At 68.7% G+C, this 57,671-nt stretch carries 45 protein-coding genes, 1 tRNA gene and 3 pseudogenes (1 of these 49 running past the window's edge); 16 read left to right on the top strand and 33 right to left on the bottom strand.

All coding sequences use genetic code 11. The annotated features are described in order from the left end of the window. The 3 genes in view from JW876_04780 to ilvC are tightly spaced (each overlapping or abutting the next) and all read right to left on the bottom strand, a layout consistent with a single transcriptional unit that may run on beyond the window. Nucleotides 1–525, bottom strand: the beginning of a protein-coding gene (locus tag JW876_04780; GenBank protein MBN1884820.1) for a glutamate--tRNA ligase. It extends 1,032 nt beyond the left edge of the window; only the first 525 of its 1,557 coding nucleotides appear in the window; the start codon lies at nt 523–525; the stop codon falls past the left edge of the window. Next, a complete protein-coding gene (locus tag JW876_04775; GenBank protein ID MBN1884819.1) occupies nt 522–1,412 on the bottom strand; it encodes a hypothetical protein in 891 nt (296 codons plus the stop codon). Before JW876_04775 ends, JW876_04780 begins: the two co-directional genes overlap by 4 nt. After that, on the bottom strand, nt 1,409–2,407 hold the full coding sequence (gene ilvC, locus JW876_04770) for a ketol-acid reductoisomerase (protein ID MBN1884818.1): 999 nt from the start codon (nt 2,405–2,407) through the stop codon (nt 1,409–1,411). Before ilvC ends, JW876_04775 begins: the two co-directional genes overlap by 4 nt. Before the next feature lie 432 nt (nt 2,408–2,839). On the opposite strand from ilvC, the gene JW876_04765 reads away from it, so the two are divergent. From JW876_04765 to cdaA, 8 genes are all read left to right on the top strand, one after another. Then, nucleotides 2,840–2,986 (top strand): redoxin domain-containing protein, encoded by a 147-nt coding sequence (locus JW876_04765; protein MBN1884817.1) that lies wholly within the window; start codon nt 2,840–2,842, stop codon nt 2,984–2,986. Between the two features lie 9 nt (nt 2,987–2,995). After that, nucleotides 2,996–3,409, top strand: a complete 414-nt coding sequence (locus JW876_04760; protein ID MBN1884816.1) for a redoxin domain-containing protein — start codon at nt 2,996–2,998, stop codon at nt 3,407–3,409. A gap of 115 nt (nt 3,410–3,524) precedes the next feature. Then, nucleotides 3,525–3,601 (top strand) — tRNA-Met (locus tag JW876_04755). 44 nt (nt 3,602–3,645) lie between these two features. Continuing rightward, nucleotides 3,646–5,013 (top strand): tRNA lysidine(34) synthetase TilS, encoded by a 1,368-nt coding sequence (gene tilS, locus JW876_04750; GenBank protein ID MBN1884815.1) that lies wholly within the window; start codon nt 3,646–3,648, stop codon nt 5,011–5,013. Between the two features lie 69 nt (nt 5,014–5,082). Beyond that, complete coding sequence (gene hpt / locus JW876_04745; protein ID MBN1884814.1) at nt 5,083–5,703, top strand: hypoxanthine phosphoribosyltransferase; 621 nt, start codon at nt 5,083–5,085, stop codon at nt 5,701–5,703. Between the two features lie 185 nt (nt 5,704–5,888). Beyond that, on the top strand, nt 5,889–7,910 hold the full coding sequence (ftsH, locus tag JW876_04740) for an ATP-dependent zinc metalloprotease FtsH (GenBank protein ID MBN1884813.1): 2,022 nt from the start codon (nt 5,889–5,891) through the stop codon (nt 7,908–7,910). Nucleotides 7,911–7,920: 10 nt separating this feature from the next. Next, nucleotides 7,921–9,135 (top strand): dihydropteroate synthase, encoded by a 1,215-nt coding sequence (folP, locus tag JW876_04735; protein ID MBN1884812.1) that lies wholly within the window; start codon nt 7,921–7,923, stop codon nt 9,133–9,135. Continuing rightward, a complete protein-coding gene (cdaA, locus tag JW876_04730) occupies nt 9,132–9,908 on the top strand; it encodes a diadenylate cyclase CdaA (protein MBN1884811.1) in 777 nt (258 codons plus the stop codon). Before folP ends, cdaA begins: the two co-directional genes overlap by 4 nt. Nucleotides 9,909–10,247: 339 nt before the next feature. On the opposite strand, the gene JW876_04725 is transcribed toward cdaA, so the two are convergent. From JW876_04725 to JW876_04700, 6 genes are all read right to left on the bottom strand, one after another. Then, a complete protein-coding gene (locus tag JW876_04725; GenBank protein MBN1884810.1) occupies nt 10,248–11,798 on the bottom strand; it encodes a response regulator in 1,551 nt (516 codons plus the stop codon). A gap of 15 nt (nt 11,799–11,813) precedes the next feature. Continuing rightward, on the bottom strand, nt 11,814–13,604 hold the full coding sequence (locus tag JW876_04720; protein ID MBN1884809.1) for an HD domain-containing protein: 1,791 nt from the start codon (nt 13,602–13,604) through the stop codon (nt 11,814–11,816). A gap of 16 nt (nt 13,605–13,620) precedes the next feature. Continuing rightward, on the bottom strand, nt 13,621–13,863 hold the full coding sequence (locus JW876_04715; protein MBN1884808.1) for a helix-turn-helix domain-containing protein: 243 nt from the start codon (nt 13,861–13,863) through the stop codon (nt 13,621–13,623). A 54-nt stretch (nt 13,864–13,917) separates the two neighbouring features. Beyond that, nucleotides 13,918–15,543 (bottom strand): hypothetical protein, encoded by a 1,626-nt coding sequence (locus JW876_04710; protein MBN1884807.1) that lies wholly within the window; start codon nt 15,541–15,543, stop codon nt 13,918–13,920. Between the two features lie 2 nt (nt 15,544–15,545). Further along, complete coding sequence (locus tag JW876_04705) at nt 15,546–17,537, bottom strand: hypothetical protein (GenBank protein ID MBN1884806.1); 1,992 nt, start codon at nt 17,535–17,537, stop codon at nt 15,546–15,548. Nucleotides 17,538–17,797: 260 nt separating this feature from the next. Beyond that, nucleotides 17,798–18,601 (bottom strand): hypothetical protein, encoded by an 804-nt coding sequence (locus tag JW876_04700; protein ID MBN1884805.1) that lies wholly within the window; start codon nt 18,599–18,601, stop codon nt 17,798–17,800. Between the two features lie 185 nt (nt 18,602–18,786). On the opposite strand from JW876_04700, the gene JW876_04695 reads away from it, so the two are divergent. Beyond that, nucleotides 18,787–19,554 carry a hypothetical protein gene (locus tag JW876_04695; protein MBN1884804.1) on the top strand — a complete coding sequence of 256 codons (768 nt, stop codon included), beginning with the start codon at nt 18,787–18,789 and terminating at the stop codon, nt 19,552–19,554. A 26-nt stretch (nt 19,555–19,580) separates the two neighbouring features. On the opposite strand, the gene JW876_04690 is transcribed toward JW876_04695, so the two are convergent. The 6 genes from JW876_04690 to hypF all read right to left on the bottom strand — a co-directional run bounded on the left by JW876_04690 (nt 19,581) and on the right by hypF (nt 27,113). Continuing rightward, nucleotides 19,581–20,435, bottom strand: coding sequence for an alpha/beta fold hydrolase (locus tag JW876_04690; protein ID MBN1884803.1), 855 nt, complete (start codon nt 20,433–20,435; stop codon nt 19,581–19,583). After that, nucleotides 20,432–21,148, bottom strand: a complete 717-nt coding sequence (locus tag JW876_04685) for an epoxyqueuosine reductase (protein ID MBN1884802.1) — start codon at nt 21,146–21,148, stop codon at nt 20,432–20,434. Before JW876_04685 ends, JW876_04690 begins: the two co-directional genes overlap by 4 nt. A gap of 25 nt (nt 21,149–21,173) precedes the next feature. After that, the gene (gene guaB, locus JW876_04680; GenBank protein MBN1884801.1) at nt 21,174–22,640 is read right to left on the bottom strand and encodes an IMP dehydrogenase; all 1,467 of its coding nucleotides are present in this window, start codon (nt 22,638–22,640) and stop codon (nt 21,174–21,176) included. A 156-nt stretch (nt 22,641–22,796) separates the two neighbouring features. Continuing rightward, the gene (locus tag JW876_04675; protein MBN1884800.1) at nt 22,797–23,600 is read right to left on the bottom strand and encodes a histidinol-phosphatase HisJ family protein; all 804 of its coding nucleotides are present in this window, start codon (nt 23,598–23,600) and stop codon (nt 22,797–22,799) included. Nucleotides 23,601–23,742: 142 nt separating this feature from the next. Continuing rightward, nucleotides 23,743–24,756, bottom strand: a complete 1,014-nt coding sequence (gene hypE, locus JW876_04670) for a hydrogenase expression/formation protein HypE (protein ID MBN1884799.1) — start codon at nt 24,754–24,756, stop codon at nt 23,743–23,745. Then, the gene (hypF, locus tag JW876_04665; GenBank protein ID MBN1884798.1) at nt 24,753–27,113 is read right to left on the bottom strand and encodes a carbamoyltransferase HypF; all 2,361 of its coding nucleotides are present in this window, start codon (nt 27,111–27,113) and stop codon (nt 24,753–24,755) included. The genes hypE and hypF overlap by 4 nt, the downstream gene beginning before the upstream one ends. 211 nt (nt 27,114–27,324) lie before the next feature. Between hypF and JW876_04660 the strand changes: the two genes are divergently transcribed. Next, nucleotides 27,325–27,945 carry an MgtC/SapB family protein gene (locus JW876_04660; protein MBN1884797.1) on the top strand — a complete coding sequence of 207 codons (621 nt, stop codon included), beginning with the start codon at nt 27,325–27,327 and terminating at the stop codon, nt 27,943–27,945. Nucleotides 27,946–28,050: 105 nt separating this feature from the next. Here the strand turns inward: JW876_04660 and gltA are convergent, their stop codons facing one another. The 7 genes and pseudogenes from gltA to JW876_04625 form a co-directional block, all read right to left on the bottom strand. Beyond that, nucleotides 28,051–29,490, bottom strand: coding sequence for an NADPH-dependent glutamate synthase (gene gltA / locus JW876_04655; GenBank protein MBN1884796.1), 1,440 nt, complete (start codon nt 29,488–29,490; stop codon nt 28,051–28,053). Between the two features lie 37 nt (nt 29,491–29,527). After that, nucleotides 29,528–30,352, bottom strand: a complete 825-nt coding sequence (locus JW876_04650) for a sulfide/dihydroorotate dehydrogenase-like FAD/NAD-binding protein (GenBank protein MBN1884795.1) — start codon at nt 30,350–30,352, stop codon at nt 29,528–29,530. A 248-nt stretch (nt 30,353–30,600) separates the two neighbouring features. Continuing rightward, nucleotides 30,601–31,221 carry a T9SS type A sorting domain-containing protein gene (locus JW876_04645; protein ID MBN1884794.1) on the bottom strand — a complete coding sequence of 207 codons (621 nt, stop codon included), beginning with the start codon at nt 31,219–31,221 and terminating at the stop codon, nt 30,601–30,603. 15 nt (nt 31,222–31,236) lie between these two features. After that, a pseudogene (locus JW876_04640) lies at nt 31,237–32,004 on the bottom strand (PKD domain-containing protein). Between the two features lie 441 nt (nt 32,005–32,445). Then, nucleotides 32,446–32,730, bottom strand: a pseudogene (locus JW876_04635) (PKD domain-containing protein). Beyond that, a pseudogene (locus tag JW876_04630) lies at nt 32,731–33,597 on the bottom strand (S8 family serine peptidase). It lies immediately after the preceding pseudogene. Nucleotides 33,598–34,585: 988 nt separating this feature from the next. Further along, on the bottom strand, nt 34,586–36,823 hold the full coding sequence (locus JW876_04625) for a patatin-like phospholipase family protein (GenBank protein ID MBN1884793.1): 2,238 nt from the start codon (nt 36,821–36,823) through the stop codon (nt 34,586–34,588). A 140-nt stretch (nt 36,824–36,963) separates the two neighbouring features. Here JW876_04625 and JW876_04620 point away from each other — a divergent pair, with 140 nt between their 5' ends. From JW876_04620 to JW876_04605, 4 genes are read left to right on the top strand one after another with little or no spacing between them, the layout of a single operon-like run. Next, nucleotides 36,964–37,671, top strand: a complete 708-nt coding sequence (locus JW876_04620) for an outer membrane beta-barrel protein (GenBank protein ID MBN1884792.1) — start codon at nt 36,964–36,966, stop codon at nt 37,669–37,671. A gap of 32 nt (nt 37,672–37,703) precedes the next feature. Continuing rightward, nucleotides 37,704–38,369 (top strand): PorT family protein, encoded by a 666-nt coding sequence (locus tag JW876_04615; GenBank protein MBN1884791.1) that lies wholly within the window; start codon nt 37,704–37,706, stop codon nt 38,367–38,369. Nucleotides 38,370–38,407: 38 nt separating this feature from the next. Further along, nucleotides 38,408–40,096, top strand: coding sequence for a DUF2271 domain-containing protein (locus JW876_04610; protein MBN1884790.1), 1,689 nt, complete (start codon nt 38,408–38,410; stop codon nt 40,094–40,096). Nucleotides 40,097–40,101: 5 nt separating this feature from the next. Next, nucleotides 40,102–40,848, top strand: a complete 747-nt coding sequence (locus JW876_04605) for a DUF616 domain-containing protein (GenBank protein ID MBN1884789.1) — start codon at nt 40,102–40,104, stop codon at nt 40,846–40,848. Here JW876_04605 and JW876_04600 read toward each other — a convergent pair. Beyond that, nucleotides 40,835–42,031, bottom strand: coding sequence for an MFS transporter (locus JW876_04600; protein MBN1884788.1), 1,197 nt, complete (start codon nt 42,029–42,031; stop codon nt 40,835–40,837). The two genes, JW876_04605 and JW876_04600, sit on opposite strands and share 14 nt — an antisense overlap. A gap of 293 nt (nt 42,032–42,324) precedes the next feature. On the opposite strand from JW876_04600, the gene JW876_04595 reads away from it, so the two are divergent. After that, entirely contained in the window at nt 42,325–43,314 is a 990-nt protein-coding gene (locus JW876_04595) for a fructose-1,6-bisphosphatase (GenBank protein MBN1884787.1), read from the top strand. A gap of 18 nt (nt 43,315–43,332) precedes the next feature. On the opposite strand, the gene JW876_04590 is transcribed toward JW876_04595, so the two are convergent. Then, nucleotides 43,333–43,803 carry a hypothetical protein gene (locus JW876_04590; protein ID MBN1884786.1) on the bottom strand — a complete coding sequence of 157 codons (471 nt, stop codon included), beginning with the start codon at nt 43,801–43,803 and terminating at the stop codon, nt 43,333–43,335. Beyond that, nucleotides 43,800–44,486, bottom strand: a complete 687-nt coding sequence (locus JW876_04585) for a hypothetical protein (protein ID MBN1884785.1) — start codon at nt 44,484–44,486, stop codon at nt 43,800–43,802. Before JW876_04585 ends, JW876_04590 begins: the two co-directional genes overlap by 4 nt. A gap of 174 nt (nt 44,487–44,660) precedes the next feature. On the opposite strand from JW876_04585, the gene JW876_04580 reads away from it, so the two are divergent. After that, nucleotides 44,661–46,910, top strand: a complete 2,250-nt coding sequence (locus JW876_04580; GenBank protein MBN1884784.1) for a T9SS type A sorting domain-containing protein — start codon at nt 44,661–44,663, stop codon at nt 46,908–46,910. A 3-nt stretch (nt 46,911–46,913) separates the two neighbouring features. Here JW876_04580 and dnaE read toward each other — a convergent pair whose 3' ends face one another. From dnaE to JW876_04540, 8 genes are all read right to left on the bottom strand, one after another. After that, nucleotides 46,914–50,162 carry a DNA polymerase III subunit alpha gene (dnaE, locus tag JW876_04575; protein MBN1884783.1) on the bottom strand — a complete coding sequence of 1,083 codons (3,249 nt, stop codon included), beginning with the start codon at nt 50,160–50,162 and terminating at the stop codon, nt 46,914–46,916. Then, on the bottom strand, nt 50,159–51,478 hold the full coding sequence (locus tag JW876_04570) for a DNA polymerase IV (protein ID MBN1884782.1): 1,320 nt from the start codon (nt 51,476–51,478) through the stop codon (nt 50,159–50,161). The genes dnaE and JW876_04570 overlap by 4 nt, the downstream gene beginning before the upstream one ends. Before the next feature lie 36 nt (nt 51,479–51,514). Beyond that, nucleotides 51,515–51,730 carry a hypothetical protein gene (locus JW876_04565; protein MBN1884781.1) on the bottom strand — a complete coding sequence of 72 codons (216 nt, stop codon included), beginning with the start codon at nt 51,728–51,730 and terminating at the stop codon, nt 51,515–51,517. 19 nt (nt 51,731–51,749) lie between these two features. After that, nucleotides 51,750–52,355 (bottom strand): transcriptional repressor LexA, encoded by a 606-nt coding sequence (gene lexA, locus JW876_04560; protein MBN1884780.1) that lies wholly within the window; start codon nt 52,353–52,355, stop codon nt 51,750–51,752. A gap of 184 nt (nt 52,356–52,539) precedes the next feature. Next, a complete protein-coding gene (locus JW876_04555; protein MBN1884779.1) occupies nt 52,540–55,293 on the bottom strand; it encodes a PAS domain S-box protein in 2,754 nt (917 codons plus the stop codon). Nucleotides 55,294–55,378: 85 nt separating this feature from the next. After that, nucleotides 55,379–55,987: a GTP cyclohydrolase I FolE gene (folE, locus tag JW876_04550; protein MBN1884778.1), complete on the bottom strand. Its 609-nt coding sequence runs from the start codon at nt 55,985–55,987 to the stop codon at nt 55,379–55,381. After that, on the bottom strand, nt 55,984–56,727 hold the full coding sequence (locus JW876_04545) for a hypothetical protein (GenBank protein MBN1884777.1): 744 nt from the start codon (nt 56,725–56,727) through the stop codon (nt 55,984–55,986). The genes folE and JW876_04545 overlap by 4 nt, the downstream gene beginning before the upstream one ends. Nucleotides 56,728–56,955: 228 nt before the next feature. Continuing rightward, the coding region (locus JW876_04540) for an MFS transporter (protein ID MBN1884776.1) at nt 56,956–57,671 on the bottom strand (716 nt) is incomplete at its 5' end.

Below are 57,671 nucleotides of genomic sequence, written 5' to 3'. Positions count from 1 at the left end.
GCCCCTGACGACGTCGCGGAAACGGATATCCCCCTCGTCGGGCATACGGAAACGGATCACGTGCGGTTCGCCGCCCGCGATTTTCTCCTCGGCCTCTTCGGGCGGGATCAGGCGGCAGCGGCCGTCGTACTTCGGGGGGCGCTTGTCGCGCTGCGCCTCGATCTTCATCTCCTCGAGATCTTCCTGCGTGCAGAAACAGCGGTACGCGAGTCCCTCCTCGACGAGCCGCCTGGCGTCCGTGTGGTAGAGAACGCCGCGCGAGGACTGCACGTACGGACCGTACTCGCCGCCGGCGTCGGGGCCCTCGTCCCAGTCGAGCCCGAGCCAGCGCATGCCGCGCACGATGCCCTCGTAGGACTCTCGCGTCGAGCGCTGCGCGTCGGTGTCCTCGATCCGGAGAATGAAGACGCCACCCATCCTGCGGGCGTAGAGCCAGTTGTAGAGCGCCGTCCGCGCTCCCCCGACATGGAGATGGCCCGTCGGGCTGGGCGCGAAGCGTACGCGGACCGTCGTCTCGTCGCTCATCGAACCGCCGCCTCCTCCCCGTCGTCGCCGCGATCGAGCCGCACGCCGTCGATGACGTCGGCCCACGCCCTCCCGAAGGCCGCCGTGGAGGCGGCGTCGATGTCTTCCTCCTCGCCGAGCAGGCGGGCGAAACGCAGAACGTCCTCCATCGTCCGGGTCTCGAGGAGATTCTCGAGCATGCGATAGGCGGCGAAGAAGGCGATGCGCGTCGCTCCGCGGTCGATCGCCTCGACGAGATCCTTCTCGACGCGTTCGGGATCGGGATCGAGATCGAAGCCTTCCGCGGCGAACTCGGAGGCCTGCGCCTCCAGGATCGTCCGCTCGCCGGCGATGTACGAGGCCACGGCCTCGCGGAGCCAGACCGGGAGTCGGTTGCCGGACAGCCGGATGAGGGCGGCCTGCGCCATCTTCTGCGTGATCCCCACCTCCGCGATCTTGCGCTTGATCATGATCTCGAAGGGCTCGAAGAGGATCGTATCTCCCTGGATCGTGCCGTAGTACCACCACTCGTGGCGCGTGAGGAAGAGGTACTCGTCGAGATCGCGCGCGCCCACGAGAATGATGCGCCCCTCTGCCGGCCGGCCGATCTTCTCGGTGACGGTCTGCCAGGCCGAGCGGGCGATGCCGAAGGTCTTCACCGCGACGAACCGGGAGATCTCCGCCGCGGGGTACTGCATGACGATCTCGCGGTTCGCCATCACGCCGCCCTCGACGGGGTGATAGTCGTCCTGCACGAGCCCGTAGCTCTGTATCGGCGCGAGCAGCGAATCGGGGATACGGAACGCCTCGTCCGAGCCCTGTTTCTCGCCGCCGCACGCCGCCAGCGCCGCCGCGAGGGCCAGCGCGGGAACGACGAACGCCCACCGCCGCCTGATGCCTGTCATCATTTCCTGCCTTTCCGTTCGTTTTCGGGGAAGAGCGAGCGGACCTCCCTGCCGACGGACTCGATCGGCAGACCGCGCTCCAGCAGACGCAGTTCGGCCAGCCGGCGGGCGCCCTCCCGCGATTCCGCCAGCCAGTCGCGGGCGAATTCGCCGCTGTCGATCCGCTCGAAGATCTCCTCCATCCTCCGCGTCGTCTCATCGTCGACGAGATCCTCGCCGAAGCGCAGGCTCCCGTAGGCGGCCGTCCCGCTGATCAGGTCGCGCATACCGGCGATGCCACGCTCGGCGACGAGATCGACGATGATCTTGAGTTCGTGCACGCACTCGAAGTACGCCACTTCCGGGCTGAATCCCCTCCCGGTGAGCACCTCGAAGGCGCGTTTGACGATGGCCGGCACGCCGCCGCACAGCACCGCCTGCTCGCCGAAGAGGTCGCTCACCGCCTCCTCGCGGAAGGTCGTCTCGATACCGCCGACACGCAGGCACCCGAGCCCCGCGGCGATCCCGAGCGCCCGCCCGCGCGCCCGCCCGGACACGTCGTGGGCGACGGCGAAGAGGCACGGAAGCCCGCTCCCGCGCTCGAAGGCGGCGCGCACCTCCCGCCCCTGCCCCTTCGGCGCCACGAGGACGAGGTCGGCGTCGGCCGGTTCGATCTCGCCGAACGCGACGGCGAACCCGTGGGCGAAGCAGAGCGTCGCGCCGCGCCGGATCGCGCCCGCGATCTCCCGGCGCCAGACCTCGCCCTGCACCTCGTCGGGAAGGAGGATCATCAGGACGTCCGCCCCGGACGCCCCGTCGGCGATCGTCACGACGTCGAATCCGTCCTTTGCGGCGCGAACCCATCCGGGACGGCCCGGACGGGCGGCGACAACGACGTCGAGACCGCTGTCACGCAGGTTGAGCGCCTGCGGACGGCCCTGGTTGCCGTACCCCGCCACGACGATCCGTTCGCCGGCGAGAGCCGACAATGTCTCCCCGTGCTCTCTGTGGATCTCCATCGGCGCACCCTTCTCGTCCGAGCCTCCGTATCTATAACAGATGGAGGCGGGTGCAGCAAGTGGTAATCGCCCAACCGATCGGCCGCAAATACCACGCAACGCCCTGCAAAACATACGTTTAACCACAGGGCGGCGTTGGCGGGCCCGCCGCGCGCATGATACGCGTTGCTCGCGCGCCGCTCCCGTCGTACAATGAGAGCGGCTCGTTCAACACACAACCGACCGGTCCGGTTCCGCCCGCCGCCAGGCGGGTCGGAAGGAAAGGAGAGTCCGATGGCCCGATGGCCGATTGCGCTCGCCGTCGCCGTCGCCGTCGCCTGGTTCCCCGCGTCTCCCGCGGCCCAGGTGCTCGGAGGATGCGGCACGCCCGACGCGCTGAAGCCGGTTGACGTGCAGGTGCCGACGGCGCAGGTTGCGCCGGCCGCCGTCTGCATGCGCATGCCGTTGCCGGGAGATCCGGCACCCAATTTCGAATTGCCCGCCGTCGTCGGAAACGAGATCAGGATGATCAAGCTTTCCGACTACGACGGCAAATGGCGGGTGGTCTGTTTCTACCCGGCGGATTTCACCTTCGTCTGACCGACGGAACTGTCTGCGGTCGCAGACGCGTACGACGAGCTGCAGCAGCTCGGGGTCGAAGTCGTTTCGATCAGCACCGATACCCATTTCAGCCACTGGATGTTCAAGAAGACCTCGCCGACGGTGAGGAACGTACGTTACGCGATGGCCGCCGATCCGACCGGACGGGTTTCGACGGCCTACGGCGTCTACAATCCCGAGAAGGGGATGAACCATCGCGGCCGGTTCATCATCGATCCCAAGGGACGGGTGAAAGCCGTCGAGGTTCTCACCGACCCGGTCGGCCGTAACGTCGCCGAACTCATCCGCCAGATCAAGGCGATGCAGGCCGTCGACGCGAACCCGGGAAAGGCGGCGCCGGCCGGCTGGAAACCGGGAGACCCGCTCATCACGACGAGCCAGGAGGATATCGGCCGGTACTGACCGGCCGCCGGGAACGAGCCCATGCCCGAGGGCGGCGCAACCGCCGCCCTCGGGCCCCGCCTGACCGCAATTTCGCTTGACAGAAAGGCGTTCTCGCATATTCTTATTCGGGTGTGGCGGTGTAGCTCAGTTGGTTAGAGCAGCGGAATCATAATCCGCGTGTCCGGGGTTCGAATCCCTGCACCGCCACCACGGATTCACGAAGCGGCCGCGGGCCGCGCAACCTCCCGTACTCAATGGACTGCACGAAACAGGCACGGACGCTCATCCGGGAAGCCGGTCTTGTCGGCAGGGGCGATCGCGTGCTCGCCGCCGTCTCGGGAGGATCGGACTCCCTCGCCCTTCTCGAGATCCTGGTGGATCTCGCCGGCCCGATGCGTCTCTCGCTCGCCGTCGCCTGCTTTGACCACGGGATCCGACCCGTCGCTCGCGAGCTGCGACTCGTCGAGCGGCGCTGCGACGCCCTCGGCCTCCCCCTCTTCGTCGGCTCCGGGGACGTGCCGGGCCGCGCGGCGCGCTCGAAAAACGGCATCGAGGAGACGGCGCGGCGGCTGCGCTACGCGTTCCTCGACGAGACGGCGACGGCGTGGGAGGCCGACCGCATCGCCCTCGGCCACACACGCGACGACCAGGTGGAGACGATCCTCCACCACATCATCCGCGGGACGGGGGCGCGCGGCCTCGCCGGCATGCCCGCCGCCCGCGGCCGTTACGTGCGCCCGCTCCTCGGCTGCAAACGCGCCGACCTCCGGGAGCTGCTCCGGTCGCGGGGCGTCCGGTGGGCAGCCGACGAGACGAATCACGACAACCGCCTCCTGCGCAACCGGATCCGGAACCTCCTGCTGCCGGGCCTCCGCGCGAAGTACAACCCAGCCATCGACGATGCGCTCCTGAGGCTCGGCGAAAACACCGCCGAGCTCGCCGGGGCGGTCGAGGAGACGGACGATCCGGTCCCTCCCCTCGTCGGCGGCGCCGTTTCGGTTTCGATTTCCCGTCTCGACGGGATCTCCCCCTTCCGGCAATACCTCCTGCTCGACCGGATCCTCCGGGATCGCTTCGGCGTCCTCCGCGACGTCGAGAAGATCCACTTCGACGCGGCGAGACGACTCCTCTCGCCCGGGCTTTCCGGACGGCGGATCCAGCTGCCGCACGGCATCGAGATCGCCCGCGAAGGAGCGTCGCTTATCGTCCGCGAAAGGCCCCTCGCATCGCCAATCTCCCGCCCCGTCTCGATCGTGCCGGGCGAGGGACGCTGGCCGCTGCCCGGATGGGGGCTGGTCATGCGCGTGCAAGGGATCGATTTCGGCGGCGCGTCGGCCGCAGCCGACGATCGCCGGGCCGTCGTCGCCCGTTTGCGCTTCCCCCTGACCGTCCGGCCGCGCCGCCCGGGCGACCGTCTTCGCCCCTTCGGCATGTCCGGCACGCGGCGGCTCGGCCGGATCATGATCGACCGCAAGGTACCCCTCTCCCGGCGGGACACGATCCCCGTCGTCGAGGACCGCGGGGGCATCCTGTGGGTTCCCGGCGTGGTGGCCGCCGAGCGGACGCGGGTGCGGACTGACGCCGCCACGGCGTTCGAGATCCTCATCGAACCCGGCCGCTGACATTTGGGGTAAGACAGCCGTCGGGTTCTGTGCTACAATCCATTGAAACGGGCGACAAGGGACGGAGCGATGGACGATTGCAGAATTCTCATAACGGACCGGGAGATCGAGGCCCGGATCGCCGAACTCGCGCGAAGCGTCTCGGCGGACTACGCCGGCCGCAACCCGCTGATCGTCTCACTGCTCAAGGGCGCGTTCATCTTTCTCGCCGACCTCGTCCGCCAGCTGACGATCCCGCACGAGATCGACTTCATCACCCTGTCGAGCTACCGCCACGGCAGCACCCGGAGCGCGCGCATCGAGATCCTCGACCACATGCGTATCGGCATCCGCGACCGGGACGTCCTGATCATCGAGGACATCGTCGACACCGGGCATACGCTCGTGCGCATCATGGACACCTTCCGCGAGGGCGGCGCGCGGAGCATCCGCGTCTGCACGCTTCTCGACAAGCCCGAGGCGCGGGAAATCGAGGTGCCCGTTCATTACACGGGGTTCACCATCCCCTGCGTCTTCGTCGTCGGCTACGGCCTCGACTTCATGGAACAATACCGCAACTTGAACTATATAGCGGAGTTGAACCATTCGATGGCGTCCCTCGACGATTGCTCGCCCGGCGTCGCCCAGCGGGGCGACGCGCGAACCGTTGCCGTACCGGGTGATCCGGCCCTCCCCGAGCGCGAAACCTGATGGACACGGCCCTCCGATTTATATAGATTGCATATGCACTGCCGACCACCGAAGCACGCGGGAGCGCAATGAAGGACGACGACAGGAAAGACGACGGGCGGAAGAAACCGCCTTCGAAGAAGTGGATGCCCCCGGGCTCGGCGCCCGGACAGCAGGGACCGTCCCGCTCGATGGCCGTCTGGGTGATGGTGATCATCCTCTTCTTCCTCGCCTACATGCTCTTCACCTCCGGGCGCAACCGCGAGTGGCCCGTCTCGTACTCTCAGTTCGTGAACGAGATCGGGAACGGGAACATCGCCTCCGTCAAGATCAAGGGCCTCGAGGTCCGCGGCCGGCTCGTCAGCGAGATCGTCATCCCCGACGGGGGCGAGGGAACGAGCGTCTCCTCCTTCAAGGTGATCCTCCCCGCCGAGGACAAGGATCTGCCAGACAAGATCTGGGAGAAGAATCCCGATGCGCTCGTCGAGGCCGAGTTCCCGGGCTCCAGCGTCTGGGTGAAGGCCCTCGCCACGGCCCTGCCGCTGATCGCGCTGCTCATCCTGTGGGTGATTCTCATGCGCCAGATGCAGGCGGGCGGCAACCGCGCCTTCTCCTTCGGGAAAAGCAAGGCGAAGATGATGGGGGGCAACATGCCGCGCGTCACCTTCGACGACGTGGCCGGCGCCGACGAGGCCAAGGGCGAGCTCGAGGAGATCATCGAGTTCCTCAAGGATCCCAAGAAATTCCAGCGTCTCGGCGGGCGGATACCGAAGGGCGTGCTTCTGCTCGGCCCGCCCGGCACGGGCAAGACGCTCCTCGCGCGCGCCGTCGCGGGGGAGGCGGGCGCACCCTTTTTCAGCATGAGCGGTTCGGACTTCGTCGAGATGTTCGTCGGTGTCGGCGCGAGCCGCGTGCGGGATCTCTTCGAGAAGGGAAAGAAGCACGCGCCCTGCATCCTCTTCATCGACGAGCTCGACGCCGTCGGCCGGCACCGCGGCGCGGGGCTCGGCGGCGGCCACGACGAGCGTGAACAGACGCTGAACCAGCTCCTCGTCGAGATGGACGGATTCGAATCAAACGAGGGTGTCATCCTTCTCGCCGCGACGAACCGGCCCGACGTTCTCGATCCCGCCCTCCTGCGGCCCGGCCGCTTCGACCGGCGGGTCGTCGTCGACATGCCGGACATGAAGGGTCGTCTCGGCATCTTCAAGGTGCACACCCGCCAGATACCCCTGGCCGACGACGTCGATCTCGAGGTGCTCGCGCGCGGCACGCCGGGCATGTCGGGAGCCGACATCGCCAACATGGTCAACGAGGCTGCGCTCCTCGCCGCGCGCCGGGACAAGAACAAGGTCTTCATGGACGAGTTCGAGGAGGCCAAGGACAAGGTCTTCCTCGGCCCCGAGAAGAAGAGCCGCGTCATCAAGGAGGACACGCGCCGGATGACCGCCTACCACGAGGCGGGGCACGCCGTCGTCGGCTCTTTCCTCGACCACGGCGATCCGATACACAAGGTATCGATCATCCCGCGCGGCCGCACCGGCGGCGTCACCTTCTTCCTCCCCGCCGACGACGACCGGCTACTGTACAAGTCGCGCGAGTACCTGCTCGACGTGGTGACGCGCTCGCTCGGCGGGCGGGTCGCCGAGGAGCTGGTGATGGGGCGCGTCGGAACCGGCGCCCAGGGAGACATCAAGGTGGCCACGGACATCGCCCGCCAGATGGTCACCCGCTGGGGGATGAGCGAGAAGATGGGGCCGATCGCCTTCGGCGACCACGACGAGCAGATCTTCCTCGGCAAGGAACTCGCCACTCGCAAGGACTACAGCGAGCACACCGCCCGGGAGATCGACGAGGAGGTCCGGCGGATCGTCTTCGAGTGCTACGAACAGTCCCGCCAGATCCTCACCAGCCACATGGACGAATTGCACCGTATCGCCGCGGGTCTCCTCGAGCGGGAGACGCTCGACGCCGACGAGATCAGGATACTGCTCAACGACGGCACGCTGCCGCCATTCAGGCGGTCGACGACCGCGAAGGAACGGACCACCGAGGGCGCGGCCGGTCCGGACGCCGCGGCCAGGCCGGACGGCGGCGAGCCCGCCGGACCGCCGCCCGGCGGCGAAACGGCGAAAAACGCGACCGGCATGGCCTCGGCCATCGAGGACGGCGACGGGACGGACATGCCCTCGCCCCGCGACGACGGCCCGGACGATACACGGAACTGATCCCGGACAGATGAGATATCCGACACGCCTTCTCTCCGCCAGACCGGTCGACGCGCTCGCGCGCTGCCTGCGCGAGGCGGGCGTCGATCCCGCCGGAGTGCGGATCATCGGCGAAAAGGCGCGGATCGTCGTCGTGCGCGTCGACGGCGTGGGCGCGCCGGCGGCCAACATCCTCAAACAGCAGCTCATCTCCATCGGCGGCGACGCCGCCGTCCACCGCGACGTCATCACGGGAGCGCCGGAACGATCGAGCGTCTTCATCGTCGCCGACCGCCGTCGCCTCGGGAGCCTGTCCAGGCGACTGGCGAACCAGCCCTTCGGCCTCTCGGAGATCGGCCGGGAGATCGACTCGATCCTCGATCGGCTCGACGCGCCGGCCGCCGGCCTCGCGCTGCCGAACGGCCCGATCGCGGGCCGCGATCTTCCCATGGTGATGGGCGTCCTGAACGTCACGCCTGACAGTTTCAGCGACGGAGGGGATTTCGAGGATCCCGACGCCGCGCTGTCGCACGCCCTCCGGATGGTCGAGGCGGGGGCGGACATCGTCGACGTCGGCGGGGAATCGAGCCGCCCGGGAGCGGCGCAGCCGCCGGTCGAGGAGGAGCTCCGCCGGGTCTTGCCCGTCATCGAGCGCCTCGCCGGGCACATCGACGCGCCGGTCTCGATCGACACGCGCCGGGCGGTCGTCGCCCGCGAAGCCGCCGCCCGGGGCGCCTCGATCATCAACGACATCAGCGGACTGACGCACGATCCCGGGATGATGGACGCCGTGCGCGAGACCGGATGCGCCGTCGTCGTCATGCACATGCGCGGATCCCCCGAGACGATGCAGAATGATCCTGTCTACGAGGACCCCGTGGGGGAGATCCTCGAGTGGCTGCGCGCGCGAACGGGCGAGATCGAGGTTGGAGGCGTCCCGGCGGGGAAAATAATCGTTGACCCCGGCATCGGTTTCGGAAAAAGATTGTCGGACAACCTCGCGATCGTACGCGAGATAGCGGCGTTTCACGGTCTGGGGTATCCCGTGCTGGCCGGTTTCTCCCGGAAATCCTTCATCGGCGAGATCACGGGACGCGACGCGCGCGGACGCCTGTGCGGCGGGATGGCCGCCCTCGAAGGATGTCTTAGAGGCGGCGTACAGATCGTGCGCGTCCACGATGTGCCCGAAACGGTCGACTACATCCGCGTCAGCCGCGCGATCCGGGGGGAGGAAGCGGGCCGGTGAACCCCTACAACTACAATCTCATCATCGACATCATCGACGTCGTGTTCGTCTCCCTCGTCTTCTACCGGCTGCTTCTGCTCTTCAAGGGCACGCGGGCGACGCAGATGTTCGTCGGGCTCTTCCTGCTGATCCTCATCTCCTTCATCGCGCAATGGCTGAACCTCAACGCGCTGAACTGGATCCTCAACAGCCTCAAGACCGTGTGGGTGATCGGGTTCGTGATCCTCTTCCAGCCGGAGCTCCGCAAGGCGCTCACGCAACTCGGCCAGAACCGCATACTGGGCCTCTTCCTCAAGGTAGAGGAATCGGGAACGATCAGCGAGATCGTGAAGGCCTGCCAGCAGCTCGCCGCCAAGCGGATCGGGGCGATCGTCGTCATCGAACGCGACGTCGGCCTCAAGAACTACGTCGAGACCGGCACGCGCCTCGACGCGCGCGTCTCCGCCGAGATACTCGGCACGATCTTCACGCCGCCGGGCCCCCTCCACGACGGGGCCGTGATCATCGAGAAGAGCAGGATCGTCGCCGCCGGCTGCATCCTGCCCCTCTCGCAGAATCCGCGGCTCGTCCGGTCGCTCGGCACCAGGCACCGCGCCGGCCTCGGGCTGAGCGAGGAATCCGACGCCGTCGTCATCATCGTCAGCGAGGAAACCGGCCTGATCTCTCTCGCCCACCACGGGAAGCTCACCCGCAAGCTGGATATCAACTCGCTCCGGAACCAGCTCGTCGGCATCATCGGCATCAAGGCCGAGGACGCCGTCGCCACGGACTGATGCCGAAGGAAGAGAGGGGGCGGCGACCCGTCATCCCCTCGCGTCCACAGCCCTGCCGACGCCCCTCGCTTCCGAGCCCGCGTCCGTGATTCTTCTACTGCGGATCGCAAGCGACGCGCCGGCAGGTGCCGGGTGCGACTCTTTTCCGCATCTCGTTACCGGACAACCGATTGAGCAACCGGCCGCCGATCCGACTCCCGCCGGGCCCGGGCGAACGGGACAACGGCGTCTCCGGGTCGGGCCTCGGCGCGTCCCCGCTTCGTCCCGTGCCCATACGAAAAACCGGAAGGGGAAGCCCTTCCGGCAATCGCGTTCACACCGTATGCGCGGGTGTCGACGTTACGCCGGCTGCATCTGCCGGATCTTGCCTTTCCGCACGATCTCCTCGAGATAGGAGACGATCGAGAGGTCGAATTTCTCTCCCTGCTTCTTCAGCTGGCGGAAGGCCTCGTCGAAATCGAATGCTTCACGGTAGGGACGGTCGCTCGTCATCGCGTCGAAGGAATCGGCGACGGCGACGATGCGCGCGCCGAGGGAGATCTCGTTGCCGTCGAGCTTGTCGGGATACCCGTTGCCGTCCAGTCGTTCGTGGTGATGCCGCACGAGATCGCACGCGTCGGAGAGGAAGGGCATGTCCTTGATGATGTTCGCGCCCACCTCGGGATGACTGCGGACGATCTCCCATTCGTTCTCGGTCAGTTCCCCCGGCTTGTTGAGGATGTCCTCGTACACGCCGAGCTTGCCGATGTCGTGCAACGCGGCCCCGAAACTCACGATCTCGCGATCGCGCTTCGAGAGCCCCATCTCCTCGGCGATGAGCGTCGCGTAGAGGGCGACCCGCTCCGTATGACCCCTCGTGTACGAGTCCTTCGCCTCGATCGTCGAGACGAGCACCTTGATCGTCGAGAGATACGTCGACTGGAGCTCGAGGTAGAGGCGGGAGTTCTCGAGGCCCGTCGCCGCCGACCGGCAGATCGACTTGAAGATGTCGTCGTCCGAGTCGGTGTACAGCTGCCCGTTGATCTTCGCCCCGATGAAGACGATCCCGAGCAGCTTCTCCTTCACGATGAGCGGGTAGCAGCGGCTGAAGCCGAGGTCCGCCATGAACCTCGCCTCCTGCAGCGCCTCGCCGGGAATCGCCGCGTCGTCGAGGTCCGCGATGTCGTCGATCCCGCGGAGATATGCGGCGAGTCCGCTCGTCCGGGCGAGCCGCACGGTGTGCAGGACGTTTTCCTGGACCCCCTTGCCCCCGCCGTAGGTGAGATACTCGTCCCGGTCCTGCGCGGCGTAGAAGAAGACGACAGAGGAGAGACCGAGCTGCCCGATCACCGTGAGGGCGAAGACGTGGATCAGCTCGTCGGGATCGAGGAGGCGGTTGAGGTCCTGGCTGAGACCGAAGAGCGTCTGCATGTCGAGGACCTTCTTCTTGAGCTCGCGGTTGATCCGCATGTAATCCGCGTGCCCCTTCTGCACCTCGTCCTCGAGGATCAGGTTTTGCTCGCGCAGACCGCGGCGATGGCTCGCCTGCGAGATGAAGTTCTCTACCTTGAGATGGATCTCCTTCAGCGAGAAGGGCTTCTTGATATAGTCCTGCGCGCCGGAGCTGAAGCCGCGGAGCATCTTCTCGTGGATCGTGTCCGCCGAGATCATGATGATCGGGATGTCGCGGTGGATGTCGCGGGACCGGATGTCGTCGCAGACCCTGAAGCCGTCCCTGCCGGGAAGCATGACGTCGAGCAGGACGAGATCGGGCTGGAACTCGTCATACTTGCGGAGCGCCTCGTCGCCGTCGTGCGCGCACTCGGTATCGTAGCCCTTGCCCCTGAAGGACTCGGTCAGGATTTCCACGACGTTGGGATCGTCGTCGACCACGAGTATGCTGACGCTCACGAAGTTCCCCCGAGGCTATCGGACCGACGAGTCGGCACAGACCGACTGCGCGATCTCCCGTTCCATGATCCGCGTGAATCCCGCGACGATCTCCCGATCGTAGCGGAGGCCGTAATTCTCCCTGAGGCTCTCGATCGCCTCGCGCTCGGTGAGGGCGGGACGATTCGGCCGTTCGTGGATCATCGCCGCGTAGCTCTCGACGACCGAGATGATCCTCGATCCGAGCGGAATCTCCTTGCCGCGCAGACCCTGGGGATATCCCTCGCCGTTGAAGCGCTCGTGGTGCGTGCGGACGATATCGACGACGTGGTTGTTGAATTTCATGCCCTCGAGCATCGCGGCCCCGTCCTCCGGGTGCCGCTTGATGATCTCCCACTCGTCGCGCGAGAGTTCCCGCGGGCTCCGGACGATCAGGTCGCTCACCTTCACCATGCCCATGTCGCGGAGGACCGTCCCGTAGACGAGATCGGTGAAATGCTCTTCCGGGTACCCCACGTTCTTCGCGACGATACCGACGTACCGGGAGACGAACTCGCTCGTCCCCTTGAGCATGGTGTTCTCTTCGATGAGGGAGATGAGGCTCTTGACGATCCCCAGCGTGCGCGAGTGCTCGCGCTCGAACATCAGGGCGTTCTCGAAGGCTCCCTGGGCCAGGTTCACGAGGATCTGGATGAACTCGAAATCCTCTTCCTGCATGTCCCGGCCCCTGATGCGCCTGCCGAGGACGACGAACCCGGCCGTCCCGGACTGCGCGTTGAAGGGACAGACGTGCTCGAGCCCCTCGGCGGCGAGCGCCTCCCGCTCCGCCGCCGGTCCGCGGAAATCCGCGACCGTGCAGATCCCGCGCGGCGAGGAGCCGCGCTCGTCGGGCTCCGGCGTGAGCCGGAGATGCCTGATCGAATCGATATCGATCCCCTTCGACATGACCGGCAGGAACACGTCGCCGGACCTCTCGAAGAAGACCGCCGCCTCGACGCCGCCCTGGGCGATCGAGGTCAGCAGAAAGATGTCGAGCAGTTTCTTCTTGTCGCGGATGGCGTTGAAATCCGCGCTGATCGAGAAGAGCGTCTTCAGCTCGAGGATGCGGCGCTTGAGACTCCGTGATACGTCGGGCGACGCGGCATCCGCGCCCGCTCCGAAGGGAGAAAGCGGATTCTCGATCCACGCCGGCGGCCGATCGGCGCGGGCGCCGAAGATCTCGGTGATGATCCGGGGATCACTCGCTTCCCCCGGCGCATCCGCAGTCGGAGACGCTTCCCCGGCTTTCGTGGACGGATCCGGCGCAGCGTCGGCTTCCTCGACGGCGCCGTCGTAGGACATGAGTATGACGTCCCCGTTCCTCGCGGCCGTTTCGGCGACCGGCGCGTCCTCTCCGGCGCCGGCGGCCGCCTCCGCGGCCTGCGCGGGCGACACCGACGCCTCGGGCGCCGGCCGTGTTTCTGCGGTTGCTTCCCTGCGATCGGTTTCGGATGCGGCGATCGCGTCCTCGACCGACCGGTAGACGGAAACAGACGTGTCCCCGTCGAGCAGGAATTCGAGCACGACGCCGCTCGTGACGACGAAGGCCACGCGCCCGCCGTTCTCGGCGTACTTCGCCACGAAGTCCCGCAGGATCCGGGCGACCCCGCCGCCGAGCGACGACAATCCCGAGAAGTCGAAGACGACCGTGCGGAACGCCCGCTTCATGCATTCCGCCGTGAGCTTCTCGACCTTCAGGTTCTCGTGGAACCCCAGCTTGCCCTCGATCCGGAACAAAGCCAGGCCGGGAACACCGCTCTCGACCCGATCGAATTTCGCCTTCGACATGAAACTCTCCCCGGATTCACTCCGAGATCTCGACGAGCAGATCCTCCTGGGCGAGCCATCGATCGAGAACGCTCCTGAGGAACCGCCATTCGCTCCCGACCTTCTTCGCCGGAATCTTCTTTTCCTTGGCAAGACGGCAGACCGTCTTCACGTGCATCTTCAGGTACTCGGCCGCCTCGACCGACGTCATCACCTCGCATGCGTCGTCATGTCCACCGATGATGATGCTTCCGTAATCGCGCTGATGATGTTTTACCATGACAACCTCTCCGTGCTTCGCCCCGCCCGGTCCGCGGGGACCGGACGCATGCCATTATCCGAAAGCACGCGGAACCGAAACTTCCTCCACCGCACGCTCCACGTCCCCGCCGCCGGCGATGGACGCCGAGCCGTCGATCGCATCGGCTGTCTCCTCGAGACAATCGACCCTCCGGAACACCGAGACGGGGTCGAGGACCGGGTGCTCCGCTTCCCCTATGTGGAGGAAGCGCCGCGTGAGCGAGACCCAGTCCTCGTCCGTCAACTGATCCCGAACGGCCTCTACGCGCGAACCCTGTCCGCGCACGGGAATACCGACGCGTTTCTCGGCGAGTCCGAAGACCATGACATGGTCTTCGCCGCCGCCGACCGGCAGTTCCCCGTCGCTCAACTCGTCCATGCCGAAGATCGGTATGCGCGAGCCGGCGAAGGAGACGTACGTCCTGCCGTTCTGTCGTTCCATACCCTCGGGGTCGAGCCGCAGGAACGTCTCGATCGATCGGCAGGGAACGGCGATCTCTCTCCCGCCCGCCGTGACGACCACGAAATCGGCCGTCCCGCCGGCGTAGGGGAATGTGAACTTGAACCGTGCGGTCCGCCCGCGGTCCGGTTCGACCCAGAGAAGCCCGCCGCGCCGTTCGATGAGGCCGCGCACCTTGCGCAACCCGGGATAGAACGCGAGGGCGTCGCAACTGTCGATCTCCGAGTCGCACAGTCGATCCGGGCCGTTGTCGCGGACCTTGCAAGAGAGGAACGAGCCCTCCCTGGTGATCTCGACGACGGCCGCCAGCTCGACGCCGTTCCGGTCCTCGACCATGCTGAACGAATCGTACACGCAGCTCTCGAGCAGCACCGCGAGGTCGGACGCGTATTCCCGCTCGATCGAGAAATAGTCCGAACGCGTCTCGAGGGCTGCCTTCCATCCGCGAAGCCGCCCGTGCAACCTGATGAAGTCCTGCACGCCGTCGAGGACGGTCGTGCTGGAAACCTTCGCGACGAACGGACGGTCGCGATTGCCGAGCCGCCTGATGATCTCCCCTGCGAGTCCGAGGAAGAACTCGCTTTCCCCGAAGGCGAGCTCGAGGTTCCTCACCGTATCGTCGCCGTGGGGATTCTCCAGGTGTTCCCTGAAGTTGTCCCGGACGGCACCGAGACAATCCATGAGCCGATCGATCGTGACGAACCGGTCCGTGGCGCTCCCGGCCGTCTCGCCCTCGTCGACCGGGACGGGGGTGAAACGGATCGACGTTTCGCCGCCGTCGCTCGCCGGCGCCTCCCCGAGAAGGATCTCCGTCTCGCGGCGGATGCCGTCGAAGGCGGCCGGGCAATCGACGGAATCGATCTCGCCGGCCAGGATCTCCGCGACCACCTGTTCCTCCGCCTCGACGATTTCGGAGACGATCTGCGACAGTTGCTCGTCCCAGTCCCTGCCGCCCCCGGCCGCGCCCTCGATCAGGCCCCGGAACATCTCGAGCGTCGCGCTCCAGGCGTCGAGGCCGAGCATGCGGGCGCTCCCCTCGAGCAACCGGGTGGCGAGACACGCCTTTCGTATCATCGACTCCTCGATCGCCGTGCCCGCCGGCATGGCGAGAAGGTCGCTGAGCTTTTCGATGTGGTCGTTGACCTGGTCACCGAACAGCCGCTTGTTTTCCTCGTTGAGTTCGATCAACTTGTCGTCCACCTCTATCGCTGCGTCTGTGTTTCTTCGGTGTATTCGACGGCACCGAGTTCGAACAGGTCGTGGACGGGCTCCCCGCCGTCCGTGGCCGTACCGGAACGCTCCTCGACCGCCGGCTCGTTCTGCGCGGCCTCCGCGGGATCCCCGCCAATGCCGTCGACCGGGATGTCGAAGGCTTGATCGCGATCGACCTCGACGTCGACGCGAACCCGCTCCCGTCCGGGCATCTCCATCCATCCCTCGCCCCCGCCGACAGCCGGCGGATCCTTTGAAACCGGTTCCGCGGCCCGGGCGCTCTCCTGCTCCGGCGCGGCGGCCGGTTCGCCGGCGAACGGCGCGTCGTCCGCGGTCGCGGGCATCGGGGCGGGCGTCCGGTCGACGGGCTCCTCGCCCGGCTTCCCGGTCGCCCGGGCGCCGAACCCGGCCGCCTCGACGATCCGCTCGAGCGAGATCTCGTTGAACGCCTCGTGGGAACGACTCGTATCCATCGGTTCGGTCGTCTCGTCGAAGAGCCTCTCCTCGACGGCTGCGGGTTCCGCCGGCTCGCGCACAACCGTCTCATCCGCCGGCTCGCGCCCGGCGGACGGTTCCCCGTCGGCGGCCGGTTCGCTGTCGCCGCCGGCGAACATGCCCGTGAACCCGCCGACGTTCTGCCACGACTCGCCGTGGTCGATCACGAGATCGTCCTCGGGGGTCTTTTCGTGCTCGCCCGCGCCGTAGTTGACGAAGTCGCCGTCGCTCCGGGAGGGAGCGTGGTCATCCGTCCCGGCCTCGCCGTCCATCCAGTTCCGCAGGAAACTCCCGACGTCCTCGATCTCGCCGGTCAGCGAGCAGACGCGGTCCTGCAGTCGCATGCTGCTCTGCTCGATCCGGCCGGAGATGTCGGCGATAGACGCCCGCATCGAACCGCTTTCGTCCGGCGCCGCCGCCCGGGACGCGCCGGTTCCCGCGCGCGCCCGCTGGAGGGCGTCGAGCATGCTCTTCGTCAGTCCGGCGACGGTGCCGCCGAGACGGCGGAACCGCTCGGCGGTCGAGCGGGCCTTCTCTGCGAAGGCGGCGAGCTCGTGCTCGTCGACGGCGCCCCGTGCCGCCATGAGCGCCAGGTTCAACGCGATCCCGTTCGTTTCCTCCGAGAACTCGTTCAACACGCCGCCGCCCTGTTCGATTCCGCGGAGAGCGGTCTCGATCTCGTCGAGGCAACGCGCGTCGACCGGGCCGGCCGACGTTCCGGGGGTCTCGTCGAGACGTGCAGAGACGCCGTCGAGCTCGCCGACGGCGCGCGCTATCTCGATCAGATCCTCGCTCGCTCCGCTCACCGACTCGAACACCTTGCCGTTCGTCAAAAGGACCCGCCCCACGAGACGGCGGATCTCCTCCTTATCACAGGTATCCCCCTCGTTTGCCGCCGACGCCTCCATGTGCTCCTGGATCCGCCTGAAGATCGGCGCCCACCAACGGCCGTCGATATTCGAATCGTCGACCGGCTCGCCCCGCAGCAGGGAATCGATCTCCATCTCGAAGTCGATCGACTTCGACTCCCGTTCCTTCTGCTCGAGCGCGCTGGAGATGTCGCGGATCTGGTCCCCGTAGTTCCGGAGCACCCGCTGCAGCTCGGGATACCCGGAAAGCTTGCCGATCTGAGCGGGATTGGTCAGGTCGTCGATGCTGTCGGCGAGCGAGATCATCCTCCGGTAGTCCTGGCCGGAGCTCAGATAGAACCGGTAGCGCCGCACCGCCGAGGCGACGACGAAATAGCTCAGCAGCGAAAGGCCGATGACCGCGGCGACCATCGGGTACATCTCCCGGAAGAATCCGAAGGAATCCAGGCGGAAACCGGGAAACCCCTCCGAGGGCGACAGCCAGGAGAACTCGACGCCGTAGACGTCCACGATGTAATACGTGACGCCGATGCCGGTCATCACCATGAGCAACGCGACGAGTGTCCCGATCTTCCACGGGGATGTGAGGACGGGTTTTCTCTCAGCGTCTCTTGCCACCGCTATCTCCTCTCGAACGGGGCGCGCGGATCCGGCGGGTCCGGGCGCTCGGATACACTGCATGCCATGTCGTTCCGGGATTTCGCAAGGAGCATGCCAAGGGTCGGTGAGGCACTATGTCGGGAAAACACAAACCCTTATGAGGAATATCGACACGCGGAAGCGGAAGGAGGGACAGAATTCGCCCTTCCTCGATGCGTTTTGCACGAGCAGAAGGCTACGCGGGGAGATGGCAAGGCATTATCGCGAAACGACCCCGATCAGGGCTTCTTGCGACAGAGCGGCGTGTAGATGCCCGGCACGCGGTCGACGAAGAGATCGTTGTTGCTCGTCACGCTCTTGTCGTCGGCCTGGGAGATGTCGATCTCGACCGATTTCAACGATTCGCTCCGATCGCCCGCCGTGAGGAGAAGGTCGCCCTTCGGGCCGATGATCTGGCTGTTTCCCGTGAAGGAGAGCTCGATCGTCCCCCGTCGCTCGGTGCCGATGCGGTTCGCCGTGACGGCGAAGACGCCGTTCTCGATGCAGCGCGTCTTCATCGCCTCCTGCCCCCATGGCAGCACGAGATTGCTCGGATGGCAGATGATCCGCGCCCCCTTGAGGGACAGCGCGCGCGCGACCTCGGGAAAGATCCAGTCGAAGCAGATCATGATTCCCGCCATGGTCTCCTCGGTCTTGACGATGGCGAGCTTGTCTCCCGGGGAAAAGAAGAGCTTCTCCCGGTCGAAGAGGTGTATCTTCTGATATACCTGCACCTTGCCCTTCCGGGAAACGTACACGGCGCTGTTGTAGAGCTTGCGGCCGTGCTTCTGGGCGATGCCGAAAACGATGTCGAGACCGTTCTTCTTGGCGATCTTCTTCATCTCGACCGTGGTGAAGCCGCCGGGGACCGTTTCGGCGAGCGAGGCGAGCTCCTCCCGGTTCTTGAAGAGATACCCCGTGTTGAAAAGCTCGGGCAGCACGACCAGGGCGTCATGAATCTTCGAGAGTAGCGTAACTGCTTTTCTCACATTCGTCTTCACGGCCCCGAACTTGGGCCGGGACTGCAGGAACCCGACTCTCATGGAATCCCCCTTGCAATCGGTGGGTAGGCGGAGCTCGATCGTCGGGAGCCATTATAACAGAACAGTCATATCGCCGGGCAAGGGTTTTTCCGGCGCTCCCCGCCGGGGGAGGGCGGCCCCTCCGTGGCATGGACCTTGCAGCCCGGAGCGGCGACGACACCGATGCGCTGCAACGGAGAGAAAACATGGCCGTTACCGGCACATATGCGGAGATCGGCGAACGGGCGTCCGCGGAACCCCGCCGGACCTACTTCTACATGATGAACAACCTGCTCTACAGCAGGTTGGAGAGCGGATTCCCCTCGAACGAAGACTGTTACGACGAGGACGTGAACGTCTACATCGCCGCGCTCCTCGCCGGCCTGGTCGACGGGCCCGGGCAGCAGCGGATTGCATCCCGCATGGTTCCGTGGGACATCGCCCTGTCGGAGACGGCCCGTTCGATAGAACATCCGCGCGGCAGGTACGATCTCTACCGGGCAAACGCCGATTTCCTGCTCCTCTCGATCGGGATCTTCGACAACCCGACGGGGCGGCGCCCCTCGTCGACGCCGTGGCTTTGCGCGAACCCCCGCCTCTACGCCGGCCGGGGCGCGGCCTACTACGCGATCGCAAGGGGTTACGCGATCGAGACCTTCCGTCGTCCGACGGCGATCAGCGACGTTCTCGGCAAGCTCGCCGACGGATTCGAGAAGTACGCGCACGTGCTCTCGCGCCTCAGGAGCGAGTATTTCAACCTCTACCGCCGCCTCACCGGCGGGGAGATCTACCATCTCGGCCGCGACGTCGACCGGATCGACGACCGGGCCCGGCTCGGGGAACTGCACGACCGGTTCCTCGACCTCTACTCGGCCCGGCGGACACGCCCCGCGCCTGAGATCGACCGCGACCTCCTCGCCGTCGTCGACGAGATCCGGTCGATCGACCCGACCTTCTCATTTTCCATGGAATGACGGACGCGCGTCCGGGCGGCCCGCGCCTACGCGCTTTTGATGAACTCCCCGACGAGCCGCGCGACCTCGCTCCCGTCCTCGCCGCGGACGATCACGTGACGGTCGCTGTCGAGGAGGAGGAACCGGTAGGTCTCCCCGGGCAGGGCGCGGCGCAGGTGATCGAAGCCGCGGCGCGAGACGATCGGATCGCGCGCGGCCTGCACGACGAGCAGCGGCGTCTCGATCCTGGCGAGGTTCGTCCTGCTCTGCTCCATCAGTTCGACGACGGTCGTCTCGCGCGGATAGCGGCGGCGGGCGAGAGCGGGCATCAGCCGCCGCAGGACGCGGAATCCGACGTATCGAAGGGAACGCCGCGGATAGAGGGCCGGCGCGATCAGGACGCCCCCGCGGAGAGGATGTTCCCGGAGAAGGTTCAGGGCCAGCGTCCCGCCGAAACTGAAGCCCGCGATCCACGTGTGGGGAAAGCAGGCGACGAGCGTTTCCACGGCGATCGACATCTCGGCGAGGCAGGCGCTCCAGCGATTGAGGTTGATCGCCCGGGCGTGCGCGGGATCGCTCTCCTCGGCGCCGATCTTCTCCAGCGGCAGACGCTGCGCATAGACGGAGAATCCCAGCCGGAAGAGGTGCTCGCCGAGACCGCGCATCTCATCAGGCGATCCGCCCGCCCCGTGCAGGAGGATGACGCAGTCCGAGTCGCTTTCCTGGAGCATGAGAAATGACCGGTCGACCTGCGGGATGCGCGCCCTGCGCTCGACGAAGAGCCGGCTTTCGTGGAAGAACCGGGCCAGGTCGCGCCGGTGCGCAGGCCCCGCCGTTCCGTCCTGGACGCACATGCGCAGTTCCCAGATCGACTGGTGCAGCTTCTCCAGCGTATTCTTCATGCTTTGCTCATCCCGCTTTCCGGCCCGGCGCCCCGGCAGACCCGGACGCAGACCCCGCAGATCATCGTGTTTATCTTCTCGCTCTTCGTGAACCGCCTGAGCTGAGCCGTGCAACGATCGGCGTCGAACCGCGAGGCGTCCTCGCCGATCGCCCCGGCCGGACAGGCGTCGATGCAGGCGCGGCAGGCGCCGCAGCCGGGCAGCGACAAATCCGCCCCTTTCGCGGGCAGCTCGAGATCGGTCAGCACGGTCACCAGGCGGAATTGCGCACCGAGACCCGGGTGGACGAGCAGGTTGTTGCGCCCCCGCCAGCCCAGCCCCGCCAGTTCCCCGATCTCGCGGTGCGAGAGGTGGGCCCGCAGCCGGTCCCAGTCGAGGATCTGCGACGCGGGCACGGGGAAGGCCCGCCGTCCCATCCGCTGGATCGTGCCCGCCGCGAGAAAGGCCGCCTGGTCGAGCGCGAAGTTCACCGTCCGGTAGTGGTAGTAGTAGGTCCACGTCGGGGCGGTCCGGCAGGTCTCGAGCGCCGGGCGGGAGAGTCGCATCCCGATGACGAGCGCGTATCCGAGCTCTTCCGTTTCGGCGCGCACCGCCTCGTGGACGTGCGCACGCGCCCCGGGCGTGAGAGCGGCCGACGAGAGAAGATCGACGCCGTGCCCGGCGAGCGCCCGCCGCAGCGTGTCGAGGTTGTCACGGGGCGTGGTTCCGCTCATGCCGGCCTGATCTCCCGCGGACGCCCTACGTGCTCGTCCGGTAGTTGGGAGCCTCCTTGCTGATGACGATGTCGTGCGGATGGCTCTCGCGGAGTCCCGCGTGCGTGATCCTCATGAACCGCGACTGTTTCTTGAGGGCCGCGATCGTGCCGCAGCCGCAATATCCCATTCCCGACTTCAGCCCGCCGACGAGCTGGTAGACGTTGCTCGCGAGGCTCCCCTTGTAGGAGACGCGCCCCTCGATCCCCTCGGCGACGAACTTGCCCTCGCCGACGCCCTCCTGGAAGTACCGGTCGCTGCTTCCCTTCTTCATCGCCCCGATCGAACCCATCCCCCGGTAGACCTTGTAGGCCTTGCCCTGGTGGTAGATGATCTCGCCGGGGCTCTCGTCCGTGCCGGCGAAGAGGCTGCCGATCATCACGCTGTCCGCGCCGGCGGCGATCGCCTTGGCGATGTCCCCGGAGTACTTGATCCCGCCGTCGGCGATCAGCGGCACGTCGGCCTTCGCCGCGACATCCGCGCAGTCCATGATCGCCGTGATCTGCGGCACGCCGATCCCGGCGATGACGCGCGTCGTGCAGATCGCGCCGGGCCCGATACCGACCTTGATCGCGTCGACGCCGAGCTTGATGAGGTCTCGCGCCGCGGTCGCCGTCGCGATGTTTCCCGCGATCAGCTGTATCCCGCGGAACTTGTTGCGGATCCGCTCGATCATCTTCATCACCGGCTCGGCGTGTCCGTGCGCGGTGTCGACGACGAGGACGTCGACGTGCGCGTCGACGAGCGCCCGCACGCGGTCCATCGTCCCGGCGCCGATCCCCACCGCCGCGCCCACGCGGAGACGCCCGCGCGTGTCCTTGCTGGAATGGGGGAAATCGAGCCGCTTCTGGATGTCCTTGAAGGTGATGAGCCCCTTCAACCGCCCCTTCTCGTCGACGACGGGGAGCTTCTCGATCCGGTTCTCGTGGAGGATGCGCATCGCGCGATCGAGTTTGATCCCCTGCGACGCCGTGATGAGTCCCTCCCTGGTCATCACCGAATCCACGCGGACGTCGTCGCGCTCGATGAAGCGAAGGTCGCGATTCGTGAGGATGCCCACGAGAACGTCGCCGTCGACGACCGGGAGCCCCGATATGTGATACCGGGCCATGAGTTCCTTGGCTTCCCGGACGAGCATGTCCTGCGACAGGGTGACCGGGTTGACGATCATCCCGCTCTCGCTCCGCTTCACGCGGTCCACCTGCTCGGCCTGTTCGTCGATCGAGAGGTTCTTGTGGATGATCCCGATGCCGCCCTCCCGCGCGAGGGCGATCGCCAGCTGCCATTCCGTCACGGTGTCCATCGCCGCGGAGACCACGGGCATGTTCAGCCGTATCTTGCGCGTCAGGCGCGTCTTGACGTTGACTTTCTGGGGGTGGACACGGGATCTGGCGGGGACGAGGAGCACGTCGTCGAAGGTCAGGCCTTCCTTGAGGATCTTTCTGTCCTTCACATGCCACGAAGGAGCCGGGCGGCTCCCTCTCCCTCCTCTCGGTTTTCGGCTCCGGCGGTTTCCACCGTTCGTTTCCGTCGTGCGAGAAACATACCCCGCCCCCCGGGGGCTGTCAAGCGCTTGTCCGTCTCGCGGGAAGGTTCGGGAGCAGGCGATTCACTTCGCCGCCGGAACGGGCCGAAGGGCGAGGCGCCGCCGGTCGAAGACCGCCGTCTCGTCGATCCCGACGGCGGCGAGAAGCCGGTAGGCCTCGTCGAAATCGCGGCCGACGTCCGCGGGGCTGTGCGCGTCGGAACCGAGCGTGACGGGCACGCCGCGCCTGGCGCACGCGGCGAGCATCGCGGCGTCGGGATAGATCGAGCCGGCGCGCCGCCGGAGTCCGCCCGTGTTCACCTCGATCGCCATACCCCTGCAGGCGAGCCGCTCGGCGACGCTCTCGTAATCCGCCACGGGCGTGCGCGCCGGGCGGAAGCGTTCGCGCTTGATCGCGTCGGGATGGGCGAGGATGTCGAAGAGCCCCGTGTCGACGAGCCGACGCACCTGCTCGAAATAGCGGGGAAAGGCCTCCTCGGGATCGGCCGTCTCGTAGCGGGGAAGCCCCTCGCGGCTCGTGAAATGCCAGTCGCCGAGGAAATGGATCGACCCGAGGACGTAGTCGAACGGCCAGGCGTCGAGCAGGCGGCGCGTGGCATCCTCGTGTCCCTCGAAGAAGTCCGCCTCGATCCCCAGCTTGATCGAGATGCGGCCGCGGTATCGTTCCCGCAGCGAGAGGACCGTCTCGACGTAGCGGGGAAGATCCTCCTCGAGCATCGCGTGGTACGGGTCTGGATCGACGACCTTCGGCAGATGCGCGCTGAAGCCGATCTCCACGAGGTCGCGGCCGAGCGCCGCCTCGACGTACTCGCCGAGCGTTCCCGAGCCGTGGCCGCAGAAGTTGCCGTGCAGGTGGTAGTCGATCATACCCGGAAAGATAGGACATCACCCGACCCGGGGCAACCGCTTCCCCCGCCGTTTGCCGGCTGCCGACACTCTCGCCCCGCGGGAACGAGATCCCCCCGCACCTGCTCCGCGACTGCCCCCGTGTCGCCATCGAGATCGCCGGTCAGCAGATCCTCGGCAGGATATCCCCGTAGGGCAGATCGACGACGCGCTCGCCCCCGAGACCGGTTTTGAGCACGACGAGCCCCGGCTCCTCGTCGGTGATCCGGCCGATCGCCGCCGCGTCGCGTCCGAGCTCGTGCCCGCGCATGGCCTCGACGACCGCCCCGGCGGCGGCCGGATCGACGATCAAGACGAACTTCCCCTCGTTCGCGATATGGAGCGGATCGTACCCCATGAGCTCGCACCCGCGGCGAACCGATTCGCGGACGGGGATCTTCGCCGACTCGACACGCACGCAGACGCCGGCGTCGACGGCGATCTCGTTGAGGACGGCGGCGAGCCCGCCGCGCGTCGCGTCGCGCATCGCGCGCACGACCCCCGGCCGGGCCTCGAGGAGCGGAACGATGAGCGAGGAGAGCGGCGCCGTGTCGCTCTCGATCTCCCCGCCGAACGCGATCCCCTCGCGGACGCTGAGAAGGGCCAGTCCGTGGTCGCCGATCGTGCCGCTGACGATCACGACGTCCCCCGGGAGCGCATTGGCCGTCGACACGTCGACGCCGGGCGGGATCTCGCCGATGCCGGCGGTGTTGATGAACAACCCGTCCGCCTTTCCGCGCTCGACGACCTTCGTGTCGCCCGTGACGACGCGCACGTCCGCCTCGCGCGCCGCGGCGTCGACGGATGCGGCCACGCGGTCGAGCACCTCGATGTCGAGGCCCTCCTCGACGATCATCGCGAGGGAGATCCACCGGGGCCGGGCGCCGCAGACGGCGAGGTCGTTCACCGTGCCGCAGACGGCGAGCCGCCCGATGTCGCCGCCGGGAAAGAAGAGGGGGCTCACCACGTACGAATCCGTGGTGAAGGCGATCCGGCCGCCGGGCAGATCGATCAGCGCGCTGTCCTGCATCGGCCCCTCGCCGCCGAACCGCCCGGCGATGCGGCCGATCAGCTCGTGCATCAGGACGCCGCCGCCGCCGTGGGCCATGAGGATGCGCTCCCCGTCCCGTTCCTTCATCGCTGTCGCTCCTTCCCGGGGACGTCCGCGGCCCCGTCCTCCCCGTGCGCGATCATCGCCGCCGCGGCCTGCAGTTGTCCGAGAGAGACGCCCCCGTCGTTCGGGGGGACGATCGCGTGCCATCGCCAGTCGAGTCCGTCGCCGGCCGACAGGGCCATGACGTCCTCGCAGAGCAGCCGGTTCTGGAAAACGCCGCCCGAGCAGACCACCGTGCCTCGGTGCGTGGCGGCGGCGAGTCGGCCTGCCGTCTCGACGATCATCGCCGCCACGCCCCGGTGGAACCGGCGAGCGATCGCCGGCACGGAAACGTTCCGGTCGATGTCGGCGGCGACCGCGGCGACGACCGGCGTCGGATCGACGACGATCGGCCCCGTCCCGGAGGATCCGAACCGGTAGAGCCCCCCGTCGTTCGACTCGAGGGCGGCGGCCTCGAGGGCGACGGCCGCCTCGGCCTCGTAGCTCACGCGCGCGCCGAGATCAAGCATCGACGCGACGGCGTCGAAGAAACGGCCGATGCTCGAGGTGGGAATCGCGTTCACGCCGCGGTCGACGAGCTCGAGGATCGTCTCCACCGGCGCGTCCGGCGGGATCCCCCATCTCCCGAGGTCGTCGCCGGCCAGCGCGTCGCCCCGCCAGCGCCGGAGATGAACGAGGGCCATCCGCCACGGCTCGCGGATCGCCGCCTCGCCGCCGGCGAGCGGGACGACGGCGAGATGCGCGAGACGCTCGAAACGGTGGAACTCGGCGAGGAGGAACTCCCCGCCCCAGAGCGTCCCGTCGGTCCCGAACCCCGTCCCGTCGAAGCAGACCGCGACGACCGGATCGACGATGCCGTGCTCGACCATCACGCTCACCGCGTGGGCGTGGTGATGCTGGACGGCGAAGGTCGGCAGTCCGAGCTGGGCCGCGAAACGCGTGGTGAAGTAGTCCGGATGCATGTCGTGGACGACCGCCTCGGCCGAGATGCCGAGGATGCGCTCGTACTCCTCGAGCTCTCCCCGGTAGTTGCGCTGCCCGCGCCAGTCGCCGAGATCGCCGAGGTGCGGCGAGAGGAAGGCGCTTCCGCCCCGCGAGAGCGCGAACGTCCCCTTCTCCTGCCCCCCCGTCGCCAGGATGCAGATGGCCGGGGGCATCGGGAGAGGCACCGGCTCCGGCACGAATCCCCTCGCCCGCCTGATCGGCACGGCCAGCCCCCCCGGCGCGAAGACGATCGAATCGTCGCACTTGTGCGCGATCGGCCGGTCGTTCTCCAGCGCCGCGTCGGCGATCGGTCCCAGCAGGCCGGCGATCTCCTCCTCGGTGGAGATGAGCGGCTCGTCGGAGAGGTTCGCCGAGGTCATGACGAGCGCGTCGAAGGTCTCCATGAGGAGGTGATGGACGGGCGTGTAGGGCAGAAAGGCCCCGATGCAGGCGTTGCCCGGCGCGATCGATTCGGGCAGGTGGTGGTCGCGCCGCCTGAGGATCACGATCGGCGCCTCGGGCGAGAGGAGGAGCGCCCGTTCCGTGTCGCCGATGCGGCAGTACTGTTCGGCGACGGAAAGATCGCGGAACATGACGGCGAACGGCTTGGCCGGACGGCTCTTGCGCAGGCGGAGGAGCCCGACCGTCTCTCCGCGGTCGGCCCGGCAGGCGAAGTGGTATCCGCCGAGCCCCTTCACAGCCACGATGAACCCCGCCTCGAGCAGCCGTCGTGTCTCGGTCACGGGATCGCCGTCGAGCTCCCGCCCCTCCTCGCCGACGAGAAAGAGACGCGGCCCGCAGTTCGGGCAGGAGATCGGCTCGGCGTGGAAGCGTCGGTCGCCCGGGTCGGCGTACTGGCCGCGGCACAGTCCGTCCATCTCGAAGCGCCGCATCGTCGTCAGCGGACGGTCGTACGGCAGCCCCTCGATGATCGTGAAACGCGGCCCGCAGTTCGTGCAGTTGATGAAGGGGTAGCGGAACCGCGGATCGGCCGGGTCGCGCATCTCCCGAAGGCAGTCGGCGCAGACGGCCGTGTCGACGGGAAAGAGGGCCTCGGCCCGGCCCGGCTCCTCGCTCTCGAGGATGACGAACCGCCCGCCGCCGGCCGGCGGGACGGCTTCGGCGTCGAGTTCGTCGATCCTGGCGAGCGGCGGCGGCTCGCCGAGCAGCCGAAGGGCGAACCGGTCGACGCTCTCGCGCGGCCCCTCGACCTCGATGACGACGCCGAGGCGCGTGTTCCGCACGAATCCGGCAAGATTTTCCTCGACGGCGTAGCGGAAGACGCTCGGGCGGAAACCGACGCCCTGCACCCGCCCGCGCGCGACGAGACGCGCCCGGACCGTCCCGCCGCCGAGTTCCAGGCCGTCGGCGATCCCCTGCCAGTCGGTCCTGTCCATGCCCGCTCCCGCGGCCTCCACCCTGAGGCCCGCCCGTGAAAGGGAAAAACCGTTGCAAGAATAGCCGCGTCGGGTATCCTTTACCAGAGAAAACGCCCCGGCCGTCCGGCCGGTGGCGGGGCGGGCAGGCGGCGCGGCGATCATCGGCCGCCCGCGGGAACCGGGAAAGGAAACCGTGATCGAGGGAACACTGACCGACTACATCGTCAGGATGCTCGTCGCGCTGCTCGTCGGCGGCGCGGTGGGGCTCGAACGGGAATTCGCCGGCAAGCCGGCCGGCATCCGCACCAACATGCTGATGTGCATCGGCGCCTGCATCTTCATGATCATCTCGATCGAGACGGCGCGGGCGACCGGTTGGGTCCACGATCCCGCGCGGATCGGCGCCCAGGTCGTCACCGGCGTCGGGTTTCTCGGCGCGGGCACGATCATCCGCTCCCGTTTCCACGTGACCGGCCTCACGACCGCGGCCACGATCTGGGTGCTGACCGCCCTCGGGCTGTCGATCGGCGCCGGCCGGATCCTGATCGCCGTCGCCGGCGCCTTCTTCATCACCCTCACGCTCGTCTTCGTCCGCTTCATCGAGAAGGCGCTCCGGCGTCTCCGGGCGACGCACGTCATCCAGCTCAGCCTCGACGAACGGCGGGGGATCATCGGATCGATCCTCGAGATCTTCACCGGCCTGAACATCATCAGCGAGGCCCGCGACGTGAACAGGACGGGCGAGACGTGGACGGCCGTCTTCGAGTACGCCACTTCGAGGCGCCGGCACGAGAAGCTCCTCGCGTCCCTCTCGAACCTTGACGGCGTCACCGATATCACCGAGATGTAGCGCCGGCGGGGGCCGGGCCGCCGGACGGACCGGGCGCCGGCCAGAACGGAAACGGCCGCCCGTCGCCGGGCGGCCGTCGTCGTTCGGTATCGATCGCTTTCTCCGCTACCACGTGCCGGAGGAGAGGTATTCGTTGATGGCGGCGGCCGCCTTGCGCCCCTGCCCCATCGCGAGGATCACCGTCGCCGCGCCGAGCACGATGTCGCCGCCCGCGAAGACGCCCTTCTTGCTCGTCTTCATCGTCTCCTCCTCGACGGTGATGTTCCCCCACCGGTTCGTCGAGATGTCGGGCGTCGTGTCGGGGATCAGCGGGTTCGAGGAGTTGCCGATCGCGACGATGCACGCGTCGATGTCGATCGTGAACTCGCTGTCCGGGATCGGCTTGGGCCGGCGGCGTCCCGAATCGTCGGGCTCGCCGAGCTCCATCCGGATGCACTCCACCTGCCGCACCCAGCCGTTGTCGTCGCCGATGAGTCTCGTCGGGTTCTGGAGAAGCATCAGCTGGACGCCCTCCTCCTCGGCGTGGTGCACCTCCTCGACCCGTGCCGGCATCTCGGCGCGCGACCGCCGGTAGACGAGGTAGACGTTCTCCGCGCCGAGGCGCAGGGCCGTGCGGGCCGAGTCCATCGCGACATTCCCGCCGCCGAATACGGCCACGTTGCGCGCTTTCACGATCGGCGTGTCCGTCTCGGGGAAGGAGTACGCCTGCATCAGGTTCGCACGGGTGAGATACTCGTTCGCCGAGTAGACGCCATTGAGGTTCTCGCCGGGCATGCGCATGAACATCGGCAGCCCCGCGCCCGTCCCGACGAAGACGGCGTCGAATCCCTCCTCGCCGAGCAGCTCGTCCACGGTGAAGACCTTGCCAACGACCATGTTGTTCTTCAGTTCGACCCCCATCTTCCGGAGGTTCTCCACCTCGCGCATGACGATGCGCTTGGGAAGACGGAACTCGGGGATCCCGTAGATGAGGACGCCGCCGGGCTTGTGCAGCGCCTCGAAGATCGTGACCTCGTGGCCGGCGCGCCGGACGTCCGCCGCCACGGTGAGGCCGGCGGGGCCGGAGCCGACGATCGCCACCCGCTTGCCGGTCGCGGAAGCGACCACGGGAACCTCGGCCTCGCCCTCGGCGGTTTCCCAGTCGGCGGCGAAGCGCTCGAGCTTGCCGATCTGGACGGCCTTGTCGACGGACTTGAGGCTCTTGCCGACGACGCAGGCCTTCTGGCACTGCTCCTCCTGCGGGCAGACCCGCCCGCAGACCGCCGGAAGGATGTTCGTTTCCTTGATGACGTTCACGGCCCTGCGGAAATCGCCGTCGTGGATCGCCTTGACGAAGGAGGGGATATCGATCTCGACCGGGCAGCCGCGCACGCAGGGGGCCTTCTTGCATTGCAGGCAACGGGTCGCCTCGGTGCGAGCCTGCTCCTCGGAGTAGCCGAGCGGGACCTCCCTGACGTTGCGTACCCGCTCCTTCGCGTCCTGCTGCGGCATCTCCTGGGGCGGAATCTGCAACCGTTCCTTCGGTGTGAGGTTGTTATCCGTCATGTTCCGTGCGGCCCGCGCGCCGCGTCCTCCTTCTCGTCTACTCGGTCTCGAGACGCTCCATCGATTCCTTTTCCTGCGACTCGTACGCCTTGAGCCGCTTCATCATCTCGTCGAAATCCACCTTGTGCCCGTCGAACTCGGGACCGTCGACGCAGACGAACTTCGTGTCGTCGCCGACGGAGACCCGGCAGGCGCCGCACATGCCCGTGCCGTCGACCATGATCGTGTTGAGGCTGACCAGGGTCCTGATATCGTGCTTCTTCGTGAGCAGGCAGACGTACTTCATCATGATCGGCGGTCCGACGGCCACGACGAGGTCGATCTCGAGCCCGTCGTCGATGAGCCCCTGGAGGGCGTCGGTGACGAGCCCCTTCTGGCCGGCCGATCCATCGTCGGTCGTGACGATCACGCGGTCGCTCGCCGCGCGCATCCGCTCCTCCATGATGACGAGATCCTTCGTCCGTCCCCCGAGGATCGAGATCACCTTGTTGCCCGCCTTCTTCATCCCCTGGGCGATCGGGTGGCTCGGCGCGATCCCCACGCCGCCGCCGATCATGACGACGGTGCCGAAGAGCTCGATGTGCGTCGGCCGGCCGAGCGGGCCGACGAGATCGCAGATTTCCGAGCCGACCTCGAGCGTCGAGAGGACCTTCGTCGACTTGCCGACGATCTGGACGACGAGCTCGATCCAGCCCGCCTCCGCATCGGCGTCGGCGATCGTCAGGGGCACCCGCTCGCCGCTGTCGCCGGTGCGCAGGATGATGAACTGCCCGGCCAGGCGCTTCCGCGCGATCTCGGGAGCCTCGACGCGCATCCTGAAGACGGTCGGCGTGATGAATTCCTTCTCGAGAATGGTGTTCATGCCGATCACACGATCCTTTTCGCTAATAGTGACAAGAAGATACGGGACCACCCACGGCCGCCTGGCGGCGGCCTCGCAGCGGACGGACGCCCCGACACCGTTTCAGATATTGCACATAAAGCATTATCATCTAGCAAATATCTTCGTTGCAAATCAAGGGTTTTCTTGCCGGCAGACGGAACGGGCCCGGCGGCGCGAGCCGCCGGGCCCGTCGGGGCCCCGGGGCCCCGATGCGCTTCGATTTCCGGCTACCGGAGAAGGATCATCTTCTCGGTTCTCGTGATGGCGCCGGCCTTGATGCGGTAGAAGTAGATGCCGCTCGCGGCCCGCCGCGCGTTCCACTCGATGTCGTGGATACCCGCTCCCATCGGCCCGTCGACGAGGGTGGCCACGCGCCGGCCCGTCACGTCGAAGATGTCGAGCCGGACGTTTACCGCGTTCGGCAGCCCGAAGCGGATCGTCGTCACCGGGTTGAAGGGGTTGGGATAGTTCTGTCCGAGGAAGAAGCTCGTCGGCGTATCGTCGGCGGCGAGCATCCCGCGCCCGCCGGCGCCGAAGACGGTGCCGCTCTCGCAGGCGCGCGTCTCGACGTTCGCCGCCGAGTCGTACGCGTAGCCGCCGAGGACGACGTCGCCGACCTCGAAGCAGAAGTCAGCGACGGTCGCCTTCGCCTTGCCCGTCGTGAAGTAGGCCACACCGTCGGAGCCGGTCGCGGCGGACATCGTCGAGGTCCTGATCGCGTTGAAGGCCCCGGAGACCGTCGCCCCCGCGACGGGCGAGCCCGCCGCGTCGACGATCGTCACCCACGCCTCGCCGGTGACGAAAGCGTTCTTCGTGATCCTGCCGACGGCGATGCCGTCGACGTGCATCGTGAGACCGCCCGCGGTCACCGTGATGTAGTCCACCTTCGTCTCCGTGTCGGAGCCGTAGGCGTTCGTCGCGGTGAGGGCGACCGTGTAGGTGCCGGCCGACGCGTACTGGTGCGTCGGGTTCTGGGCCGTCGAGCCGTTCCCGTCGCCGAAATCCCAGCTCCAGGAGCCGGGATTGCCGATCGAGAGATCGGTGAAGTCGACGGTCAGGGGCTCGGCGCCCGTCGTGGGCGTGCCGGCGAACTCGGCCACCGGCGGCCCGGGGGTCGTCTCGACCTCGATGTAGAGCTGGTCGATGGCGACGGCGTCATTGGCCGTGCCGCCCCAGGAACGCGCCGTGTCCTTGACGCGGATGGTGACGGCGCCGCTCGTCGAGGCGGGAAGAGCCGCCGAGTAGACCTGCTCGGTGGCGCTCGCGACCGTCACGAGGTCGGTCCAGAGAGCGCCGTCGGTGGAGTAGGCGAAGACGAAGTCGTCGCCGTCGGAGCTCGCCGGGCGCGCGGCTTCCACGTAGAAGGTGACGCTCGTCCCGGTCGGCACGTTGAAGTCCCACCTGTGCTCGAGATAGCTGTATGTCTTGACCGGGTGCCCGCCGTAGGCGATCTCGGTGATCGTCTCGCGGACGTTATCGCTCGCGTGGGTGTCGGTGAAGTCCCCCGACACCTGGCCGGCGACGGGGATGTCGCCCAGGGCGTAGACCTTCTGGGCCACTCCCTGCTCGGTCACGTCGATGTAGTCGATCTTCGTCTCGGTGTCGGAGCCGTAGGGGCTCGTCGCCGTCATGGAGACGGTGTATGTGCCGATCGCCGCGTACTCGTGCGTCGGGTTCTGCGCCGTCGAGCCGTTGCCGTCGCCGAAGTCCCAGCTCCACGAGGTGGGATTGCCCGTCGACTCGTCGGTGAACGCCACCGTGAGGGGCGCCTCCCCCGAGACGGGCGAGCCGCTGAACGCGGCCACCGGCGGCGCCGGCGGGGTCACGGTGATGTAATCGACCTTCGTCTCCGCGTCCGAGCCGTAGGCGTTCGTCGCCGTGAGCACGACGGTGTAGGTGCCCGTCGCCGTGTACTCGTGCGTCGGGTTCTGCGCCGTCGAGTTGCCGCCGTCGCCGAAGTCCCAGCTCCACGAGGTGGGATTCCCCGTCGAGGCGTCCGTGAACGCCACCGTCAGGGGCACCTGGCCGCTCGTCGGCGTGCCGCCGAACTGCGCCACCGGGGGCGGCGGCGTGGTCACGGTGATGTAGTCGACCTTCGTCTCCATGTCGGAGCCGGCCGAGTTGGTCACCGTGAGCTCCACGGTGTAGGTGCCGGCAGCGGTGTAGGTGTGGTTGGGATTCTGCGCCGTCGAGGAGCCGCCGTCGCCGAAGTCCCAGTACCAGTCCGTCGGGGCGCCCGACGACTGGTCGGTGAAAGAGACGGTCAGCGGCATCTGGCCGGATGTCGGCGAACCGCTGAACTCGGCCACGGGCGCCACGGGGCCCCCGCCGCCGACCGCCGCCGCGGCGTCGACCATGCCGTAGCCGCTGTAGCGGTCCCAGCCGCTCCCGGACTCGACGTTGACGATGTCGATCGCCGTGTCGCAGAGCTGGTCGCGGATCTCGGCCGGCGTCCACGTCGGGTTGGCCGACTTGATGAGCCCGCACACCCCCGCCGCGTAGGGCGTGGCGCACGAGGTGCCGTTGAAGAAGGGATCGTAGTCGCCCGAGGTGTACCCGCCGCTGCCGCCGATGTCGGTCGTCGGCAGGATCGTCGGCGCGATGACGTCGACGGCGCCGGCGGCGTCCTTCGTTGTCGATCCGTAGTTGGAGCCCCACCAGCGCTCGCCGTCGCAGGTGTACCCGTTCGGATCGGTGTTGACGCCGGGGTTGCACTCGGTCGATTTCGACGAGCTCCGCTTGCGGTCACCGCACGGGGAGGCCGCGCCGACGCCGACGACGTACGGATTGATCGCCGGGTAGTGGATCGTCGAGGCGTTCTCGTTGCCGGTCGCCGCGAGGATGATGACGCCGGCGTTCCAGGCGTACTGGATCGCCGCGTCGGTCGCCGGATCGCTCGTGACGCCGGGGGCGCCGAGACTGATGCTGGCGACGTCGACGCCGTTGTCGCCCGCGTAGTAGATGGCGTTCTCGATCGCCGAGAAATACATCGATCCCTGGCTGTTCGCCACCTTGAGCGGCATCACGCGGCAGCCGGAGGCGGCGCCGCAGGCGCCGATGCCGTTGTTCGCCATCGAGGCGGCAACGCCGGCGCAGCAGGTGCCGTGGCCGGGATCGGCCGAGTTGTCGTCGGGATTCGAGTCGTTGTCCCCGAAATCGTAGCCGGCGACGAGGTTCAGATCGGGATGGTCGATGTCGACCCCCGAATCGATGATCGCGATGATGACGGTCGACGAGCCGTAGCCCTGGCTGCCGTCCCAGGCCGCCTCCGCGTTGGCGTCGAAGCCGACCGTGCCGACCGGGTCGCCCGTATGCTCGTAGGTCGTCCCCCACTCGAGGGCGGGGAGCTGGGCGGTGTTGTTGTGGCCCCAGTGGTCGGCGTAGAGCGGATCGCTCGGGACCGCCGCCGGGAAGGCCCGCCAGTCGGGCTTGGCGTGCTCGACGTTCGGGTCGGCCGCGTAGCGCGCGACGACCGCCGGGATGTCGGCGTCGTCGGGCAGCTCGATCATGAACCAGCGGTCGATGCCGAGACGCGAGGCCATCATCCTGTTGCGCAGCTCAATGTAGGGACGGAAGATCCTCGTCGCGCCGACGTCCTTGCTCAGGGCGTCGATCGAGAGGTTCCCCGTGCGGGCCTCGGGCACCTCGGTGCCCCGGGCCGCGCCGAGCATCATCCGCGGGTTGTCGAGGACGGTTCCCTTGAACTGCACCATGATCCGGCCCGGAGCGTAGGGAAGCACGCTCGGAGCGGAGGTGACGTGACCGTTGCGGACGGGAGAGAAATCGCGTGGGGCGGTGGTGGCCGCCGAGGCATCGAACAGGGGCGCGAGAACGAACAGCAGGCAGAGAGCAATGAGAGCAGATCTTCGTTGCATCCTTTCTCCTAACCGTTTTGTCTCCGGCGCTGCGCGCCCGAACGGGCGTCCCGGCATCGCGACGCGGAGAACAGGTGGGGTTCCGGGCCGCGATACTGCGACCCATCGAGAAACAAAACGGCTGGACGAATCCTCCTTTCCTCGCCGAAGTCATCGGTGGCCCGGCTCGCTTCCCGCCGGGCCGCGCTGGACGCGGCGTGCGCCGTGGCCGGAACATGCGAATGGGTTGTGCGTCATCCGGGCGGAAGAGAACCCTCCCGCGCCGAGCGGATCGATATACATTGTATCACAGGCGCCAGCGCCAAGGAAAGCCGAATCCCCGCAATCTCGTCCGTTCCTACCGGAAATCCCACAGGCCGGCGACGGGGCGCGCGAGGGACTGGCCCAGGAAGAGATAGCCGTTCGCCCGTCCCCCGTCGACGAGCCCCCAGGCGGCGTAGAGGGGACCGATCGGGGTGTCGAGCCCCAGGAAAACGCTCCCCGCGACTCGCCCGTCCTCGATGCGGATATCCTCCGAGCGGGCGAAGACCTCCCCGTATTCCAGCGAGCATCCCCCGTAGACGGGGACGATGCCGAGCGAGCCGATCCTCGCGAAGAGGGCGCAGGAGGCGAGGCCGGCGTGCTGTCCGGCCAGCTCGTTGTGCTCGAGTCCCGAGAGACGGGAGAACCCTCCGAGCCGCACGGCCCGCTGGAAGGGCGCGTCGTCGCCGGGGGTGGTCGCGGCCCAACCGCGGAGGAACGCCGTGAGGCGCCCTCGCGTGACGGCGAGCGACCCCTCCGCCTCGACCTGCTCGTACGCCGTGTCGGCGCCGAGCGCCTCGCGCGCCGCGGCGGCGCGCACGCGCAGCAGGTGGCCCGACCGCGGGAAGGTCACCGAGTCGAGCTCGTCGATGAAGAGCCTGACGAAGGCCTCCCCCGTGTCGAAAACGCCGTCGGCCATGGCGGTCGGATCCCCCGTCTGCATCGAGACGGACCCCCCGTCCCGAAGCAGGCCGGCCCGCACCTCCCCCCAGGCGCCGAGCTCGCGTCCGAGGGCGATCTGGCCCCCTCCCCGCCGCAGGGCGAGCTCCATGACGCGCGAGCCGTCCCCGTCGAAGACGCTCGTCGCCCGCTCGCCGATCGAAGACCGCAGGTGGACGAACCACCGCAGGCCCTGATCGAGCGGCTGGTGCCACTCGGCGAAGAGTCCCGGCTCCTGTCCGAACTGCGCGCCGGCCCGCAGCTCGCCGCCGAGGCGATTGAGCGCCATGCGGGTCCAGGCGACGGCGACGTTGAAATTGGGGCTCTCGTAGTCCTCGAAGACCGCCGCGCCGAGCTGCAGGTAATTCGGCCCGCGCGGCGCCTCGCGCGCCGTCACGTTGAGGACGTTCCCCTCCGACTCCCGCGCGAGATCCCAGGAGACCGACTCGAAGAGCTCCAGCCCGTAGAGCCGGTCGATGTCGTGCTCGAGGCGGTCGACGTCGAGCGGCGCGCCCGCCTCGATATCGATCCGCCGCGTGATCACCCCGTCGGCGAGGTGGGAGTCGTTCAGGATGCGGACGCCGTCGACGACGAGGTCGGAGTGTGGCCGCTGTCTCGCGGCGAGATACCGTCGCCATTCGCCGGCCGGCAGGGACAGGGCGGCCAGGCGATCCCCTGCCGCCTCCGCCGCCGCGACGCCCGCCGGCACGGCCTCGGCGGCGCGGCCGAAGGAACCGGTGGCGATGTCGCCGAGCTCGGGGCGGATGAAGATGTCCCGCGGGGCGAGGGTGCCGATCTGGATGTCGGTGTTCCGCCTCGTGAGGATCCCGGTGAGCTGGTCGGTCACGGCGACGAGCGAGCGCAGCTCGTCGCGTTTTTGCAGCGGCGTCGAGATGTCGACGGCGATGACGATATCGGCGCCCATCCGGCGGACCACGTCGATGGCGAGGTTGCAGGAGACGCCGCCGTCGACGAGGAGACGGCCGTCGATCTCGCGCGGCGCGAAGATCACCGGCAGGGACATGCTCGCCCTGATCGCCGTCGCCAGGTCCCCGCCCGAGAGGACCACCGTCTCGCCGGTCACGATATCGGTGGCGACGGCGCGGAAGGGGATGCCGAGCGAATCGAAATCGGCGACCGTCGCGGCGCGGCTCGCGTGCCGCTCGAGCAGCAGGTCGATCTTCTGCCCGTCGAGGAGCCCCGGGGGCAGCGCGAGCCCCCCCCGGCCTATCCCCGGGCGGTAGTCGACGAGAAAGAGATCGTCGTCCTGCTTGCGTCGAAAGGAGCGGTCGCGGCGCGGGATGTCGTCGTCGAAGGCGTCGGCCCAGTCGATCTCGCCGATGAGCGTCTCGAGCTCGTCCGGGGTCATGCCGGCGGCGTAGAGCCCGCCGACGATCGCCCCCATGCTCGTCCCCGCGATGCAGTCGACCGGCACGCGGCGCTCCTCGAGCACCCGGAGAACGCCGATGTGCGCCGCGCCCCGCGCGCCGCCGCCCGAGAGGGCGAGACCGATCCGCGGCCGGCCGGCGGCGAACGCGGACGACCCGAGCAGCGCAACGGCGGCAAGCGCCGTGAAAAGGATTCGCGGGAGACGGCGGGATTGTGTTGTCTTCACCCGTGTAGAATACGTACAATCCTCCCGGCGATTCAAGACGAGTATTCTCTTTTTCGGACATCGCCGCACGATGCAGCGGGCGGTGACGACACGTGCCGGCGCGAACCCTCCGGAACGACGCACGCCGGCGAACGGGAGCCATGATGAGACGAACGGCGACGATGTGCGCTGCGGCGATCGCACTCCTCCTCGCCGCCGCGGCGGGGCCGGGAGCGGCCGCTGAGGAGGGGACACGCCCCGACCGCTGGGGCACCCTTCGTTTCCAGGGGATGCTCACCGCCCCCCTCGGCGAGAACAACGTCAGGCTGTGGAACGACTGCGGGGGCTCCTGGCTCGATTTCCTCTCCTTCGCCGCGACGATCCAGACGAACACCACCTGGGGGGCCGTGGCCTCGTTCGAGTACGTCCTCGGCCGGCGCATCGGTCTCGAGGCGGCCTTCCACTATTGGTACGACATCGTCGAGATGACCTACGAAGCCGGGGACTTCACCGTCGAGGGGAGCCCCAACTTCGTCTTGCCGACGATCGGCATGAACTACCACCTGCAGCCGATCGACCGGACCGACCTCTACGCCGGTGGCTTCGTCTCCCTCGGCGTGATCGTTACCGGCGTCTCCTTCGACATCGACGTCGACAGCGACATCGCCCTCGGCATGAAGCTCGGCGCCGACTACCTCATCGACGATCACTGGAGCATCGGGGGAACGCTCGACTACGTCGACTTCGGCGAGCTGAACTTCTCGCTCCTCCCGCCGGGACTCGAGGGGATCGTCTGCGACAACGGCCTCTTCGGCATCGGCCACATGAACGTCGTCACCTTCACCGCCGGGATCGGTTACCGGTTCTAGGGGCGGGCATGCCCCGGAAGAAGGGAGCACGGATGAAACGAGCCATTTTCGCCCTCCTCCTCATGCTGTTCGCCGGGGCCGCCGGAGCCATCGAGCCGGGCTCCATCCGTCTCGGCGCGACGGCCGGCATCGTCTCGGCCAGCATCACGGAGGCCCCCGCCGAATGGGATGACGACCTCGACTGGCGGACGGGATTCATCGGCGGGCTCTTCCTCGAGTACGCGATCACCGGGCAAATCGGCATCCGCCCCGAGCTCCTCTACGCGACGCGCGGCGTGGAGGCGAGCCTCTACGACGGCTTCGTCGACGTCGATCTCGACGCCGCCTTCAGCTACATCGAGCTCCCCCTCCTGCTCACCTGGACGATCGCGGAGACGGAGCGGTTCCGGCCCTTCCTCAGAGCGGGCCCCTGCTTCTGCTACCGGCTCGACGCCGAGGTCGACGTCTCGGTCCTCCTCTTTTCGGCGGGGGTGGACTTCACCGATCTCACGCACACCACCGACGTCGCCCTCATCGCCGCGGCGGGATGCGAGATCGCACTCGGCCCGGGGTACCTGATCGTGGAGGGCCGATTCCACCGGGGGCTCACGAACGTCATCCTCAGCGGGGATTTCGAGATAAACGGCTCGCGGCAGACGATCAGCGAGGACGACTTCAAGAACGTCGGCGTCCTCTTCCTCGTCGGCTACGCCCCGTGAAGAATGTCCAATCACCGGAAACGAACGGAGGAACAACCATGAAAAGAGCCGCAATCCTTCCGCCCCTGCTGTGCGCGCTGCTTTTCGCCGCGCCGGCGGCGGCCCGCGAGCCCGGCGATTACATCGCCGAGGCGCAGCATCTCGTCGAGGGAGGGAAACGCGCCGAGGCGGTCACCCTGCTCACCGAGGCGGTCGCCGAGCATCCAGAGCACTCCAACCTGTACGCCTTCCTCGGCCTCTACACGGGGATGGGGGCGGGCGAGACGCAGGACTACATGGAGGCCGGCCGGCTGATGATGCTCTCATTCGAGCAGCTCGACACATCGATCGAGCTCGATCCGGCCAATCCGCGCGGCTACCTCTACCGCGGCATCATGGGGATAAACGTGCCCGAGTTCCTCGGTCGTTTCGACGCGGGTATCGCCGATCTCGAGAAGGCCGTCGAGCTCTACGGGACGGATCGGGATCCCGCGGCCATCGAGGGGCTCGTGACCGCCTGGGGATCGTTGGCCAAGGCATACGGCAAGAAGATGGACATCCCGGCCCGGCGCGCCGCCCTCGAGAAGATCGTCGCCGTGGCCGGCGACTCCCCCGCCGCCGCACAGGCGCAGGAGGCCATCGACGCGTTGGACGCCGCCCCCGCCCCCGCGGCCGGGGAGGCCGCGCCGGACGACACGGGCGAGCTCCTCGCCCCCTCGGCAAACGACTCCGAAGCGGTGGCGGCCGCGCGGGATCGGCTCCGGGAGTCTCCCGGCGACGCGGCCCGCCTGATGGCCCTCGCGCGCGCCCTCCATGACGACGAGCGCTGGAAGGAGACCCGGAAGGCGCTGGAAGTGCACAACGCGGTCGATCCGGAGAACGCGGCGGCCTACGAGCTCCTCGCCCGCACCATCGGGAAGATCGCCGAGGTCGGCTACGACGATCAAATCCACGAGGACACCGACTACCGCTCGAGGCTCGCCTTCGAGGCGATGGCGGCGATGGACCGCGCCGTCGAGCTGGCCCCGAACGAAATGCGCCTCCGCTTCATGCGGGGCGCCTACGGGATCCTCTTCCCCTTCTTCCTCGGCAAGCACGACCAGGGGGTGGCCGATCTCGAGATGGTCGCCGACAGCGACGCCCCCGACTCGCTGCGCTCCGAGGCCCTCTACTATCTCGGCGTCGCGAAGAAGATCGAGGCCTCACGTTACTGGACCGACGTCGTCAAGAAGCATCCAGGGTCGCCGGGCGCGCGGATGGCCCTCGACGACATGCGTCCCGCCGTGCCCGCCCTCGATCCCGACGCCGCCAAGCCGCCGTTTGTCGAGATCGACGTCTCCATCGGCTTCCAGGACCAGCTTCCTCCCCAGACGGCGATCTGGATCGAGAAGGGAAACGAGGAGTACGTGGCGACGGTCTACGTCTCGGGCTTCGCCGGCTTCGTGAAGGAGAAGCAGGTGACACTCCCCGTGTGGGCGGCCGTCTCGAATTTCGAGGGGATCGACGGGGTCACGACGGCGAGCATCGACATCGGGCGGCACCTCTTCGCCTGGGATTGCACCGACTACGCCTGCCGGCGCGTGCCGGACGGCGAATACACGGTTCGCGTCGAGACGACGCACTGGCCGACGAACCTCTACCAGAACGTCGCCGCGACGATCAGGATCGGCGGCGACGAGCAACGGCGCGTCGTCGTCGAGGAGGGGGACTTCATTCCGCGGCTCGCCGTCACCTGGCGCCCGGAGTGACGCCCATGGACAGGATCGCCGTCTACACGGCCGTCTTCGGCGGCTACGAGGGGCTCGTTCGCCAGCCGCGGATCGAGGGGGTCGACTTCCTCTGCTTCGCCGACCGGCCGATCCGCGCACATGGCTGGGAGGTGCGCGTCGTCGAGTTCGAGGAGGCCGATCCCGTCCGCGCCGCGCGCAAGCGGAAGATCCTCGCCCATCGCTACCTTTCCGGCTACACGACGTCGATCTGGATGGACGGCAACTACCTCGTCGCCGGCGACATCCGGGGCCTCGCGGAGCGGGCGCTCGCCCGTGCCGACATGGCGGTCTTCAGCCACGCCCGGACCCGATCCGATCCCCGCGACTGCGTCTACGACGAGTACGAGGCGATGATGCGGATGGGACGGGAGACGGGACGCTGGAAGGACGACCCCGACGTCATGACCGCCCAGATCGAGCGCTACCGGCGCGAGGGCTACCCCGAGCGCCACGGCCTGATCTTCAGCGCGGTCCTCCTGCGCAGGCACGGCCGCCCCGACGTCGTGCGGACGATGGAGCGGTGGTGGGAAGAGCTCTCGCGGGGCTCCCGGCGCGACCAGCTGAGCTTCGACTACGCCGCGTGGAAGGAGGGGCTCGCCGTCGAGACGATCGACGGGGATCTCCGCAACAACCCGTGGTTCCACATGCTCGCCCATCACCGCCGGAGCTACGCGGCGAGCCTGCTGCGGTACCGCCTCAGGCGCCTCCTCGGGATCGTCAGGCACCGCTGACCGGTCCGCCTTTTCCTCGCCGCCCCGCGTTTCCCGGCTTCAGGAACAGCACGAAGGGCACCGACCCCGCGGCGACGACGGCGGAGAGCCTGAAGGTCGGCTCGAGCCCGATCCGGTCGGCGGCGAACCCGACGGCGAGGACGGTGAGCGAGGTGAGCATGAAGTTCAGCGTCATGTAGACGCCGTTGATGAGGGACATCCGCTTCGAGTCGATGTCATGGACGAGGGCGAGCAGAACCGGCCCCGAGGCGAAGACGAAGAAGCCGGTGACGACGAGGACGGGAATGGCGAAACGGCCGTCGACGACGATGAAGAGCCACATCAGGAAGGGATTCACCGCGGAGATCGCGAGGAGCGTCCTCTTCCTGCCGATCCGGTCGGAGACGATCCCCGCGAGGAAGGTCCCGGCGGCGCCCGAGAACTGCAGCACCGCCAGGGAGATTCCCGCGATCCAGAGCGAGGCCCCCCGCGAGGTGAGGTAGGTGGGCAGGTAGATCGTCAGCGCCGATTTCATCGCGGCCCTGCAGAGGAAGATCCCCGTGACGGAGACGAAGAAGGGCGCGAGCCGCCGCAGCGTCTCCTTCGCCCCGTCGTCGGTCTTCGCGAGCCTCTTCGGCGCCATCGAGACGTCCCGCAGCGCGTACCAGAGCATCCCCGAGGCGGCCGCCCCGACCGGGGCGAGGCGCCAGCTCCCCTCGAGGCCCCAGAGGGAGACGGCGCCGAGTATCGCCAGGGGCCCGAGGGTGCGGGCCAGCTCGCCGCCGAGCATGTAGAAGCTCATCCCCCGCCCGATCCGCCCGGTCGACACGTGCCGCATCATCACCGGCGCCGTCACGTGGAAGACGGCCGAGGAGACGCCGGCGACGAGCAGGAGGATGACGAGAACGGCGTAGGCCGGCGCGAGGCCGAGGAAACTCATCGCGACCGCCGTGAGCCCCGGCGCGATGATGATGAACCAGCGAATGCAGATCCGGTCGGCGACGAGGCCGAGAAAGGGGTTCGCGAGGGCGGGGATCCGCCGGACGACGTCGAGGAGCCCCGCCATGAAGACGGTCAGCCCGAACCGGTCGATCAGCAGCGGGAGGACCGGCGCGAGAAAGGCCGAGGGGGTGTCGTGCACGAGGTGCGCGAGGGAGACGGCGAGCACCTTGCCGAGATTGCCGCGCGGTCGATCCTCAGTCATCGTCAGTCCCCGCCGGGCGCCGCCGCCGTTCCGATAATACCCCGGCGACCGGCCGACCCCGCGCGCCGCAGCCGCCCCGCGCCCGGCAGTTCCGGGCGAACGCCGTATGATACAGGGGCGGTCGACCGCGGCGCAAAGGGTATCTTCCCCCGCGGCCGCCGTCGCTCCCCGGGCGCCGGCAGCGAAGCGCACACTTGCCAGGGAGACGCGGACCTGATTTACTCGTGTGCGGACCCCGCGCGGACCGGCCGCGGCCGGTCGACGGTTCGTCATCCGGCGGAGAGGAGAGCGGCGTGAAACTCGAGCAGACCTTCATGGACTTCATGCTCCACCACCAGGAAAGCCACCGGCGGAGCTACAACTTCCTCGTCCTCCTCGAGGCGGTGCAGACCGCCGCGAAGTACATCCAGTACTTCTACGGGACCGGCTCGATCAAGAACCTCATGGGCGAGGCGGGCTTCACGAACGTCCAGGGCGAGAACGTGATGAAGATGGACGACATCGCCGACTCGATCGTCATGCACTACCTGCGGCGCTCCAACCAGGTGATCTTCGCCGTCACCGAGGAGGAGCCCGACCCGGTGCCGCTCAACGAGGACGGCGGCCGCTACTTCATCTACTACGATCCCCTCGACGGATCGAGCAACATCAAACACAACCTCCCCGTCGGCTTCATGTTCGCCGTGGCCAAGCGCAATCTCGACGGCCCAGAGGACGGGCACCTGCGGAAGGGCTCCGAGCTCCGCGCGGCGGGGATCTTCCTCATCCCGAGCGGCGTCTTCACCCTCGCCCTCGCCGACACGGGGGTCTTCCGCTTCCACATGGACGAGACGATGACCTACGTCATCCCGGAGAACGCCGAGCGGCTCGTGCTGCCGGAGAGCGAGCGCGACTGGGAGCTTTCCTTCAACTCGGCCAACAGGAGCGCCTTCGCGCCCGCGGTCCGCGAGTGGATCGGGGAGCACGAGTCGTCGTACGCCTTCCGCTACATGGGATCGCTCGCCGGCGATTTCCACCGCCTGCTCACGAACGGCGGGATGTTCATGTATCCGGCGATCGTCGACCACCCGCGACCGGAGAAGAACCGTCCCGGCGGGAAGCTCCGCCTCCTCTACGAGGCGAACGTGGCCGCCTTCATCGCCCGCGAGGCGGGCGGCGCGGCGATCGACGAGAACGGCGACGACATCCTCGGCATCGAGCCCGCCTCGCCGCACCAGCGGACGGCCCTCTACGTCGGCTCGCGCTCGCTCGTCGAGGACATGCGTTCGCGGCTGCGCGCGTGACCGCCGCGATGCGGCCGGTCACCGTTCGCGCCGCGGTTCCCAGCGGATGTGGAGGTTCCAGTCGGGATCGTCGGCCTTGAAGAGGCCGCCGTAGATGGCGCCGAGCGCCGCCGCGGCCCCGGCGATCGCCCAGGTCTCGTCTTCCCCCCACGCCCCCGTCATCATGCCGAAGGCGCCGACGGCGCCACCCGCCGTCATCCCCGCCGCGGCGCCCATCCATGCGCACTGCGACGGCGTCGCCCGGTACGTCTCGTAGCCGAGGAGCCGCTCGGCCCGCCCGGAGAAGGCGGAGGACATGACGGTGATCGTCGGACTGGCCAGGTAGCGGCGGTCGGGGAGCATCGACCACGCGATCGAGGCGAAGGAGGCGAGGCTGTCGGAGGCGGCGGTCGAGTCGGCCGGCGACGCGACGCCCCCGCCGGCGGCAGCGACGGCGCCCGGCGCGAGCAGGAAGAAGGCCAGCGCCGCGCATGCAACCCGGCGGATCATCCGGCGTCCCCGTCGAGTGGCGGCATCCCCTCGTAGCGGACGACGCGCTCCAACAGGCCGGCGAAGACGAAGCTGGCGTTCATGTGATCGCGCTCGTCGAGGCCGATCCGCCGGAAGACGTCGGCCCAGGTGGCGAGATCGGCGTAGCGGGCGACGAGCGCGCTGCCGACTGGCTGCGTTTCCCACTCGGGATGCGCCTCGACGAAGGCCGCGTAGACGTGTTCGGCGTGGTCCTCGAACTCGGCGTTGAAGAGGAAGGCCCGCCTGATGTCGACGAGGGCCATGAGGCGGGTGATGATGCGGTAGCCGGCGACCATGAGCCAGGGGATCGGCCGGCGGAGGTACCAGGGATCGCCGCGCCCCTCAGCCACCATCTTCTCGTGTATGACGAGGAGATGCAGGTACTCGTTGTCCTGCGCCTTTCTCCCCCACGCAATGATCGCCCGCGCCCGGGAGACGGCCGACGGATCGCCGTAGCGGTCCGTCATGCGCTCGTACTGCCTCGTCTCCCACGCGCGATAGGGGATGCCGGCGAGGATCTCGACGAGCTTCGCCTTGGCGAGGGTCGTCCGGCGGCCCGTGACGAGATCCATCATCGCGAAGAAGAGGCGCGCGGCCGCCGAGTAGCGGAGGCGCGGCCGTTCGAGCGTGGCCTGCTGTTCCCTGCGAAGATCGATCGGCATGTGCATCTCCTTCCCGGGCGCAGTGTACCCGATTCCCCCGGCGGACGCACGCCCCGAATCCGCCGCACGCGGCCCGCTCGTACCCGTTTGCGTCCGTGGTCCCTTCCGTGTTATCGTAGAGGGAGGATAGTCCGCATTCCCCGGCCGCTCTCCCACGGAAGGCGACACGCACCGATGAAGCACCGCACCGGAAGAGCACTCGCCGTCCTGGCCGTCGCCGCCGCCATCATGGCCCCGATCGATCTTTCGGCCGTCCCCGTCACCTTCCAGGTGAGGATGTCGTACCAGGCGGAGCTCGGCCGCTTCGATCCCGAAAGCGATTTCGTCGACGTGGCCGGCAGTTTCAACGGATGGGGGACCGACCCCCTCACCCCCCTCCACGACGCAGACGGCGACACCGTCTACGCCGTCACCCTCGACGGGTTCAGCCCGGACGAGCAGATCGAGTTCAAGTTCCGCATCGACGGACAGTGGGACGGGACCGAGGAGTTCCCCGGCGTCGGCAACAACCGGTCGTACACGGTGCTGGAGAGCGGCAACATCGTGGACGTCTGGTACGACGATCTCGAGCCCGGCGCGAACTCGGGCGAGCTGTACTGGTGGAACGACCGCGTCTTCTACGAGATATTCGTGCGCAGTTTCTCCGACGACGACGGGGACGGCATCGGCGACTTCACCGGCCTCACGCGGAAGCTCGACTACCTCAACGACGGCGACCCGGCGACGACGGACGACCTCGGGATCACCGGCATCTGGCTGATGCCGATACACGACTCGCCCAGCTACCACGGCTACGACGCCGTCGACTACCGCTCGATCCATCCCGACTACGGGACGATGGCCGATTTCCAGACCTTCCTCGACGCCGCGCACGCGCGCGGCATCAAGGTGATCATCGACTTCGTGATGAACCACTGCTCGAACGCGCATCCCTGGTTCCAGGCCTCGGCCGCCGGCGATCCCTCGTACCGCGACTGGTTCCGGTGGTCGCAAAACGACCCGGGCCAGACCGGCCCCTGGGGCCAGCAGGTCTGGCACTGGAACGCCTCGGGCTGGTTCTACGGCCTCTTCTGGTCGGGGATGCCCGATCTCGACTACGAGACGCAGGCGGTCAAGGACGAGATGTTCGATACGGCCGCCTGGTGGCTCGACTCGGTCGGGGTGGACGGGTTCCGCCTCGACGCCGTCCTCTACATCCGCGAGGAGGGCGACCAGCTCCAGAACACGCCCGCCACGTTCGCTTTCTGGGAGGACTACACGGCGCACGTGAAGGCGGTCGCGCCCGGCGTCCTCTCGGTCGGCGAGGCGTGGACGTCGACGAGCACCGTGCTGCAGTACGTCACGAACGACCGCCTCGATTTCTGCTTCGAGTTCGATCTCGCGTACGCGATCCTCGGCGCGGCCGCGGGCGGCGACGCGGAATGGCTCGAAAGCAAGGCCGGCCAGGTCTACGATCTCTACCCCTTCCTGCAGTACGGCACGTTCCTCACGAACCACGACCAGGACCGCGTCATGAACGCGCTCGGCTTCGACGAGGGCAAGGCCCGGCTCGCCGCGGGGATCTACCTGACCCAGCCCGGCATCCCCTTCGTCTACTACGGCGAGGAGATCGGCATGGTCGGCTCGGGCGCCCACGAGTACATCCGCACGCCGATGCAGTGGACCGACGGTGCGAACGCGGGCTTCACCTCCGGCACGCCCTGGCAGGCGGTCAACGGCAACTACGAGCAGTACAACGTGCAGACGGAGGAGCAGGACCCCGGATCGCTCCTCGAGTGGTACAAGCTGCTCATCGGCGCGCGGAACGGATCGGCGGCGCTTCGGCGCGGCGCCTACTGGCCGCTGGCCGCCTCCGCCTCCCCCGTGCTCGCCTTCGTGAGGACGTACGCCGGGGAGACCGTGCTCTGCATGGCCAACACCGCCGACCACGCCCTCGCGAGCATCACCCTGACCGGCTCGGCGGCCACCCTGGAGCCGGGCGAGATGCGGCTCGCCAACCTCCTCGTCTCCGGCGACACCCTCGACGTCGCCGTCGGTTCGGCGTACGAGATCGCCGGCATCTCCCTCGATGCGTACGAGGTGGCCGTCTACCGGTTCGCGGGCGAGGTGACCGGCGTCGAGACCGGCGGCGGTCTCCCGCCCTGCGCCGGCCCGCGCCTCGGGCGGAATTACCCGAATCCCTTCAACCCCTCGACGACGATCACGTTCGAGCTCCCCCGCGACGCGCGCGTCGATCTCTCGATCTACGACGTCCGCGGCGGTCACGTCCGGACGGTCGCCGGCGGCCTCCTCGCCGCGGGGCACCGGGAAGCGCGCTGGGACGGCCGCGACGAGGCGGGGAACGCCGTGAACTCGGGCGTCTACTTCTGCCGCCTCACCGCCTGCGACCGGACGCTCACCCGCAAGCTGGTGCTGCTGCGCTGATCGCTACGCGATCCGCTCCACCCCCGTCGCCACGAGGTTCTCCACGCCGAGATCGCTCTCGACGCGCCCCCGCACGAGGAAGGGGCCGCGGCGCCCGGCGAGCGCGCGCGCCGCGCGCCGGTAGACCCGCGGGAAGAGGACCGCCTCGAAGCGCCCCCGCTCGTCTGAGAAGGTGACGAAGAGCATCTGCTCGCCGGTCGTCTGCGTTCGCGTGCCCGAGACCGAGGCCTTCCAGCCGACGACGGCCACATCCCGCCCCGCGAGGCGGGGCAGGTCGGTGGAGAAGACGGCCCCCGCCTCCCGGCGCGCGGCGGCGACCGGCCCCGCGAAGATCGCCAGGGGATGCGCCCCGACGGCGAGGTCGAGGAGCTCCCGCTCGATCGCCAGGCTCTCCGCCGGGCCGTAGTCGGGGAGGCGCGGGAGGCGCGCGACGAGGGGGGCGGGATCCTCGCCGGAGAAAAGCAGGCGCAGCTCCCAGAGGAGCGCGGGGCGCGAGGGGCCGAGCGTGGCCATCGCCCCGCAGCGGACGAGGTTCTCCGCCTCCTCGCGCGAGGCCCCGGTCTTCCCGAGAAACTCCCCGAGCGAGAGGAAGGGGCGCCGCCCGACGATCCGCTCCGCCGTGCGCGCCGGGAGCCCCTTCACCTGCATGAGCCCCACGCGCAGCCTGCGCCCCTCGCCGTGGAAGCGGACCCGGCCGCGGTTCACGCAGGGCGGGAGTATCTCGAGCCCCATCCGCCGCGCCTCCTCCACGTACTCCTCGCGCGAGTAGTAGCCGCCCCCGTTCGAGAGGACGGCGGCCATGAACTCGGCCGGGTAGTGCGTCTTCCAGTAGAGGCTCTCGAAGGACTCGAGCGCGAAGGAGGCCGAATGGGCCTTGCAGAACGCGTAGCCGGCGAAGGAGGCGATCGCCTCGAAGATCTCCGCGGCGGCCGCGGCGGAGATCCCGCGGCGGCGCGCCCCGTCGAGAAAGGAGCCACGGTAGGCGGCGAAGGTCTCCCCCCGGCTCTTGAAGGACATGCAGCGGCGCAGCCCGTCCGCCTCGGCGCAGCTCATCCCCGCCACGGCCACGGCGATCCGGATCACCTGCTCCTGGTAGATCAGCACGCCGTGGGTGTCGGCGAGGACCGCGGCGACGGCCGGGTGCATCGCCGCCACCGGCTCGAGGCCGAGGTGGCGGCGCAGGTAGCGCTGCTTGCCGCCGTGGCTCGAGACGCCGGGGCGGATGATCGAGGAGAGCGCGGTGAGCACCTCGAAGTCGTCGCAGCGCGCCTGGCGGATCAGCTGCGCCATGATCGGCGACTCCACGTAGAAGCACCCCTCGGTCCGGCCGCGCCGCATCGCCGCGCGGGTCGCCGGGTCGGCGAGGCAGTCGATCCGCTCGGGGTGGAGCGGGCGTCCCTCGTGCTCCGCCGCCGCGGCGGCCGCCTCCTGGATGACGGCGAGCCCCTTCTGCCCGATGACGTCGATCTTCAGCAGCCCCGCCTCCTCGATCTCGTACATCGACCACTGGGCGACCTCGAGCCCCCGGCCGCAGCGCTGGAGGGGGACGAGATCGGTCACGGGCCCCGGGCTCACGACGAGGCCGCAGGGGTGGGCGGCCATGTGGCGGGGAAAGCGGCCGATCCTGGCGGCGAGCGGGACGAGGGTGCGAAGCGGCTCCTCCTCGAGGGGGAGACCGGCCGCCGCCGGGGAGGCGGCGCGCAGCTCCTCGAGCCGGTCGATCGGGGCGTAATGGGGGATCGCCCGGATGAAGGGGGCCACCTCCCCCTCGGGGATCCCGAGGGCCTTCGCCGTCTCGCGCAGCGCCGCCCGCGCCCGGAGCGTGCTGAACGCGCCGATCATCGCCACGCGGTCGTGCCCGTAGCGGCGGAAGATGTAGCGCAGGACCTCCTCGCGGTCGTCGGTGGCGAAATCGAGGTCGAAGTCGGGAAGCTGCTCGCGCCCGGGGTTGAGGAAGCGCTCGAAGAAGAGGTCGTGGCGCAGCGGGTTGACGTGGGTGATCCCGAGGGCGTACGAGACGATGCTGTTCCCCGCCGAGCCGCGGCCCAGCGAGCGCATCCCGCGCGAGCGGGCGAAGCGAACGATGTCCCGGCAGACGAGGAAGTAGTCGGCGAGGTCCTTCGCCTCGACGACGGCGAGCTCGCGCTCGAGCGCGTGGACGGCGCGGCGCCACTCGTTTGGATCGGCGCCGGGCGGGGGATCGCCGCCGGCGCCGCCGCACCGGTGCGGGGCCGCAGGCGGCGCACCGGCCGCCGCGGAGTCGTCCGCGCCCGATCCGCCGCGCGCCGCGCGCTCTTCATCTGCCGATCCGCCGCGCGCCGCCCCGCCGGCTCCCCAGCCTCCGCGGTCGCCGTCGCGCCCGCCCCCCGCGCCGAAGCGGCGCCGGAGCCCCCCGCGGGCGAGGCGCCGGAGCGCTCCGGCGGCCGTCTCCCCGGGCGAAAGGGCGAAGCGGGGCAGCTTGCGGCTGTCGAGGTCGAGCTCGCAGCGGCACGCGGCGGCGACGCGGCGCGTCTCCTCGACCGGGGCGGGATCGCCGGCGAAGACCCGCGCCACCTCGGCCGGGTGGTGGAGAAAGCACCCGCGCGGCCCGGCGGCGCCGGGCGGGAGCGTGCCGATCGTCGTGCGGGTGCGGATCGCCGCCAGGAGGCAATGGACATGGTAATCGCCCGGGTCGACGAACCACACCTCCCCCGCCGCGACGGCCGGCGCGCCCGTCTCTTCGGCGAGGCGCCGCAGCCGCCAGCGCCGGCGGTCCCACGCCGGTCCCGCGGCGACGGGGAGGGCCACCCGCAGCCCCCGGCGACCGGCGAGGAGACGCACGACGCGCTCGTCGTCGGCGAGCGTGAAGACGTCGTCGCCGAGGCCGGCGAGGGCCTCCGGCAGCAGGAAGCCGTCGTCGCAGCGGCGGCGCGTGACGAGGCGCGAGATCGCCGCGTAGCCCTCCGCGCTGCGCGCGAGGAGGGTCGCCCGCGCGCCCCCCGGCCACGGCCCCCGCCCCGGCGGGTAGCCGGGCGCGTCCGTCCCCCGCTCCCCGGCCGTCCAGGGGCCGGTCACCTCGGCGCCGAAGAGGGGCCGCACCCCCGCATCCCGGCAGGCCCGGCGGAAGGGGACGACGCCGTGGAGCGCGTCGGTGTCGGTGAGGGCCAGGGCCGGCAGCCCCGCCGCCGCCGCCGCGGCGACGATCCGTTCGACCGGATCGGCCCCGGCGAGGATCGAGAAGCAGGAGTGGACGCGGAGGGGAACGTACGTCATGGCTCCCGTCCCCCGCGGCGCCGATCGCGGCGGACGACGGCCGGCGCCGAACGGGGCCGCGCGGCGGCCGGGCCCGCCGCGCGCGATCCATCGAGGGCGGGCCAGGCGCGCCCCGGCGCCGCGGCGCGGTCGCCGAACCGCTCGCGCAGCCCGTCGAGGGCGAGGCAGAGCCGCCGCGCCCGCTCGCGCGGTCCGGGGCCGCCGGCGAAGAGATCGATCTGGAGCGGCTCGGGCTCGACGACGAGGGCGCAGAGGCGCAGGCGGCGGACCCTGACCCGGCGGGTGCAGAGCCGCGCGAGCGCCCCGCGCGCCGCCGCGAAGAGGTCGTCGTCGAGCGACGAGGCTCCCCCCGGGCCGTTCCCCCGCCCGCCCGCCCCCGGGGCGGAGCGCTCCGTTCCGGACCGGCAGATCGCCGCGCGGCCGCGGGCGGCGACTTCGTCGGCGTACCCGATCTCGAGTTCGAGGCGGCGCGCGAGGAGGCGTTCCCCGCGGAGACGGGCGCCGAGGCGCCCGGCGAGCAGCGCGAGGTGCGCCTCGACGCGGCGGCGGCTCACCCGGTCCGGCTCGAGGACCGTCTCGACGACGAACCGCGTGTCGGGGGCCGGACACGGCCGGACCACGGAATCGTCCTCTCCCCGCGCCCCGCGGTAAAGCCGGCGTCCCCAGGGGCCGAAGACGGCGGCGAGGATCTCCTCGTCGAAGAGGAGCAGGTCGCCGACCCGGGCGACGCCGAGGAAGCGGAGCTCCCCGGCGCGGCGCGGCGGCACGGGCGGGAAGCGGTCGATCGGCACGGGATCGAGAAAGGCCCGCTCGTAGCCGGGATAGACGTCGACGAGGCTCTCGCGCTTCGCCGTGCGCGAGGCGACGTGGCTGACCAGCTTGCTCGTGGCCACCCCGAGAGAGACGTCGAGCCCCGTTTCGTCGCGGATCTCCCGCCGGATCCGGCTCCCCGCGTCGAGGACGCGCCCGAAGAGGCGTTCGCAGCCGGTGTAGTCGACGTAGCCCTCGTCGAGCGAGTCGGTCTCGACGAGGGGGCTGTAGCGGCGCAGCACGTCGAAGACGGCAGCCGAGGCGCGGCGGAAGAGATCCCAGTCCGGGGGCGGGAAGGCGCCGGACGGGGAGAGGCGCTTCGCCGTCGAGACGGTCATCCCCCGGACGACCCCCTCGCCGCGCGCCTCGTAGGAGGCGGAGAAGACCATTCCGCGCGGCGCCGGCCCGGCGACCACGACGGGGCGCCCGCGAAGCGCCGGATCGCGGAGCCGCAGGATCGATGCGTAGAAATCGTCCGTGTTGACGTGCAGGATCGCGCGCTGCATCGATCGTCCCCCCGCGTCCGCGCCGCGTCGGCCGGTCTACAGCCGCCGCCTGATGCCGATCACCACGCCGAGGACCTCCAGCGCGTCCTCGGGCCCCGTCCACCGCCGCAGCGTCTCGGCCTTCCCCCGGCGGACGAGCGCGAGCTCGTCGACGCGCGGCGGCCGGCCGGTCTCGATGAGCAGCCGGTCTCCCTCGCGGACCTCGCCGTTGGCGGAGAGGACGGCATCGACGGTGCGGTAGACGAACGACACTGGCGATCCTCCGTGGCGGTCACGCGCCCGAATAGCGGCGGATCAGGCCGACGACCACGCCGCGCACCTCGACCCGGCCGGCGTCGAGGACGGTCTCCTCCATCGCCGGGTTCGAGGGGCGGAGCCGCACCCGGCCGCCCTCCTGGTAGAAACGCTTGACGGTGGCGGCCTCCCCGTCGACGAGCACGACGGCGAGCGCGCCGTTCTCGACGCGGCTGCGGCTCGAGACGACGATGAGATCGCCGTCGAGGATCCCGTCGCCGGTCATCGAGTCCCCCGCGACGCGCAGCGCGAAGGTCTCGCCGCGCCCGGCGAACCCGCGGGGAAGCGGGATCGTCTCGGGGGTCTCGATCGCCTCGATCGGCTCGCCGGCGGCCACCCGCCCGGCGAGGGGAACCTCGGCGTCGGCGTCCCCGGCGACCGGCTCGACGGCCCGCGCCCGGTGCCCCTCGCGCCGGATCGCCCCCCGGCGCTCGAGGTTGACGAGGTGCTCGTGCACGGTGCTGACGGCGGAGAGCCCGAAGTGCGCGGCGATCTCCCCGATCGACGGCGCGTAGCCGCGCGACGCGCGGAAGGAACGGATGAAGTCGAGTATCTCGCGCTGGCGCCTGGTGAGCGCGGTCATGGCTGGCCTCCCGTCGCGGCCGGACACCGTGTCCGCCCGCACCGGGAAGCATACCCGAACAAAAACCGAAAATCAAGCGCAAAAAAAGGCCGCCGGGAGGCGCCCGGACCGCCCGCGGCGACGGAACCGGCGGGAAGGCCGGTGCGGGTCGCCCGCCGGCGGCGGGGCCGCGCGGCCGCGCCCCTCACGCCCCGTCGATCGTCTCGCGCACCTTCCGCAGGAGCGCCTCGACGGTGAAGGGCTTCCGGATGAAGGGGATGTCGGCGTCGTGGACCTCGCGGCTCACGACCGCGTCCTCCGTGTAGCCCGACATGAAGAGCACGCGCGCCGGGCCGCCGCGGAGGCGGAGCGCGTCGGCGAGCTCGCGCCCGCCCATCCCGGGCAGCACGAGATCGCTCACGGCGAGGTCGAAACGGGCCGCCTCGCAGGCGGCGAGCGCCTCCGCCGGGTCGGCCGCGACCGTCACGCGGTAGCCGTGCCCGGCGAGGATGCGCGCGACGAGCGCCCGCACGGCGTCCTCGTCCTCGATGACGAGAACCGCCTCGGTCCCCGTTTCCGGCGGCAGGGCCCGGGGCGCCGCCGGCTCGTCGACCGGCTCGTCGACCGCCGGCAGGTAGACGCGGAATTCGGCGCCCTTCCCCGGGCTGCTCTCCACGTCGATGCTCCCCCCGCCCTGCGTGACGATGCCGTAGACGGTCGAGAGGCCGAGCCCCGTCCCCCACTCCGGCTTCGTCGTGAAGAAGGGCTCGAAGATCCGCGAGATGGTGTCGGCGTCCATGCCGACGCCGTCGTCCTCGACGGCGAGCAGCACGTACCGCCCGGGCGCGACGCCGGCGTGCGCACGGGCGTACTCCTCGCCGAGATCCACGTTGCCGGTCCGCAGCGCGATGCGGCCGCCGGCGGCGATCGCGTCCCGCGCGTTGACGACGAGGTTCATCACGACCTGCTCGATCTGCCCGCGGTCGGCCCTGACGTGGGCGAGCGACGGCGCGAGATCCGTCTCGAGCCGGACGTTCTCGCCGATCATCCGCCGGAGCATCCGGTCGAGGTCGACGACGACGCCGTTGACGTCGATGACGGCGGGCTGGATGATCTGCCGGCGGCTGAAGGCGAGCAGCTGGCTCGTCAGGGCGGCGGCGCGCTCGGCGGCGCGGCGGATCTCGTCGATGTCCTCCCGGTTCGGATCTCCGGGCCCGAGCTGTTCGGCCACCATGTCGCCGTACCCCAGGATGGCGGTGAGCAGGTTGTTGAAATCGTGGGCGACCCCCCCGGCGAGCCGTCCGATCGCCTCCATCTTGACCGAGTGCCGCAGCTGCGCCTCGAGGGAGATCCGATCGGTGATGTCGGTGATGAATCCCTCGAGGGCGATCGTCTCGCCCCCCGCGCCGCGGATCGCCCGCCCCTGCTCCCAGACCCATTTCGTTTCGCCGCTCTTCGTTTCGATGCGGTACTCCATCTGGAAGGGGCGGTCCGCGGCGACGCTCTCCTGCACCGTCTCCCAGACCATCGGCCGGTCGTCAGGATGGATGAGATCCCCGTACCCGATCCCGCCCTCGTCGACGAGCTCCGCCGTGTCGTAGCCGGTGAGCTCGACGAGGGCGCCGCCGATGTACTCCATCGGCCAGTCGGGGGCGTTGAGGCACCGGTAGGCGATCCCCGGGAGGTTGCCGATCAGGGTGGAGAGCCGGCGCTCGCTCTCGACGAGCGCCTCGTCGCGCCGGCGCAGTCCGGTGATGTCGGTGACGATGCCGAAGCTCCCCGCGTACCCCCCGTCCCCGTCGAAGAGCCGCGCCGGCGAGACGAGCGCCCAGATCACGCCGCCGTCCTTGCGGCGCAGGCGCACCTCGTAGCGTTCCGCGATGTCGCTGCGACGCCGGTCGAGCTTCGCCTCGACGAGCGCCCGGTCCCGTTCGTCGACGAACTCGAGGACTTTCCGCCCGATCAGTTCGCCGCGCGAGCGGCCGAGCATCGTCGCGAGGCTCGCGTTCGCGTAGGTGACGACGTCCTTCGTGTTGATGACGTGGAACCCCTCCTGCATCGTCTCGATCAGGGTGCGGAACCGCTCCTCGCTCTCGCGCAGCCGCCGTTCCGTCTCGACGCGCGCGGTGATGTCGCGCACCGTCTCTATCGCGCCGACGACCTCGCCGTCGGCGTCGAGAAGCGGCGAGGCGTTCACCCAGATGTGGGCGCCGCGCCCACCGAAGAGGGACTGGACGTAGGTCTCGGCGTAGATCCTGTCGCCTCGGCGGTCGACGTAGTCGTACAGGGCCTCGTCTTCCTGGTCGCTCTCGGCGATCAGGTCGATGACGACCGGGCGGCGTTTCCCGTAGAAGGGGACGGCGTAGGCGTAGTCGCCCTTGCCGAGCATCTCGTCTTTCGGAACGCCCGTCATCTCCTCGATGGCGCGGTTCCAGGCGATCACCCGCCGGTCGCGATCGATGACGAAGGCGGCATCGGGAAGGAACTCGATGATGTCGCCGAGAAGATCGCGGGCGGCCCGGAGATCGGCCTCGACCCGGCGGCGCTCGGTCACCTCCTCGACCACGCCGACGGCGAAGAGGACCGCCCCGTTCTCGTCCCGGATCGGCGAGGCGGAGAGACGCACCCAGATCGTCTCGCCGTCCTTGCGGAGATAGCGCTTCTCGACGCTGTAGGAATCGATCTCGCCGCGCCTCATCCGCCCGAGACGGTCGAGATCCGCGCCGAGGTCGTCTGGATGCGTCGTCTGCCGGAAATCCATGCCGAGAAGCTCGTCGGCCGTGTAGCCGGTGATCTCGCAGAAGCTGCGGTTGACGCGGATGTATCTCCCCTCCGCCGTCGTGTAGACGATGCCGAGCGCGGCCTGGTCGAAGATCGCGCGGAAGATGCGCCCGCTCTCGACGAGGCGCCGGATCCCGGGATCGGATGGCAGGTTATCGGGGATGTTGTCCTGATTCACGCTCTCTCCTCGGGGTGGCGTACGGACAGGCAAGTACGGTCCGCCTCGAACAACTGCCAAGGAGGAGCCGCGGGCGGCGGCGGACTCACCATGTGTGCCGATCTGGACCCTTGATGAGATTGAGGAACTCCATGCGCGTCTTGGAGTCGCTGCGGAAGGCGCCGAGCATGGCGCTCGTGATGATCAAGGCGTCCCGCTTGCGCACGCCCCGCATCGCCATGCAGAGATGGACCGCCTCGATCGTGACGGCGACACCCATCGGGTTGAGATGATCCATCAGCGTCCGGGCGATCTGGTTGGTCAGCCGCTCCTGCACCTGGAGGCGCCGCGAGAAGATCCGCACGATCCGCGGGATCTTCGACAGGCCGATGATCTTGCCCCGCGGGATGTAGGCGACGTGGCACTTGCCGAAGAAGGGGAGCAGGTGATGCTCGCACATGCTGTACATCGAGATGTCCTTGGCGATGACCATCTCGTCGTACTCCTCCTCGAAGATCGAACCGGCGAGGACCTCGTCGACGTCCTCGCGGTACCCGCTCGTGAGGAAGCGGAGCGATTCCTCGACACGCTCGGGCGTCCTCACGAGCCCCTCGCGGTCGGGATCCTCGCCGATCTCGGCGAGCATTCTGCGGATCAGTTCCTGCATGGGGCCTCCTTCCCGCGCCGGTGCGCGGCGGGAAGAGGATAGCATCATCGGGGCGCTTTTTCAAACAACGCGCGGACGCGCGCGTAGGATTCCCCGTCGGCGAGCTGGTAGTGCGGCGATTCGTTGACGCAGGCGAAGAGGGGACGGCGCCGGTAGGACCAGGCGAAGAAGGAGGCGAGCGAATCGCAGTCGTTGCCCGCCATGAGGTACTTCTTGACGAAGGGGATCGACTCGGCGCTCATCCGGTAGAGGGGAAGAGCGCTCAGCTCGGCGTCGGTCATCGACGGGTCCTCGCGGAAATCGATCACGCGGTCGTTCGAGGTGATCGTCACCAGTCCGCCGCCCCGGAAGACGTGGCGCGGATGGGCGCTCGTCACGGCGACGACGTCGCCCTCGCGCCGTGCGCAGCAATCGATGAAGGAGCCGATCGGGAAGTTGAAGATGCTCCCGCCGAGCGACAGCAGGATGCTCTTCTTGAACCGCTTCCGCGTGCAGATGCTCTCGAGCTCGGCGACGATCCCGGGGTCGTCCTCGGGGGCCATGGCGCCGTTGCTGGACAGCTCGACCTTCCCCATGTACCGGCATCCCCGCAGCCATTCCTTGAAGAAGGGATGGTAGAGGGCGTTCGTCCGCACATGGATCGTCTCCACCGCGGGGGCCGCGCTGAAGAACGCGAGCAGATGGTCGATCACCGGCTTGCCGCCGACATCGAGAAGCGACCGCGGGAGCTTCTCGGTCTCCCCCGCCAGCCATTCCTGGAATTCGGTCGCGAGCACGACGGCCTGCATCGGTCGTTCACCCCTTGAAATAGAACGGTTAACTATCCCACAAGATATTGTTCATTATAATAAAAGATTTGTCATATTCCGCAAACAAAAACGGGCGTTCGCCAAAAAAATCCGCGGGGAGCCGATGCTCCCCGCGGATCGTCATTGTTCGCTCGCGCCGCGTCCGGCCGGCGCCCGGGCTGATCGTGCGCGCATCGATCCGGCGCGCCGCCCGCGTCCGCGACCGTGTCAGCTCGCCGCGTTGCCGTGCGTCTTCGGCGCCTTGAGGAACAGCGCGATGACCGCGGCGACGAGGCAGGAGACGCCGGCGATCACGAATGGCCGGACCCATGCCCCCACGTCTCCCGCGGCGGCGTCCTTGAAGTAGCCGGCGATCTGCGGCCCCGCGATCCCGGCGACGCCGTAGGCGAGGAAGACCCAGCCGTAGTTCGTACCGAGGTTGCGGTTGCCGAAGAAATCGGCGGTCGCCGCCGGGAAGAGGGCGAAGTTGCCGCCGAAGTTGAAGCCGATGATGCACGCCCCGGCGACGAGCCCGGCGACGGTGTGCCCCATCCGGAAGAAGAGCAGCATGATGACGCCCTGGAAAAGGCACATCAGGAAGAGGGCGATCTTGCGGCCGATGCGGTCGGAGACGGTTCCCCAGACGATGCGGCCGAGGCCGTTCAGGATGGCGTACCAGGCCATCGCCGTGCCGGCGGTGATCCCCGCCGTCGCCGCCGTCCGGGCGCCGCTCGCCTGCAACGCGTCGATCCCGAAGAGGCGGATCACGCCGATCACCATGAGGCCGGCGAGGGCCGAGCCGGTGAACATCAGCCAGAGCCCCCAGAACTGCGGCGTCCGGAGCATCTCGCCGCTCGAGAGATCGACGGCGCCGGTCGCCGCCGCGCCGCCCGAGGCGACCGGCGGCGACCAGCCGGCCGGCCGGTAGCCGGCGGGCGGGTTCT

The sequence above is a fragment of the Candidatus Krumholzibacteriota bacterium genome, assembly GCA_016931295.1.
Lineage (GTDB): Bacteria > Krumholzibacteriota > Krumholzibacteriia > Krumholzibacteriales > Krumholzibacteriaceae > JAFGEZ01.
This window is presented reverse-complemented; position numbering and strand designations above follow the sequence as displayed.

Bases quoted from the DNA above. Each gene is read 5' to 3' on its own strand.
- JW876_04775 (MBN1884819.1), bottom strand. From the start codon at position 1,412: ATGATGACAGGCATCAGGCGGCGGTGGGCGTTCGTCGTTCCCGCGCTG.
- ilvC (MBN1884818.1), bottom strand. From the start codon at position 2,407: ATGGAGATCCACAGAGAGCACGGGGAGACATTGTCGGCTCTCGCCGGC.
- JW876_04765 (MBN1884817.1), top strand. From the start codon at position 2,840: ATGCGCATGCCGTTGCCGGGAGATCCGGCACCCAATTTCGAATTGCCC.
- tilS (MBN1884815.1), top strand. From the start codon at position 3,646: ATGGACTGCACGAAACAGGCACGGACGCTCATCCGGGAAGCCGGTCTT.
- hpt (MBN1884814.1), top strand. From the start codon at position 5,083: ATGGACGATTGCAGAATTCTCATAACGGACCGGGAGATCGAGGCCCGG.
- ftsH (MBN1884813.1), top strand. From the start codon at position 5,889: ATGGTGATCATCCTCTTCTTCCTCGCCTACATGCTCTTCACCTCCGGG.
- folP (MBN1884812.1), top strand. From the start codon at position 7,921: ATGAGATATCCGACACGCCTTCTCTCCGCCAGACCGGTCGACGCGCTC.
- JW876_04720 (MBN1884809.1), bottom strand. From the start codon at position 13,604: ATGTCGAAGGCGAAATTCGATCGGGTCGAGAGCGGTGTTCCCGGCCTG.
- JW876_04715 (MBN1884808.1), bottom strand. From the start codon at position 13,863: ATGGTAAAACATCATCAGCGCGATTACGGAAGCATCATCATCGGTGGA.
- JW876_04700 (MBN1884805.1), bottom strand. From the start codon at position 18,601: ATGAGAGTCGGGTTCCTGCAGTCCCGGCCCAAGTTCGGGGCCGTGAAG.
- JW876_04695 (MBN1884804.1), top strand. From the start codon at position 18,787: ATGGCCGTTACCGGCACATATGCGGAGATCGGCGAACGGGCGTCCGCG.
- JW876_04690 (MBN1884803.1), bottom strand. From the start codon at position 20,435: ATGAAGAATACGCTGGAGAAGCTGCACCAGTCGATCTGGGAACTGCGC.
- JW876_04685 (MBN1884802.1), bottom strand. From the start codon at position 21,148: ATGAGCGGAACCACGCCCCGTGACAACCTCGACACGCTGCGGCGGGCG.
- JW876_04675 (MBN1884800.1), bottom strand. From the start codon at position 23,600: ATGATCGACTACCACCTGCACGGCAACTTCTGCGGCCACGGCTCGGGA.
- hypE (MBN1884799.1), bottom strand. From the start codon at position 24,756: ATGAAGGAACGGGACGGGGAGCGCATCCTCATGGCCCACGGCGGCGGC.
- hypF (MBN1884798.1), bottom strand. From the start codon at position 27,113: ATGGACAGGACCGACTGGCAGGGGATCGCCGACGGCCTGGAACTCGGC.
- JW876_04660 (MBN1884797.1), top strand. From the start codon at position 27,325: ATGCTCGTCGCGCTGCTCGTCGGCGGCGCGGTGGGGCTCGAACGGGAA.
- gltA (MBN1884796.1), bottom strand. From the start codon at position 29,490: ATGACGGATAACAACCTCACACCGAAGGAACGGTTGCAGATTCCGCCC.
- JW876_04650 (MBN1884795.1), bottom strand. From the start codon at position 30,352: ATGAACACCATTCTCGAGAAGGAATTCATCACGCCGACCGTCTTCAGG.
- JW876_04645 (MBN1884794.1), bottom strand. From the start codon at position 31,221: ATGCACGTCGACGGCATCGCCGTCGGCAGGATCACGAAGAACGCTTTC.
- JW876_04620 (MBN1884792.1), top strand. From the start codon at position 36,964: ATGATGAGACGAACGGCGACGATGTGCGCTGCGGCGATCGCACTCCTC.
- JW876_04615 (MBN1884791.1), top strand. From the start codon at position 37,704: ATGAAACGAGCCATTTTCGCCCTCCTCCTCATGCTGTTCGCCGGGGCC.
- JW876_04610 (MBN1884790.1), top strand. From the start codon at position 38,408: ATGAAAAGAGCCGCAATCCTTCCGCCCCTGCTGTGCGCGCTGCTTTTC.
- JW876_04605 (MBN1884789.1), top strand. From the start codon at position 40,102: ATGGACAGGATCGCCGTCTACACGGCCGTCTTCGGCGGCTACGAGGGG.
- JW876_04600 (MBN1884788.1), bottom strand. From the start codon at position 42,031: ATGACTGAGGATCGACCGCGCGGCAATCTCGGCAAGGTGCTCGCCGTC.
- JW876_04590 (MBN1884786.1), bottom strand. From the start codon at position 43,803: ATGATCCGCCGGGTTGCATGCGCGGCGCTGGCCTTCTTCCTGCTCGCG.
- JW876_04585 (MBN1884785.1), bottom strand. From the start codon at position 44,486: ATGCCGATCGATCTTCGCAGGGAACAGCAGGCCACGCTCGAACGGCCG.
- JW876_04580 (MBN1884784.1), top strand. From the start codon at position 44,661: ATGAAGCACCGCACCGGAAGAGCACTCGCCGTCCTGGCCGTCGCCGCC.
- dnaE (MBN1884783.1), bottom strand. From the start codon at position 50,162: ATGACGTACGTTCCCCTCCGCGTCCACTCCTGCTTCTCGATCCTCGCC.
- JW876_04570 (MBN1884782.1), bottom strand. From the start codon at position 51,478: ATGCAGCGCGCGATCCTGCACGTCAACACGGACGATTTCTACGCATCG.
- lexA (MBN1884780.1), bottom strand. From the start codon at position 52,355: ATGACCGCGCTCACCAGGCGCCAGCGCGAGATACTCGACTTCATCCGT.
- folE (MBN1884778.1), bottom strand. From the start codon at position 55,987: ATGATGCTATCCTCTTCCCGCCGCGCACCGGCGCGGGAAGGAGGCCCC.
- JW876_04545 (MBN1884777.1), bottom strand. From the start codon at position 56,727: ATGCAGGCCGTCGTGCTCGCGACCGAATTCCAGGAATGGCTGGCGGGG.